Origin of the sequence: Paenibacillus sp. NPDC056722, from assembly GCF_042790635.1 — a bacterium.
GTDB classification, from domain to species: Bacteria; Bacillota; Bacilli; order Paenibacillales; family Paenibacillaceae; genus Paenibacillus_AQ; species Paenibacillus_AQ agri.
In genome coordinates this window covers 1-57,671 of record NZ_JBHTYV010000016.1, presented here as the reverse complement: position 1 = coordinate 57,671, position 57,671 = coordinate 1, and the positions used below count along the sequence as shown (strand labels likewise).

General features: G+C 46.7%; 52 protein-coding genes (1 of these 52 running past the window's edge). 42 read left to right on the top strand and 10 right to left on the bottom strand.

Annotation, left to right across the window (positions count from 1 at the left end):
- The 3 genes from ACFRAM_RS25745 to ACFRAM_RS25735 all read left to right on the top strand — a co-directional run.
- Positions 1-1,204 carry the 3' portion of an ABC transporter ATP-binding protein gene (locus ACFRAM_RS25745; protein ID WP_379469485.1) on the top strand. Its footprint begins 548 nt before the window's first position, so the window shows 1,204 of its 1,752 coding nt (coding positions 549-1,752); its start codon lies beyond the left edge, outside the window; the stop codon is at positions 1,202-1,204.
- Positions 1,201-2,238, top strand: coding sequence for an MBL fold metallo-hydrolase (locus ACFRAM_RS25740; RefSeq protein WP_379469483.1), 1,038 nt, complete (start codon positions 1,201-1,203; stop codon positions 2,236-2,238). The genes ACFRAM_RS25745 and ACFRAM_RS25740 overlap by 4 nt, the downstream gene beginning before the upstream one ends.
- Positions 2,239-2,714: 476 nt before the next feature.
- Entirely contained in the window at positions 2,715-3,422 is a 708-nt protein-coding gene (locus ACFRAM_RS25735; protein ID WP_379469662.1) for an HD domain-containing protein, read from the top strand.
- Positions 3,423-3,581: 159 nt separating this feature from the next.
- Here the strand turns inward: ACFRAM_RS25735 and ACFRAM_RS25730 are convergent, their stop codons facing one another.
- Complete coding sequence (locus ACFRAM_RS25730) at positions 3,582-4,787, bottom strand: DNA glycosylase AlkZ-like family protein (protein ID WP_379469481.1); 1,206 nt, start codon at positions 4,785-4,787, stop codon at positions 3,582-3,584.
- A 135-nt stretch (positions 4,788-4,922) separates the two neighbouring features.
- Between ACFRAM_RS25730 and ACFRAM_RS25725 the strand changes: the two genes are divergently transcribed.
- The 3 genes from ACFRAM_RS25725 (at position 4,923) to ACFRAM_RS25715 (ending at position 8,048) form a co-directional block, all read left to right on the top strand.
- The gene (locus ACFRAM_RS25725) at positions 4,923-5,783 is read left to right on the top strand and encodes an AraC family transcriptional regulator (RefSeq protein WP_379469660.1); all 861 of its coding nucleotides are present in this window, start codon (positions 4,923-4,925) and stop codon (positions 5,781-5,783) included.
- On the top strand, positions 5,783-6,715 hold the full coding sequence (locus ACFRAM_RS25720; protein WP_379469658.1) for a DMT family transporter: 933 nt from the start codon (positions 5,783-5,785) through the stop codon (positions 6,713-6,715). Before ACFRAM_RS25725 ends, ACFRAM_RS25720 begins: the two co-directional genes overlap by 1 nt.
- A gap of 181 nt (positions 6,716-6,896) precedes the next feature.
- Positions 6,897-8,048: a stalk domain-containing protein gene (locus ACFRAM_RS25715; protein WP_379469479.1), complete on the top strand. Its 1,152-nt coding sequence runs from the start codon at positions 6,897-6,899 to the stop codon at positions 8,046-8,048.
- 102 nt (positions 8,049-8,150) lie between these two features.
- Here the strand turns inward: ACFRAM_RS25715 and ACFRAM_RS25710 are convergent, their stop codons facing one another.
- Positions 8,151-8,906 carry a Nif3-like dinuclear metal center hexameric protein gene (locus ACFRAM_RS25710; protein WP_379469477.1) on the bottom strand — a complete coding sequence of 252 codons (756 nt, stop codon included), beginning with the start codon at positions 8,904-8,906 and terminating at the stop codon, positions 8,151-8,153.
- A 193-nt stretch (positions 8,907-9,099) separates the two neighbouring features.
- Here ACFRAM_RS25710 and ACFRAM_RS25705 point away from each other — a divergent pair, with 193 nt between their 5' ends.
- Entirely contained in the window at positions 9,100-9,462 is a 363-nt protein-coding gene (locus ACFRAM_RS25705) for a VOC family protein (RefSeq protein WP_379469475.1), read from the top strand.
- Between the two features lie 63 nt (positions 9,463-9,525).
- On the opposite strand, the gene ACFRAM_RS25700 is transcribed toward ACFRAM_RS25705, so the two are convergent.
- Both ACFRAM_RS25700 and ACFRAM_RS25695 read right to left on the bottom strand, forming a co-directional pair.
- Positions 9,526-9,957, bottom strand: coding sequence for an Rrf2 family transcriptional regulator (locus ACFRAM_RS25700; RefSeq protein ID WP_066364652.1), 432 nt, complete (start codon positions 9,955-9,957; stop codon positions 9,526-9,528).
- Positions 9,958-10,051: 94 nt separating this feature from the next.
- Complete coding sequence (locus tag ACFRAM_RS25695; RefSeq protein ID WP_379469473.1) at positions 10,052-10,411, bottom strand: MerR family transcriptional regulator; 360 nt, start codon at positions 10,409-10,411, stop codon at positions 10,052-10,054.
- Between the two features lie 179 nt (positions 10,412-10,590).
- Between ACFRAM_RS25695 and ACFRAM_RS25690 the strand changes: the two genes are divergently transcribed.
- From ACFRAM_RS25690 to ACFRAM_RS25665, 6 genes are all read left to right on the top strand, one after another.
- Positions 10,591-12,171: a helix-turn-helix domain-containing protein gene (locus tag ACFRAM_RS25690; RefSeq protein ID WP_379469471.1), complete on the top strand. Its 1,581-nt coding sequence runs from the start codon at positions 10,591-10,593 to the stop codon at positions 12,169-12,171.
- Between the two features lie 170 nt (positions 12,172-12,341).
- Positions 12,342-13,553, top strand: coding sequence for an alpha/beta hydrolase family protein (locus tag ACFRAM_RS25685; protein WP_379469469.1), 1,212 nt, complete (start codon positions 12,342-12,344; stop codon positions 13,551-13,553).
- Positions 13,554-13,588: 35 nt separating this feature from the next.
- Positions 13,589-14,557 (top strand): ABC transporter substrate-binding protein, encoded by a 969-nt coding sequence (locus ACFRAM_RS25680; RefSeq protein ID WP_379469467.1) that lies wholly within the window; start codon positions 13,589-13,591, stop codon positions 14,555-14,557.
- Between the two features lie 110 nt (positions 14,558-14,667).
- The gene (locus ACFRAM_RS25675) at positions 14,668-15,354 is read left to right on the top strand and encodes a hypothetical protein (RefSeq protein WP_379469465.1); all 687 of its coding nucleotides are present in this window, start codon (positions 14,668-14,670) and stop codon (positions 15,352-15,354) included.
- An 806-nt stretch (positions 15,355-16,160) separates the two neighbouring features.
- Positions 16,161-16,445 (top strand): CD3324 family protein, encoded by a 285-nt coding sequence (locus ACFRAM_RS25670; protein WP_379469463.1) that lies wholly within the window; start codon positions 16,161-16,163, stop codon positions 16,443-16,445.
- A 139-nt stretch (positions 16,446-16,584) separates the two neighbouring features.
- The gene (locus tag ACFRAM_RS25665; RefSeq protein WP_379469461.1) at positions 16,585-17,556 is read left to right on the top strand and encodes an alpha/beta hydrolase; all 972 of its coding nucleotides are present in this window, start codon (positions 16,585-16,587) and stop codon (positions 17,554-17,556) included.
- A gap of 165 nt (positions 17,557-17,721) precedes the next feature.
- Here ACFRAM_RS25665 and ACFRAM_RS25660 read toward each other — a convergent pair whose 3' ends face one another.
- Complete coding sequence (locus ACFRAM_RS25660) at positions 17,722-18,126, bottom strand: hypothetical protein (protein ID WP_379469459.1); 405 nt, start codon at positions 18,124-18,126, stop codon at positions 17,722-17,724.
- 161 nt (positions 18,127-18,287) lie between these two features.
- On the opposite strand from ACFRAM_RS25660, the gene ACFRAM_RS25655 reads away from it, so the two are divergent.
- From ACFRAM_RS25655 to ACFRAM_RS25635, 5 genes are all read left to right on the top strand, one after another.
- The gene (locus ACFRAM_RS25655; RefSeq protein WP_379469656.1) at positions 18,288-19,115 is read left to right on the top strand and encodes an IclR family transcriptional regulator; all 828 of its coding nucleotides are present in this window, start codon (positions 18,288-18,290) and stop codon (positions 19,113-19,115) included.
- Positions 19,116-19,182: 67 nt separating this feature from the next.
- A complete protein-coding gene (locus ACFRAM_RS25650; protein WP_175372292.1) occupies positions 19,183-20,007 on the top strand; it encodes an aldo/keto reductase in 825 nt (274 codons plus the stop codon).
- Between the two features lie 188 nt (positions 20,008-20,195).
- On the top strand, positions 20,196-21,215 hold the full coding sequence (locus ACFRAM_RS25645) for an ABC transporter substrate-binding protein (protein WP_379469456.1): 1,020 nt from the start codon (positions 20,196-20,198) through the stop codon (positions 21,213-21,215).
- Positions 21,216-21,223: 8 nt separating this feature from the next.
- Entirely contained in the window at positions 21,224-23,281 is a 2,058-nt protein-coding gene (locus tag ACFRAM_RS25640; RefSeq protein WP_379469454.1) for an iron ABC transporter permease, read from the top strand.
- A gap of 329 nt (positions 23,282-23,610) precedes the next feature.
- On the top strand, positions 23,611-24,969 hold the full coding sequence (locus tag ACFRAM_RS25635; protein WP_379469451.1) for an Nramp family divalent metal transporter: 1,359 nt from the start codon (positions 23,611-23,613) through the stop codon (positions 24,967-24,969).
- 51 nt (positions 24,970-25,020) lie between these two features.
- Here ACFRAM_RS25635 and ACFRAM_RS25630 read toward each other — a convergent pair whose 3' ends face one another.
- A complete protein-coding gene (locus tag ACFRAM_RS25630; RefSeq protein WP_379469449.1) occupies positions 25,021-26,172 on the bottom strand; it encodes an MFS transporter in 1,152 nt (383 codons plus the stop codon).
- A gap of 41 nt (positions 26,173-26,213) precedes the next feature.
- Positions 26,214-27,224 carry an alpha/beta fold hydrolase gene (locus ACFRAM_RS25625; RefSeq protein ID WP_379469447.1) on the bottom strand — a complete coding sequence of 337 codons (1,011 nt, stop codon included), beginning with the start codon at positions 27,222-27,224 and terminating at the stop codon, positions 26,214-26,216.
- A 136-nt stretch (positions 27,225-27,360) separates the two neighbouring features.
- On the opposite strand from ACFRAM_RS25625, the gene ACFRAM_RS25620 reads away from it, so the two are divergent.
- The 13 genes from ACFRAM_RS25620 (at position 27,361) to ACFRAM_RS25560 (ending at position 41,846) form a co-directional block, all read left to right on the top strand.
- Positions 27,361-28,260 carry a LysR family transcriptional regulator gene (locus tag ACFRAM_RS25620; RefSeq protein ID WP_379469445.1) on the top strand — a complete coding sequence of 300 codons (900 nt, stop codon included), beginning with the start codon at positions 27,361-27,363 and terminating at the stop codon, positions 28,258-28,260.
- Between the two features lie 767 nt (positions 28,261-29,027).
- Positions 29,028-30,053 carry a LacI family DNA-binding transcriptional regulator gene (locus ACFRAM_RS25615; protein ID WP_379469443.1) on the top strand — a complete coding sequence of 342 codons (1,026 nt, stop codon included), beginning with the start codon at positions 29,028-29,030 and terminating at the stop codon, positions 30,051-30,053.
- 16 nt (positions 30,054-30,069) lie between these two features.
- On the top strand, positions 30,070-30,990 hold the full coding sequence (locus ACFRAM_RS25610) for a ribokinase (RefSeq protein ID WP_379469441.1): 921 nt from the start codon (positions 30,070-30,072) through the stop codon (positions 30,988-30,990).
- A 202-nt stretch (positions 30,991-31,192) separates the two neighbouring features.
- Positions 31,193-32,707 carry a sugar ABC transporter ATP-binding protein gene (locus ACFRAM_RS25605; RefSeq protein WP_379469439.1) on the top strand — a complete coding sequence of 505 codons (1,515 nt, stop codon included), beginning with the start codon at positions 31,193-31,195 and terminating at the stop codon, positions 32,705-32,707.
- Positions 32,704-33,666, top strand: coding sequence for an ABC transporter permease (locus tag ACFRAM_RS25600; protein WP_066364607.1), 963 nt, complete (start codon positions 32,704-32,706; stop codon positions 33,664-33,666). Before ACFRAM_RS25605 ends, ACFRAM_RS25600 begins: the two co-directional genes overlap by 4 nt.
- Entirely contained in the window at positions 33,663-34,598 is a 936-nt protein-coding gene (locus ACFRAM_RS25595) for an ABC transporter permease (RefSeq protein ID WP_379469436.1), read from the top strand. Before ACFRAM_RS25600 ends, ACFRAM_RS25595 begins: the two co-directional genes overlap by 4 nt.
- 21 nt (positions 34,599-34,619) lie before the next feature.
- The gene (locus tag ACFRAM_RS25590) at positions 34,620-35,663 is read left to right on the top strand and encodes an autoinducer 2 ABC transporter substrate-binding protein (protein WP_379469434.1); all 1,044 of its coding nucleotides are present in this window, start codon (positions 34,620-34,622) and stop codon (positions 35,661-35,663) included.
- A 24-nt stretch (positions 35,664-35,687) separates the two neighbouring features.
- Positions 35,688-36,239 carry an ureidoglycolate lyase gene (locus tag ACFRAM_RS25585; RefSeq protein ID WP_379469432.1) on the top strand — a complete coding sequence of 184 codons (552 nt, stop codon included), beginning with the start codon at positions 35,688-35,690 and terminating at the stop codon, positions 36,237-36,239.
- A 16-nt stretch (positions 36,240-36,255) separates the two neighbouring features.
- Positions 36,256-37,578 carry an ArgE/DapE family deacylase gene (locus tag ACFRAM_RS25580; RefSeq protein ID WP_379469430.1) on the top strand — a complete coding sequence of 441 codons (1,323 nt, stop codon included), beginning with the start codon at positions 36,256-36,258 and terminating at the stop codon, positions 37,576-37,578.
- Positions 37,578-38,309, top strand: coding sequence for a glutamine amidotransferase (locus ACFRAM_RS25575; protein ID WP_175372409.1), 732 nt, complete (start codon positions 37,578-37,580; stop codon positions 38,307-38,309). The genes ACFRAM_RS25580 and ACFRAM_RS25575 overlap by 1 nt, the downstream gene beginning before the upstream one ends.
- Before the next feature lie 288 nt (positions 38,310-38,597).
- Positions 38,598-40,001, top strand: a complete 1,404-nt coding sequence (locus ACFRAM_RS25570; RefSeq protein ID WP_379469428.1) for an ABC transporter substrate-binding protein — start codon at positions 38,598-38,600, stop codon at positions 39,999-40,001.
- 105 nt (positions 40,002-40,106) lie between these two features.
- Positions 40,107-40,997, top strand: a complete 891-nt coding sequence (locus tag ACFRAM_RS25565; protein ID WP_175372278.1) for a carbohydrate ABC transporter permease — start codon at positions 40,107-40,109, stop codon at positions 40,995-40,997.
- A gap of 15 nt (positions 40,998-41,012) precedes the next feature.
- On the top strand, positions 41,013-41,846 hold the full coding sequence (locus tag ACFRAM_RS25560; protein WP_379469425.1) for a carbohydrate ABC transporter permease: 834 nt from the start codon (positions 41,013-41,015) through the stop codon (positions 41,844-41,846).
- An 86-nt stretch (positions 41,847-41,932) separates the two neighbouring features.
- Here ACFRAM_RS25560 and ACFRAM_RS25555 read toward each other — a convergent pair whose 3' ends face one another.
- Positions 41,933-42,607 (bottom strand): Crp/Fnr family transcriptional regulator, encoded by a 675-nt coding sequence (locus ACFRAM_RS25555; protein WP_379469423.1) that lies wholly within the window; start codon positions 42,605-42,607, stop codon positions 41,933-41,935.
- A 129-nt stretch (positions 42,608-42,736) separates the two neighbouring features.
- On the opposite strand from ACFRAM_RS25555, the gene ACFRAM_RS25550 reads away from it, so the two are divergent.
- Positions 42,737-43,915, top strand: a complete 1,179-nt coding sequence (locus ACFRAM_RS25550) for an adenosylhomocysteinase (protein ID WP_379469421.1) — start codon at positions 42,737-42,739, stop codon at positions 43,913-43,915.
- A 146-nt stretch (positions 43,916-44,061) separates the two neighbouring features.
- On the opposite strand, the gene ACFRAM_RS25545 is transcribed toward ACFRAM_RS25550, so the two are convergent.
- The gene (locus ACFRAM_RS25545; protein WP_379469419.1) at positions 44,062-45,660 is read right to left on the bottom strand and encodes an amidase family protein; all 1,599 of its coding nucleotides are present in this window, start codon (positions 45,658-45,660) and stop codon (positions 44,062-44,064) included.
- 133 nt (positions 45,661-45,793) lie between these two features.
- Between ACFRAM_RS25545 and ACFRAM_RS25540 the strand changes: the two genes are divergently transcribed.
- The 10 genes from ACFRAM_RS25540 to ACFRAM_RS25495 all read left to right on the top strand — a co-directional run bounded on the left by ACFRAM_RS25540 (position 45,794) and on the right by ACFRAM_RS25495 (position 57,373).
- On the top strand, positions 45,794-45,994 hold the full coding sequence (locus tag ACFRAM_RS25540; RefSeq protein WP_379469418.1) for a hypothetical protein: 201 nt from the start codon (positions 45,794-45,796) through the stop codon (positions 45,992-45,994).
- A 325-nt stretch (positions 45,995-46,319) separates the two neighbouring features.
- Entirely contained in the window at positions 46,320-46,859 is a 540-nt protein-coding gene (locus ACFRAM_RS25535) for a group II intron maturase-specific domain-containing protein (protein ID WP_379469653.1), read from the top strand.
- Between the two features lie 395 nt (positions 46,860-47,254).
- Positions 47,255-48,061, top strand: coding sequence for a tyrosine-protein phosphatase (locus tag ACFRAM_RS25530; RefSeq protein ID WP_379469416.1), 807 nt, complete (start codon positions 47,255-47,257; stop codon positions 48,059-48,061).
- Between the two features lie 20 nt (positions 48,062-48,081).
- Entirely contained in the window at positions 48,082-49,779 is a 1,698-nt protein-coding gene (locus tag ACFRAM_RS25525) for a glycoside hydrolase family 3 protein (protein WP_379469414.1), read from the top strand.
- A gap of 66 nt (positions 49,780-49,845) precedes the next feature.
- Positions 49,846-50,487 carry a TetR/AcrR family transcriptional regulator gene (locus ACFRAM_RS25520; RefSeq protein WP_379469412.1) on the top strand — a complete coding sequence of 214 codons (642 nt, stop codon included), beginning with the start codon at positions 49,846-49,848 and terminating at the stop codon, positions 50,485-50,487.
- Positions 50,488-50,769: 282 nt separating this feature from the next.
- Positions 50,770-51,702, top strand: a complete 933-nt coding sequence (locus ACFRAM_RS25515; RefSeq protein WP_066364578.1) for an ABC transporter permease — start codon at positions 50,770-50,772, stop codon at positions 51,700-51,702.
- A gap of 13 nt (positions 51,703-51,715) precedes the next feature.
- The gene (locus tag ACFRAM_RS25510; protein ID WP_246316904.1) at positions 51,716-52,603 is read left to right on the top strand and encodes a carbohydrate ABC transporter permease; all 888 of its coding nucleotides are present in this window, start codon (positions 51,716-51,718) and stop codon (positions 52,601-52,603) included.
- Between the two features lie 61 nt (positions 52,604-52,664).
- Complete coding sequence (locus ACFRAM_RS25505) at positions 52,665-54,176, top strand: ABC transporter substrate-binding protein (RefSeq protein WP_379469409.1); 1,512 nt, start codon at positions 52,665-52,667, stop codon at positions 54,174-54,176.
- A gap of 30 nt (positions 54,177-54,206) precedes the next feature.
- The gene (locus ACFRAM_RS25500) at positions 54,207-56,690 is read left to right on the top strand and encodes a glycoside hydrolase family 2 TIM barrel-domain containing protein (RefSeq protein ID WP_379469407.1); all 2,484 of its coding nucleotides are present in this window, start codon (positions 54,207-54,209) and stop codon (positions 56,688-56,690) included.
- Between the two features lie 146 nt (positions 56,691-56,836).
- Entirely contained in the window at positions 56,837-57,373 is a 537-nt protein-coding gene (locus ACFRAM_RS25495; protein WP_379469405.1) for a hypothetical protein, read from the top strand.
- Positions 57,374-57,420: 47 nt separating this feature from the next.
- Here ACFRAM_RS25495 and ACFRAM_RS25490 read toward each other — a convergent pair.
- Positions 57,421-57,671 (bottom strand): hypothetical protein (locus ACFRAM_RS25490; RefSeq protein ID WP_379469403.1); only part of this gene is annotated, 251 nt, incomplete at its 5' end.

The following is a 57,671-nucleotide window of genomic DNA, read 5'->3' as shown; positions in this document are numbered from 1 at the left end:
AATTCGCCAGCTGCACCAGGAATGGGGGTATACAATCGTCTTTGTTGATCATAATCTCGATGTTTCTATGCCCTATGTCGACCGGGTAATCGTGGTAGCAAAAGGGGAAATCGTAGCGGATGCTCCGCCAAACCGTCTATACGATGAACCGCTTGTCCGGGAATGGCTGCCGATGCCGCAAGTGATTGAACTGGCACGTAAGCTGGGTGTGAAAATAGAAGACGAGCAGCACAGGGACTGTGATCCGTTGTCAGTGAAAGAACTGAGGAAGGCTTTGCACAACAGAGGTATTGTTCGCCCTGAACCTCCCAGGCAGGAGAGTGATCGAATGCCTGAAGGCGGGGTAGCACCTGCTGGTGAAACGCTGCTGGAGTTGAAGAATATCACGTTCCGCTACCGCAAGCAGGAAGATGAGATGACCATCAAGCCGCTGAATCTCAAGATCGGCAGGGGCGAATTCACAGCAGTCATTGGCCGTAACGGTGCGGGCAAATCTACTTTGTGCAAGCTGATTACGGGCCTCTTGAAGCCGCATGGTGGAGAGCTGCTGATTCACGGCAAGCCCTCCAGAGAATACCGGGCTGACCAGCGGGCGCGTCATATCGGCTTTGTTTTTCAAAATCCGGATTATCAGTTTGTTCGGCGTACCGTATATGACGAAGTTGCTTATGGCTTAAGTGTGCAGAAGCTGCCGGCTTCTGAGATTGAGGAACGCGTCATGAAAGTAACAAAACTGCTGCAAATCGATAAGTATTTGGAGGAGCATCCCCATTTCTTAAGCCGGGGAGAGCGGCGCAGAGTAGCGATTGCCTCCATACTGGTGATGCAGCCGGAAGTGATTATTCTGGACGAACCGACGACTGGACTTGATTCCGTACGCTGCCGGGAAATGATGGATTATATTGCCGAGCTCTGGCGCCAAGGCCATACCATTATTATGCTTACGCATGATATGCGGGTTGTAGCAGACTATATTCCGCGTACAATTGTACTGTCACAGGGACAGATTGTGTGGGATGCGCCTACTCGTGAGGTGTTTTCAAAGGGAAAAGAGCTGGAGCGTTATCATATTACGCTTCCGCCAGTGGTTGAGCTGTCGCATATTTGGGGTTGGACACCGACTGCGCTGACCTCTGATGAGCTGGTGGAGACTTTATCCGCCGCGGTTCTGCCAGAGCTGGCTCTTGGCGGAGGTGTAGAATGAACCGGGAATTTCACATCATGATGCTCGGTGTCGGCAACGGATTTGTGAAGTCCACTTATCATAACAATGCATTGCTGGAAGTGGAAGGCCGCCGATTCCTGATTGATTGCGGAGCACTGGCTTGGCACAGCTTGTATGAACTTGGACTCGGCTTTGAGGATATCGATGGCATCTTTATTACACATTTGCATTACGATCATTGCGGAGGGCTGGATGAAGCCGCATTGTACGGAGCCTATGCAGCCGGACGCAAGATGAAGCTCTGGCTACCGGCTCCGCTGCAACACATGTTATGGGAACAGCATTTACGCGGAACTTTGGAGAATACGGCAGAAGGAAAAACGTCCTTAGCAGATTACTTTGATATACAGACCGTCGAAGAAGAGGAGCTTTTTTGGTTAACGGCTAGTAGTGGTGCGGGCGTTGCTGGCGTTGTTGGTGAAGTGAGTGATGGTAGTAGTGCTAGTAGTGCTGGTGATGCTGATGCTGGTGCTGATGCTGGTGCTGATGGTACTGGTGGTGCTAGTGCTACTAATGCTACTAATGGTGCAGGTGCTACTAGTGCTACTAGTGCTACTAGTGCTACTAATGCTACTAATGGTGCAGGTGTTGTTAATAGGGCTGGTAATGCTGATGGCAGCTTTGGTGCTGCAGCAGACCACCCGCTACTGTCTATGTACTGGATTCAAACACATCACGTGCCCTCCAAGTTCAGCTGTTCGCTCGTGATCAATAATCGCTTCTTTTATAGCGCAGATATGGTGGCGGACGCAGACCTGGTGTCCAGACTCCACGAAGAAGGAATTACGGATTTTTACCATGATTGCAGCTTTGATTCCAGTCCCGTCCATGCCAGCTTTCAAGACTTATGCCAATACCCTGAAGCCATTCGCCAACATACCTATTTGATGCATTATGGCGAAGCACCGGGAGTTCTTGGAGAAGAAGCACTGTGCGGAATGAGGCTGCTTAAGCAGCATGAATGGCACTTATGGCGTAGGGGAAGCAAGTTAGAAGAGACGACAAGAGAATGAAACAAGAGAAACAAGAGAAACAAGAGAAACAAGAGAAACAAGAGAAACAAGAGAAACGAGAGATTGAAACAAAAGTCGAGAAGACATGTAGTGGAAGGGGCTCAAGGCTCCCCATGGTGTAAATAAGTGCATTTTTGTATGTTAAATTTTCCAAATATCCCTCTTTAGGGCACTTTTCCAAAAATTAAGCTACAATAATGCTCTTATTTCCTTAAACAACCTAAAAACAAGAAAAATAAGGTACGAAAATGCTCTTATATAGGAATGAAGTGAGTTACGCCAGTTTGAAATGAAGTGAGTTACGCCAAATTCGGAAATGCAGGAGCCACGACAATTTAGGTATGAAGTGAGCTACACCAATTTAGGCATGCAGAGATGATGAGATGAGGGAGGCAGATAGTAAAGGCTCTATTTCCCTGACTAGCAACCATTTTCCTGAAATTATATAGATAACATTAGGAGGAATAGGTGTGAGGATGTTGAATTTTCCGTATATTACAATGCCTTTGCCGGAATGGATTGGACCTGTCGTAGCTAAGGTATTTGCCAAGATGTGTGATGACACGACAGGCCATGATTTTTTGCATGCAGTGCGGGTCATGGAGCTCTCGGCAAGCATCGCGGAAGAACTTCATGCCGATGTAGATATCGCCGCCGCAGCCGGACTGATGCATGATTACTATCGCAAAGAAGAGAAGCTAACCGGGCAGCTGCATTTCGGTCTTGAGGCGATAGCAGAGCTGCGCCGGGAGTTTGGCTCGTTGATTATTCCAGAGATCGGGGAGAAGGCATTCGATAATATTCTGGATGTCATAGCGCTGCATGAGAGCTATAACACTAACGCCGTTCTTTCGCTGGATGCGCAAATCTTGCAGGATGCGGATCGGCTGGAAGCCATAGGGGCAGTCGGGATTGCCCGTACTTTTATGTTCGGAGGTGCACATGGCCTGCCGATGATTGAGGAGGAGCAGAAATCAACCGTGTCTGCATTTGACCCTAACGTTCCTCCCAATGGCTCGGTTCACATTCATTTCTATGAAAAGCTCTTGAAGCTTGCAGATGGTATGCATACGGCGCCCGGAAAAAGGATGGCTGAGCAGCGGCATCAGGTGATGACCGCATTCTTAAAGCAATTCGAGAGCGAACTGGGACTTAGCTCCCCTGTAGTAACTGCCTTGAAGTAAAGCCACATGATTCTAAAAACACAAAAACCCGCGACAGCCCTGATCTTCCAGAGCGCTTCGCGGGTTTTGCGGATACGGGCGGCTGGGATTCTGCCTGACGCAAGCCCTATGTAATGGCTCCGCCTGCTTGTTTAACCTCTCGGCAATCGGGAGTAAATGTTATTTAAGAAACAGTACGTCCGGTCTAATTTCAATGACATCACAGAGGTTGTATTGTTTAAAGCGTTCCAGGCCAGATAGCAACTGCTCCCGATAGTCCAGGATATTCGTCTCAGGCTGTGGCCAAAAGTGCTTCACTATCAAAGTCTTGCTGCTTTTATCCGTTTCCAGTTCGATTCGGCCAATCAGTTGCTGATCGCACAGCACAGGGAGTATATAATAACCGTATTTGCGCTTAGCGGCAGGAACGTAGACCTCCCATGTATATTCGAAGCCGAACAATTCCTGGATCAACTTCCGATCCCACATTAGATTATCCAGCGGAGCGAGAATTCTGGCCGTATTGCCACTAAGCTCATGCTCTGTTGCGGATTCCAATAACTCTATGTTAGTAGCCGAAAGATACAGAGGATGTTTTATGTCTTCGACGGTGATTTCAATAATGCGCCCCTCATGGAGCAATGCTTCGAATGCCCTGTTCCGATCCTGACTTTTAAGTCCGTTAATCCCCAGCCAAGCATCGCTTTGTCTATTCCACAAGATTCCGATGCTATTGATTCTCCGCAAGACAAACCATTTATAGAATTCTTCCTCTGTCGTATAAGGGGTGGGAGCATTGAAATAGGGCTCGGGTATAAATTGATCGGCCAAGCCATAATATCTCCGAGTCCCTTTTTTATGATGAACAACGGCAAGTCCTGCATAGCACATCGCTTCTAGTGCGGCCTTGGCCAGCCTCTGCGGTCCGTAATGCCAATCTACCCTCTCTTCCAGTACAAAATCAGAGGAGCATGCCGTCTCATGTTCCCTTAGATAATCGGTAATGGCGTCAATCGTCTCTTGGTGTTCATGGCACCAGTGCAAATACCTTTCCCTGAATCGTTTAAAAGAAGGCCAATCGCTGACCTCACATATAGACATGTTTTTATCCCATACATCAAACAAAACCCGCTCGGTATACAGATACTGGTCTATATCTCCTTTACGGTATGCAGCGCAGCGGGACTGTAGCGTCAGATCGGGATTGCGGCCTACGACATCAAGCGGATCATATTGAATACAGCCAACTTTACGGATATACTCAGCAACTTGATCTATGCTCTGAAGCGCTGAATCGTCACTTAAATGATGATAGGTAATTAAGTATTTTCTGATATCTGCTTTTGAAAAGGATGACAGTGTAATAATAATCCCTGCTTTCTTCATGAGGAATGATTACAACTCCACTATACCAAACGTCAGTTCTTGTTTACAGTGTGAACTAGAGCAATATCATGCAATCTTTTTGTCATCGCAGTTGATATAGTTATGAAGAATGTTAAAGGAGGAGTTGTAATGCCAGTGCCAGGTGAATTAAGAACAGCATGTTATGACACAGAACTGCAAGTGGAAGCATACCGGTTTCAAGGCGTGATGCACAGCTTCCCCAATCATTTTCATGACCATTATGTATTCGGATATATAGAGAACAGTCCGCGCCGTATGCTGTGCAACAATATAGAGTATAGCATTCAGCCTGGTGATCTCCTGATCTTTAATCCTGGTGATGTTCATTCCTGTGAGGAAGTGGATGGTAAGCCGTTAGATTACCGCAGCATCAATATCAAGCCGGATCGTATGATGAGCATTATGAACGATATTGCGGGCCGTGCGTTTTTACCTTCATTCACACAGAATGTACTTTCCGGCAGCGAGTTAGCGCCAGCTTTGCGAGAATTGCATGAAATGATCCTTAAGGGCGAGCCTGATTTTATAAAAGAGGAATGGTTCTTCTTTTTTATTGTCCAATTGCTGCAAGATTATTCGAATTCGCCGGAGGAGCATGAACAGACTGGAAAGAAGGGGCCTTCTGAATTTGAGGTCGTGTGTGATTATATGGAAGCCAACTATGCGTCTAAAATTACATTGTCGCAATTGAGCGATTTGGCCGGACTCAGCAAGTATCATTTTCTGCGTTCATTTACCCGGCATAAAGGGCTTTCTCCTTACAACTATTTGGAGACGATCCGAATTGGCAATGCCAAGAAGTTATTGGAGCTGGGAGTGGCTCCTGTTGATGCAGCACACCTGACTGGCTTTAGCGATCAAAGTCATCTCACCCATTTTTTCAAACGGATGATAGGATTGACACCCCGGCAGTACATGCGCATCTATCAGCAGGAAACGGTAACAGAAACCCCGGTTTCGGGTGAGCGCCAATGATGAATTCTCGTCACCGGACGGCTGCACATATCGCAACACTGGTCACCATATTGTTTTGGGGAACTACCTTCATTTCGTCCAAGGTACTTTTGAGCGATTTTAGTCCCATGGAGATCTTGTTTACCCGGTTTCTGATTGGTTATGTTGCATTGTGGATCGTTCATCCAAGACTGATTCCGTTTCAGAAGAGAGCGGAGGAACTATTGTTTGCAGCAGCCGGGCTATGCGGTGTGACCTTATACTTCCTCTTGGAAAATATTGCTCTAACCTATACGTATGCCTCCAATGTAGGCGTCATCGTCACCGTAGCTCCTTTTTTTACAGCGGTGGCTGCGCACTTTATCCTGAAGGATGAGAAGTTACATTTCCGTTTTTTTGTAGGGTTCCTGATTGCGATGATTGGGATTGCGCTTATTTCCTGGAGTGGCAGCTCGAAGCTTCAATTAAATCCGCTAGGGGATTTGCTTGCTGTTCTTGCATGCATTAGCTGGGCTTTGTATTCCATTCTTCTGCGCAAGATCAATCAGTTTCAATACCCTTCAATTGGCATGACCCGGAGAGTCTTCTTCTACGGTCTGATTTTTATGCTGCCTGTAACCTTGATTAGCGATTTTCGACTGGATCTGGCTCGGTTTGGGACAGGGTCTCACTTGTGGAATTTTCTGTTCCTTGGTTTGGGTGCTTCAGCCTTGTGTTATGTTAGCTGGAACTGGAGTGTTGGCATTCTGGGAGCGATCAAGACCAGCGTATACTTTTATTTGACCCCTGTAGTTACTGTAATAGCAGCTTATTTGTTGTTGCATGAAAGGATTACAGGTGTTGGTATCGTGGGTATTGCGCTAACCTTGGTAGGTTTAATCGTGTCTGAACAAAGATTCCTTCGTAAGCGCAGGCATGTAACGGATTCTGTCACAGAGCAAGGGAAATTATAGAAAAATGGACACAGCGCTGTATACCAACAGTCAGGCTATTTAAGTGTTCGCTAATACGCATCCTTTCGCGTAGGTGGTCAAAATCTGGTGACACGGAATAACGATACTGGTGAACCCCACTGCAACCTTTTTCTTGCACCCTGCGTCTACCTGCTATACCCGCAAAGAAAGGTGCAGACCTATGAACAAGAAGAAGATTCTCTTATCCGGCATTATTTTGGCAACAGCCTTATCCTTAAACAACAACTCACAATTGCATGCGGAAGCGGCCTCACCAGTGAAGAGCGCAGTGACAACGACAATGACTTCCGAGACTGTGATATTCAAGCAGAATAATCCCGTCTATGTTAACGGCCAAGGGAAGCATCGTCTGAACGCTGCCCCGTTCGTGGTAAAAGGCACATCGATGATCCCGCTTCGGGCCGCAGCCGAATCATTGGGATGCACGGTGAACTGGAATCCGAAGAAGGGAACACTCGAATTATCGGGGCCTAGCCTGGGCACCGTTCAATTTACAAGGTTCTCGGATTATGCAATCAATACCAAGGGAGAACGTGTGAAGCTGCCTGAACAGATCCGTCAGGTAAAAGGGGTATGGTTTGTCCCTGCCAGGTCGTTGTCCACTCTCTTGAATGCTAACTTGACCTGGGATGCCGGGACGCATACCTTGACGATCGCGCGCAAGGAAGCGGTTCAGGAGCCCAAACAATTTAGCTTTTTATTCAATAAAGATACCGAGGGATGGAAAGGCGGGTTCGCGGATCTACCGGTTAATTATGATAAAACCATCTATGAATTGAAATATAACCGTGAGCTTCTACCACTACAAAACAACAAGACAAACTATGGCCTCCAGCTTTCCGGGCATAACCGCAGCGACGATTTGTTTATGTTCCTCTCTCGGGGGATCGGAGGATTTAAGCCGAATACCACTTATGATGTAAAACTTAACTTTGCTATGTATACGGATGCGGCTGGAGGATCAATTGGCATTGGCGGTTCGCCAGCGGAATCGCTCTTCATCAAAGCCGGCATTCTTACGAATGAACCGTTATCAGTCCCAACAGAATCTGCCGGAGGGAAGTATTATCGAATGAATGTAGATACCGGTAGCCAAGGGACGGGCGGCAAGGAGATCAAGGTGATCGGCAATGCCGCGAAGCCGGAATCGGACAAGCCAGGCTATCAGCGAGTCAATTTTTTTTACAACGCCAAGGTGAAGACAAATGCCGAGGGAGTGATGTATGTTCTAATCGGCGCAGACTCTGGTTTTGAAGGCTTAACCACACTGTACTTTGATGATATTCAGGTCAATGCTACATCCCAAAAATAAGCTTAATTAGAGACTTATAAAAAAGGTACCCATAGGCTCAACACATTTCTCTAAAGATTTGTCTGGTCTATGGGCTTTTTTAATAAGACTCATATCTTGGATTTACTCCATATGTTCCTCTTCAAGATAGATGGTCTCAATCTCGTTAAAAGCTGCTTTCAGCCTCTTCACAAGAGAGTTAACACCAAAGATCTCTGTGAATGTGTGACTTCCAACGATGAGATTAATGCCAGCGAATTTCGCGTATTGAACAGAGTACAATGATTTCTCACCCGTGATATACACATCGCATTCCGCTTCTTTGGCTTGCCTGATTAGATCTGTGGAATTTCCAGCGCCAGTGACCACTCCGACTTTCTTTATCGTTGTATTGGAGTTTTTCCATGCCTTCACATCTTCACCTAATGCGGTTGAAATTCTATCCACTAGTTCCTCAAAAGCTATAGGCTCGTTATACTCACCAATACCAATGATTTCGTGGTTGTCCTCATAGTGTGTCTGCTGAGTTATTTTTGATATCCCGATTTCTTGCAAAAGCGAGTTGCAGGTACCAAATTCTGCACAATCCAATGGGAGATGGATATAAAAATGTGAAATCTCATTTTCGATAAGCTCTTTCACACATTGCTCTTTGACTTCGTATAGAAAATCCCAGGCGTCATGGTGTGTAATAATGAACTGAACCTTGTGATCGACTGCTTTGAGAATCACGTCTGGAGTTAAATTCGTTGTAAACCCAACCACAATAATGTCCTGTGATCGTGGATTATTATAGCCATACTCATCATTTTCTTTGAATTGTTCAAGCAAGTTGCCAAAGGTGCTTTTAATGAAATCATTGAAATCAGTTAGATTCATCTTAATTCCCCCCTTGAAGTTGCCTCCGATTCTTATTCGATGGCATGTTTGCATAACCCTTTTATGTAAGTTATTGTTTTTAATTTCTTGTTTTTATCTAGAAAGACGTTTGACAAGATTAACAATTTATAATATAACCATATTAGTTATAACTGTTATGGTTATAGGTGATATTAATATTTAGGAGGCTATTATGAAAATTACAGATCATTTCATACCCGTGTTTACGGATCAACTGGATACAACCGTCGCTTATTATGAATCTCTTGCTAACCAGTCTATGGATCGGAGGTGGGATATTCCTGAGGCAGGCTTATCTCTAGCCACTGTATATCCTTACGTTATCGTATCCGGAAGTCCAGAGGCTTTGGAGCCTGCCAGATCCCTGCGTGCTGTAGTGTACGTGGATTCCATGGACGAATTGAAGAATGAATTAAAGCAGCAAAATACCCTCATCATAAGAGATCAGCACGGTCCTATTGGTCCAAGCATTTTTGTACAGCATCCCGATGGCAGTTTTATTGAATATGTAGAGCCAGCAGCGGTTACTGTTTAACTGACACAAATTTAAATTTAAAAGATAAAAAAAGCTGCTCCATGGATATAGGGAGCAGCTTTATTATGCATTTGCTTTGGTACGTAATTGTTCAACAATCTGAGCTAGGGTAACGGAAGCTAGTTCATGCTCCATTGCCGTCTGCGCATGGGAGAGCTGCGGTACAAGTACCGACTCAATGTTCATTCCTACAGAGCAATTGGGGTCAGGGTCCTTATGAAAATTGAACAGCTGATTTCCTTCCAAGGATTCAACCGCCCGGAAGATATCTAAAAGGGTTAGACTTTCGGGAGTGACCTGAAGGGAGGCTCCTGCAACTCCAGGTTTTGTTTCAATATACCCTGCTTTTTTGAGCTGGGCCATGATCCGTCTAATGACTACGGGATTACTATTAATGCTTCGTGCTATTCGATCACCCGTACTATATAGTGGATCTAACGCAATCATCGAGAGAATATGGACTGCCATCGAAAATCGACTGCTAATTTGTTTCATCTGCTCACCTTCTTTGCTACACAGTATAGTTCCAATCAATGAACTGGTCAATTCAAACGTCAACTTCGATCTTGTATTACAGCAGCTTCTTTCACTATTTGCCTAAAAAAGCATCGTAGTAGTTCAGTTTCTGAGATAATAGGTCGAGATATTTCTGATATTCTGCGATGTGCTGTTGAACGGTCTCTTTTTGCCGAGAAATGATTTCACGTCTTTCCGGAAGAGTGTCGTCCCCAAGAAGGATCAGTTCATTGTAGTGCTTGATCGCTTCAATGGACAAGCCGGAGTCCCGCATGCAGCACAGCATTTGAATCCGCTGTATATCCGTCTCGCTGTAGACGCGTCTGCCATTGTCCATACGGTGAACAGGCGGCAACAGGCCTTCTTTTTCATAATATCGCAGCGTGTGGGAAGCCAAATTGAATTTTTCTGAGACTTCTTTGATGGTATACATGGTTCTCATCCTTCGCACATGAATTACGGCTATTATAACTCTTAAAGTGAACTTCAATACAACTGATAATTTTAGCAAAGTCGCTAATTCCAATTTCCCCCCTTTTCCATTCATGTAGAGAACGGGTATAGTCAAATAAAATAAACCGGGAGCTAAGACGTTGAGTAGGGGGAATTTCAATGAATAGACTTGAGGACGTCTTTACAGATATATTGACCTTTAATGGGATACAAGCGATTGAGATTGTGATGAATGGTGAGGGTTTCTACGCCAGCATGGATTCACATACAATGCTGATTTGCTTGAACGGCCGAGCAGCGGTGGAGTGGGGGAGTGAAGCTTGTTCACTAGCCCCTGGAGAAATCTGCATACTACCCCCAGGGCAAGAGTCAAAGATTATAGCAGATGAACAAGAGCCCTTTAAAGGCTGGCGAATTCAATTTGATACTTATGTGCTGCAGGAACAGAATCTTTTAGCAAAACATAATCTTGTTCGGTATGAGTGGCTGCGCTGTGAGAATCCTCAAATGCTGGCAGGCCTTTGTGACAGATTACACCAGGTACAGCTAGCTGAGCGGCCAAGCCGGTACAGGGGACAGGCTGATTTTTATCAGCTGATGGCTTTGCTACAATCCTCAACAGCCAGGCCTTCTACTGAGGAAACGTTGGCTGAGGCGATTGCACGTGTATCTAACTATATCAGGGAGCATATTGATCAGGAGTTGAATCGAACCGAGCTTGCGCAGTTAGCCGGCCTTAGCCCGGGCTATTTCTCACGAGCCTTTCAGCAGCTAATGGGGCAATCACCGTCAGCATTTGTTATGGATTTGCGCATGGCCAAGGCTAAGGGACTGTTGCTATCGGGGAGCGGGGTTAGGGATACAGCCTCCCGAGTGGGATTTGACGATGAATTTTATTTTAGCCGGCGCTTCAAGCAGCAGACCGGAATGTCTCCCTTGACCTATGTAAATAGCCGGAGGAGAAACATTGCCAGTGTATCCGAACCGATCTTTGGAAGTCTGCTTGCCTTGCAGTTACTGCCTAGAGCTGCTGCATTCTATCCGAATCACAAGCCGGATGCCAGGATGCTTCGCTTGCATTCGGATGAACAGGGTATAGGACAGATGTGGGGAGAAAATGTAGCCATGCTGCAAGATGCGAACCCGGAGCTTATTTTCTGTACCGATTTTTTGGATGCTCAGGCCCATCATGAATTGGCGCAAATCGCCCCGACCGTCACTGTTCCTTGGCTTACTGCGAATTGGCGTGAACAATTGACGCTCATCGCTGAAGCTGCCGACCTAGGACGAGAAGGACAGCAATGGCTGTCAGAGTATGATCGCAAAGCAGAAATTGTCCGGCGCAAGGTACGCGGGAGTCTGGGCAGCGCAACGCTTAATATTTGGCGGATCATGGATAATGAATACCGGGTCTATGGGGGTCGGAATGCAGGTTCGGTGCTCTATGGCGATTTTCAGCTTACGGCTACGCATTCATTAGAGGAAGTTGATGTGTATGAAATTGTGACTCGAAAAGATCTTCCGGCCTATGACGCCGATGCCCTTGTTATTATGGTTGATCCATCCCCCAAGGCAGCACTAGAGTGGCGGACATTGCAGAGAAGCAAGCTGTTGCAAAATCTGACGGCAGCGAAAAATAACAGAATCTTTGATATTGGCACAGAGAAACTTCTGGAGTATTCTGCTTGGTCTCATGACCGGGCTTTATCTTATTTTGCTGAGCTGTTGAGCAGACGCTAATTTCACTTCCAAAGGTAACAAAAATCCAAATTGCATCTCCCCATAATCCATGTTAATGAGAAGGGTTCAGTGTTATTGTTTGTTGAGAAAGAAAATCATTCTCATGATTATGGAGGGGGAGGTTTTTTATTTTTACTCACATCCCCTGGGATCTGGAGTCATTATTCCAATTGCCTGCCCTATATCCGGTTTTTGAAGATGAGGAGACCGGAATTCATGCCGTATTTTATCAAGGGGTTCCATATAAGGGAAAGGAAACACGAGTATTTGCCTACTATGGAATGCCTAAGATCGAAGAACATAAGCAAGATGAGATCTCTAAGCAGGTCCCTGGGATCATTTTGGTTCATGGCGGTGCAGGGAGCGCATTTTCCCATTGGGTGAAGCAATGGAATGACCGGGGTTACGCCGCAATTGCGATGGATCTTGAGGGACAGCTCCCTTTTGAAAGCTATAACAACATCAGCAGTAGAAGCCATGATCATCTTAGTATGGACCCATCCCAGTCACACTTCTCCGCACATCCTTGGAGCGGCCCCATCAAGCAGGGAGTGTTCGCAGATTATGGTGAAGAATTGCAGGATCAATGGATGTATCACGCTGTAGCCGCTGTGTTATCAGCACACACTATCCTTCGCGCGCTACCTGGTGTGGATGTAGACCGAATTGGGATTACAGGAATCTCATGGGGAGGCATTATTACAAGTCTGGTGTCTGGTTTGGATCGCAGGCTTTCTTTTGCCATGCCTGTATATGGATGTGGCTATCTTTATGAGCCAGGTACTCTCTACGGTCTTGGATTTGCTAAGATGCCGCCTGCTACAGCAGAGCACCTTCTGAGTCTGTGGGACCCGTCTTCTTATCTGCACCAAAGCAAGATACCTATGCTGTGGCTCAACGGCAGCCAGGATTCGCATTTTCCGTTGTCGATCTTTGTGAAGTCCTACGAACAGCATGAACATCACTATGAGGATGCGCGGCTGCATAGCCGATTAAGTATTCAGCATGGACTGCCTCATACCTATCCGGCAGCATGGTCCTGTGAAGAGAGCTATGCTTTTGCAGACAGTATTACAAGAGACAGTCCTGCCTTAATCCGCATTCTTCGCGCAGAGCAGCATGGGGAGCAGGTACAGGTGCTTTTTCAATCGCCGCTTGAGGTGACTAAAGCCGTGCTGTACTGGTGTGAAGATGACTCGGACTGGGGGAACGCCAGTTGGTGTTCGGAGGCGGCTTTTCTGCACAAGGTCGAGAATAGTAATGATCACGGAGAAGCGCATGTCTCTTTGCCTATTGTAGGCGGAGTATTTTATATGCAATTGACCAATGCCAGAGGCTGGATCACCAGTTCCCGTGTCATGAGAGACCATCGAGCTGTATAAGACTCATCAAGTAGAATGAAAAAGGGGAAAGAAACATGAGAAACCATTATACAAAGCTGCGCCCATTGAGCGTAGTAATTCTGATTATGATGCTGCTAGCGATTGCTACAGCTTGCAGCAAGGAGTCTTCTGAACCTGCTGCAGAACAGACTGCCAGTCCGGACACAGCCCAAGAGACATCTTTTACCTACAAGGATATCAATGGGGAACATAAACTTGATCATCAGCCTGCTCATATTGCCACAACGGTAACTTATTTAACGGATCATATGATCGCACTGGGTTTAACGCCGACGGCTTCAGTTAAGTCTCAAAATGAAGATTTTCCGCTGTACCTGAAGCCTTTTCTGAATAACGTTGAGATTATTGGCGATCAAGGAAAGGTTAATCTGGAAAAGCTGTTATCCATAACTCCCGATCTGATTATTACAGACACCAACAGCGAAAAAATCTATGACGAGTACGCGAAAATAGCGCCTACGGCCATGCTAGAAAATGGCTATGTAGCCCCTGATTGGCAGACAGCGTTCCGCGCAACGGCTACAGCTTTTGGCCTTCAAGACAAGGCTGAGCAAGTCATCACCGACTATGATAAGCACAAGCAGGAGGCAGTGAACCAGATTCACGATAAAGTAGCTGGAAAAACCTTGATGGTACTGCGTATTCGTAACGATATTCGTTATTACGGGGATACGGATTACAAATGGTTGTATGATGATTTCGGCTTCACCCGGCCTGCTGTCTATCCGGTAACTGGACCGGAGAATCGTTTTGAGTCGTTATCCAATGAGAAGCTTCCACAAATCAACCCGGACTACATTTTGCTCATTAACGACAATGAAAGTATCTATAACGAGCTGCAAGATCTAAGCATCTGGAAAAATCTAAAAGCCGTTAAGAACAATCAGGTGTACACCCTGTCTTCGGATTCATGGTTCGGTGGATATGGACCTAACGCTGCTAACTCCATGCTGGATGATCTGACTAGAATCTTCGTTAAATAATGGACACGAATATTTGGGGTCAACTGAGCTCCTATTTTAACCTTCATATTCAACAGCAGGGGAAGGCTGTATGTACTATTGGAGGTGAAGCTTTAACCGAGAAGGCAGTCATGCAGCACTTTCTCACCGCTTACGGCGAGTTCATTGAGGCAGAAGAGCTTCCAGTTGCTGCAGCTTATTTTGTAAGCTGGTTTGGGGATGTGGCTGCTGCGCTGTTGTATAGCGTTTCGGTGCACAATACCGTTCCAAACCTCACACTTACAAACTTGCAGGTACATCTCATACCTGAGCAGGGCTTCACCCGAATTGCCTTTCAACTGTTGGAGGATCAATTAGATCATGCGCTAGAAGAAAGACACACGGTAGATTGGGCTGTATGGCGGGAGCAAGTGTTCAGCCGTTTTTATAAGGATACTGTCAGCCCACTGCTCCTTTGTTTATCAGAGGCAAGCGGACTTCAGTTAGGAATTTTATGGGGACAGTTGCCAACATCTCTACAGAACTACAGGGAAAAGCTGCAAGCATTGTTGTCTACACAGGATAATGCTTCGCTGCTGTCCTATCTGGCTGAAGACGATGCTTTCATGTGTAATGAACTTGACCCTGAGGTCTTCGGACGATCGAAAAACCCGCTCCAAGCTAAAGTCCGGTTCATCGACCATCCGCTCGAAGTAGGGAAGACGCTTGCTATCAAAAATACCTGCTGCCTACAATATAAGCGTACTAATCGTTCGTACTGCTATACTTGTCCACGCCTGTCCAAGCAAGATCGTATGAATTGGCTTCAGCAGGGTTAAACAAAACGTAAAGGCAATCCTTATTAAAAGGGTTGCCTTTTTTCTTTTCAAGATTATACAGAAAGAAGCGATTATATATGCCGAACAAAAGAGATTAATAAAAAGCGAATATGAGCGAATGGGGAAGTTTGGAACTGACTGTAGGCGCAAAACGCTCGCCTGGAAGCTTTCCATAGGAAAGCTAGCACCGGAATAGACAGTCGACAGCAACATCTATAATCCATGGTTGTTCAAATTAAGCGATGTCACTAGAAGCAATACATTCCCCTTCACCAGTCGTTTTAACAGTGAAAAAGAGGGGACCCCTCCTAACTAACGGCATATTTGTACCTTATTTTTCTTCAATATAGGCGAATAAGGTAAATAAGGGCATTATTGTGTCTTAATTTTCGAAAAAGCACGCTGGACGAGGTATTCTGGAAGAATTAAGGTACAATAATGCACCTAATCGCCACTAACCCGTAACTGCAGGGGATTTAAGGTACAAAAATGCCGTTAATTACACATTGATACTTTTTTAAGCCAACGTTGATGAAGATATACGTGATAAAGACAATTGTCCTCGCAGTGCTGTTCGTGACAGCCATACTTGAAACTATGATATAATGATTAGCGACAAGGGGGTGCTTAATAGATGGAGAATCTTGTAAGATTGTCTGGTACTTCTCCCACTCATGCAAAGCCTGTATTAGAAAAGCGTTACTTTGCATGGGGCAAAACCTTTTTTAACGCTAACGCTAAATAAGCTCTTCTAATATGTTGGCTTTGCACCTTATTTGGAAATTTTAAAATAAGGAGCGGGCACAATGAAATATATTAATGCAGCAAAAGTGTTACCCGAAAAGCTAATTATGGAAATTCAAAAATATGTTCAGGGAGAAACGCTCTACATTCCTAAGCCGGAAACGGAGTATAAGCATTGGGGAAGTAAGAGCGGCGGGAGACGGTTACTTGATGAGCGTAATGTCGCGATCCGAGCTGCTTTTAAAAATGGCAGCAGTATCGAGCAACTCGCCGAGGAACATTTTCTCTCGATCGAAACGATTAAGAAAATTGTCTATTCACATAAAAGTAAGAAACAGCACTGGTGAACATCCTTCATCAGTGTCTTTTTTTATGCCGAAAATGATTCTAAGTCATTGTTTTCATTTCAAGACCGGAGGGCACACTGTAGACTAACGATAGAGACAGCAGGTCTGAATAATGACACATAGAGAGGATATATTGACAATGAGTGAAGAGCAGAGCAGAAGCAGACATCTGGTGGACCCAGAAGTGGTTAGCGCCCTTGATATGTTCCCGACAACGGATCTTACTCCGTCTGTGCTGATAGAATCACGCATGAAGCAAGCACAAATGATGCCGCAAATCGATGTTACGGAAAAGTTCCCGGTTACCTTTGAAGAAAGAACGGTACCCAGTTATTTTGGCGGGCCGGAAGTACGTATAGAGATTATTAAGCCTACGCAGCCAAAGTATGAAAAGATGCCTTTATATTATTCTCTTCACGGCGGCGGGATGGTTATGGGAAGTCCGGTCGGTGACCGCATGGGGAATGCCGCCCTTGCTGTGCAGCATGGTTTTTGCTGTGTGTCTGTGTATTACCGCCTGGGACCTGAGCATGTTCAGCCAAGCCAGCTAGAGGATATCTATTCGGGCCTAAAATGGTGTGTTGAACACGCGGAAGAACTGGGAATCGACGCTAAGAAAGTTGCCGTTGCAGGCTCAAGTGCTGGCGCAGGTTTGGCGGCTGGTGTGGCTTTATACATTCGGGATCAGAAGGAATTTGAGATTCATCATTTGAGATTGCGTAATCCGATGTTGGATGACCGTACGAGTGTTGCACCAGATCATCCTTATGCCGGAGAATTTGTTTGGAATAAAGCAAGTAATTATTTTGGCTGGAAATCTGTATTAGGCCATGAACCAGGTCAGGAAGGCGTAAGTGAATATTACGTGCCTGCACGTGCAAAATCACTTGCTGGGTTGCCATCTACTTTTATTACAATCGGCAGCATTGATTTATTCGTTGACGAGGCTTTGCTATTCGCGAAACAACTGATTCATGATGGTGTTGTGGTGGAACTGCATGTCTATCCGGGCTACCACCATCTGTCGCCAATGTTTCCGAATGCTCACTATTCTCAGGAAGGTGCGAAATCGAGTGAGCATGCTTTGCTGAAGGCTCTGGATTTGCTTTAATCCGGAAGAATAATAACAGTAAGAACTCATAACAAAAGCAGCGACAGCTTATGGATTTGATAATTCAATTCCTAGGTTGCCGCTGTTTTTTTGTTTCAAACAGGTACGTCCTTATGTTTCATGGGTTACGTATCTACTGTTTATTTAGGAAGACAGATCAAAAAACTATTGGAGTTCCTCAAATTGTTCCAAGTTAAATTCTTGTCCATTTATTTCGATTTGTTTTATTCCCTTATTTGTAATTACAAATATTTTTTCAAACGAATGATCTGAAGCTACGGTTACTGTTTCTACGATAAGCTTTCCGTCCTGGTTCTGAATATTTACTGAGGGTACTGTGAATTTCTGATTATGCTCTTCGTTTTTATAATTTACATACAGGTATACACGGTGTTCAGCGGATACTCTGCCCAAATAGATTCCATTTCTTGCATGATTAGATTCTATCCATTTACGTATTGGTCCGTTAGCTTCACTTGGGTCTAGATAGCTAATATTTAATGTGTTATGGCTTGAACATCCAACAATGATTATCAGCATGGAAGTTATTAATAATATTAGCTTTTTCATAGTCACCTCTACTAAATTGATATGATTACTAAATTTACCATGTGAGTGTTGCATAGTAAATGTATATAACAACGTCCTGCTTGCAGGAATATTGGATTAGCGAAACACATTATCCATTATGGATAATATTAATTATTTAATTATCTATATTTGAATAATGAATTTTCCTTTGCTATAATCTCAATTGTAAGTGGGATACTATTGCAGTAGGGGGTGGGGACATAAACCGCAATGAGGTCGGTACGCTCAAGAAGGGTTTGGATATTTTTAACCTTGTACTCCATAATCCCAACATCACTACCCAAGAGATCATGGAAGAGTTACAGCTCAACCAAAGCACGGCTTATCGCTTGGTTAGCACATTGGAGCAGAATGATTTCATCATGAGAAGCCCCAAAAATGGGTTTGTGATTTCGGATGTGTTTGTATCCAAATTACAAAGTGAGAATCTCCTCAAGCAGGACGTTGATCTCTTGCAATCCGTGCCTTCTATGGACAAGCTAAGCAAGACGACAGGGGAGACCTCCTACATCGGAATGCTTCATGGCACAGAGGTAGTGATCACGCATGCAATTTCAGGGATGTATGCCACTCGAACTCATCATGTGATCGGTGATCGTAAGCCTATTTGTGGAGACGCCATTGGAAAATGTTTGCTTGCTTATCAGAGTGAAGAGCTGCAGTCTTGGATCTTGGAGAATATGTCTTTGGAGAAGCAGACTGAGCATACGATTACTTCCCAGGAGAAATTCCGTGAGGAACTGCGTAATATTAAGGTCAAAGGTTATGCTTTGGATGATGAAGAAGGGGAATGCGGGGCCAGGTGCATCGGCGCACCGATCTGGAAGGATGGCAAGGTCATTGCAGCCATTGCGATCAGCGGTCCTACAACCCGAGTGTCCAAAGAGAAGGATGACTATCATATTGAGCAGGTAACGTCATGTGCACAAGAGATTTCAAATCTGTTGAGCCATGAATCAATTTCATAAATTGATAAGTGAGCGTTTATGAAATTGATTTCAATAAATAAAAAAATTATTCGGAGGAGAATAGACTATGAATTTTGTAACATTGAACAACGGTGTAAAAATGCCTCAGCTTGGATTCGGCGTATGGCAGGTTAGCGATGACCAAGCGACTGCTGCTGTAACAAAAGCCTTTGAAGTGGGCTATACCTCGATTGATACAGCCATGATTTATCAGAACGAGCTGGGTGTGGGACAAGCCATCAAGGAATCCGCAATTCCTCGGGAGAAGCTGTTCATCACCACTAAAGTGTGGAACGCAGATCAAGGATATGAGAACACCTTGCGCGCTTTTGATGAAAGCTTGAAGAAGCTGGAACTCGATTATATTGATTTGTATTTGATCCACTGGCCAACGCCGAATTTCGATCAGTACATTGATACTTACAAGGCGCTGGAGAAACTGTACCATGATGGTAAAGTGAAGGCGATCGGTGTATGTAACTTTGAAATCGAGCATTTGGAGCGTCTTCTGAAGGAATGTGAAGTGAAGCCGGTCCTCAATCAGATCGAATGCCATCCATACCTGGCGCAAAATGAATTAAAGGCGTTCTGTGATTCGCACGATATTTTTGTTGAAGCCTGGAGCCCACTGGATCAAGGCGGCGATGTTTTGAAGGACGAAGCCATCGTCAAGCTGGCCGAAGCTCATGGCAAATCTCCAGCGCAAGTCGTACTTCGCTGGCACTTGCAGCGTAACGCGATTGTGATTCCGAAATCCGTTACTCCTTCCAGAATTGAAGAAAACTTCAATGTGTTTGACTTTGAACTGTCCGCTGACGAGATGGAGTCCATCAATCAACTGGACAGTAACCGCCGCAAAGGCCCGCATCCAAATGAATTTCATATGAGATAATTGATTGATTCAAAGCCCGTAAATCCGCTTGTTATAAGCGATTTGCGGGCTTTTTGCATCCAAAGATAGAGTAGTAAAAATATCATATTCCCTTGACTTTCCATGTAATCGTAGATAACATAGTTCATGTCATTAAAAATGATAATCATTATCATATACAATTTATAGAAATTAGGGGGATATACAAAATGCACAAAAGGTTTTTGAGTGTAGTTATGCTTATTGTTGTGATACTGGTTGCAGCGGGTTGTGGGTCTAACAATACTACGAATCCGGCAACAAACAGCGAGCCGAAGAGCAATGCGGCGGCTGAAAATACTGGCAGTGACACCGCAAGTGGCCCTATTGTATTAAAGGACTCTAAAGGCGAGGTTAAGTTGGATAAGCCTGCACAAAAGGTTGTTGTACTGGAGTGGACATTTACAGAAGATGTAATTGCGCTCGGAGTACAGCCGGTGGGGAACGCCGATAACGAAAACTATAAGCTGTATGTGACATCTGAAGCACCATTGGATGCAAGCGTGACGGATGTTGGTACGCGCGACGAGCCGAATCTGGAGACAATTGCGGCGTTGAAGCCGGATTTGATTATTGCGAATGCTAGCAATGAAGCCATTTATGATCAGCTGAAAAGTATTGCTCCAACATTGATTTTCAATCTGTATCCACCTGAAGGGCAAGGTGACCAATACACACTGATGGAAGACACCTTCAAAACGATAGCAACGGCTCTTGGTAAAACTGCGGAAGGTGACAAAGTCCTTGCAGACTTGGATGCGCATTATGCGGATGCAAAGACGAAGCTGGCTGCAGCAGGCAAGGAAGGTCTGAATTACGTACTGACACAAGCATATAGCTATCAAAATGCAGCAACAATGCGTCTGTTCACAGACAATTCACTAGCAGTACAAACATTGGACCGGATTGGTCTGAAGAACGACTGGAAACCTGATAATTTCGAGAGCTATGGATTCAGCACATCGACCGTTGAAGCCTTGCCTGCGGTTCAGGATACTAATCTGCTCTATATTGTCCAAAAGGATGATGATATTTTCACAAAGACACTGAAGGATAATTCCGTTTGGAACGGACTTACCTTCGTTAAGGAGAAACGTACTTACGCATTAGACAGCGCGACCTGGGTATTTGGCGGTCCAATCTCCTCTAAGGTCATTGTGGATGAAGTAGTAAAAACCTTAACGAAATGAGTGCTACTATGAACGGGCATAGCAGTGAAAAAACTTCAATTAATATGACCTGGCGGATTATTGGAATATTTGGGGGCGGCCTTGCCGTCCTCTTCGTTCTGTTTATTCTAAGTCTAGGCTTTGGGGAGGCTAAAATCCCGGCGAGTACTGTAATGAAGGGATTGCTGAACCGTCAGGATGTCATGGAACATAATCTGCTCTGGGATATCCGCATGCCGCGTACAGTTATCGGTATTCTGGCCGGGGCTGCCCTGGCTGCGGCTGGTGCGTTACTACAAACGATAACGAAGAATCCGCTTGCTTCCTCAGATACACTGGGGATTAATGCGGGAGCTTATTTTATGGTTGTTCTTGGCATGGTTGTTTTCCCGGCTTTGCAGCATCAGTTCCCATTTGTGCTGGCAGCTGCTGGTGGCCTGCTGGCAGCGCTTGTTGCCTATCTACTTAGCGGCGGCAAGACGGCTACGCCTGTCCGGCTGGCTCTATCGGGAATGATCGTGTCCATGGTGCTTGGAGCGTTCACCTCGGCACTATTTATTTTCAATAAGACGGAAACGCAAAATTTATTCTTATGGGGTTCGGGTTCTCTGATTCAGCTGAACTGGGACGGCGTCCAGTATGCTTGGCCCTTTGTCCTTGTGCTCCTTGGAGTATCCGTGTTCGCAGGCAGGCAATTCGATGCGCTTGAACTTGATGAGTCTACTGCCCGTTCGCTAGGACAAAGAGTAGGGTTAACCCGGGCTGTAGGCCTCGGCATATCGGTATTGATGGCTGCGATCGTGGTCAGCGTGGTCGGCCCCATCGGCTTCGTTGGCTTAGTCGCTCCCCACCTTGTCCGGCTTGGCGGTATACATAAGCATCGTTTGCTCATCCCTGCGAGTGCCTTGTGGGGAGCGTTGCTCATTACGGCAGCGGATACACTTGCGCGTGCGGTGCGGAGTAGTGTAGGGGAGATGCCGGTCGGTGCGGTTATGGCGATTATCGGAGCCCCTTGGCTTATTTGGCTGGTGCTGACCAGAATGAAAAATATATCGGGTTCAGGTCCAGGGCAATCCTCCATGAGTATAGGCGGAGTAGCGCTACGTATGCGTTTTATTCCGACAGCGATATTTATGAGTGTACTGTTAATCGTTATTATTCTTGTCAGTTTGTCGCTTGGCGGGACGAGGATACCTATTGGGGATCTACTGAGCAGTCTTGTACAGAGGGGCGATGATTCGTATTCTGTTCTGCTGAATTTAAGGCTTCCGCGTACACTGGTTGCAGCTGCAGGCGGTATCGCACTTGCCATTAGCGGTGTACTGATTCAGAGTGCTGTCCGCAATCCACTTGCTGACGCTTCTATAATCGGTGTGACCTCAGGAGCTGGCTTTGGTGCGCTGATCGTGTTGTTCGCATGGCCGGCAATGACGGTCATTGCTTTACCTATTGCCGCAATGGCTGGCGGGGCTTTGGCAGCATCCATTGTATTCTTCCTGGCATGGCGCAGAGGTCTGAATCCATCGGTTCTCATCCTGCTTGGAATCGCGATATCTGCGATCGCCTCGGCGGGCATACAGGTGATGATCGTCAAGGCAAGTATCTGGAGCGGCAACTCCTTAATTTGGATCACTGGCTCGACCTATGGACGGGGCTGGAATCAATTTTATAGCCTTCTAATCTTCCTCATTATCCTGTTACCCGTTGCTTACTATTTGGGACGGAAAATCGATTTGCTGGCTTTTGGTGATGAGAGTTCAGTCGGCCTAGGTTTGCCCGTTCGCGGGACGCGGCTTTGGGCGATGATTATCGGAGTGTTGCTGGCAGCGGGAGCTGTTTCCAGTGTAGGGACGATTGGTTTTCTCGGGCTCATCGCACCGCATGCAGTGCGGATGATGATCGGCCACCATACGAGACGCTCCATTATTTTGTCGGGTCTGCTTGGCGGCTTGTTGCTGGTGATCGCCGATACGGTCGGAAGAACGATTATGGCACCGAAAGAAATCCCGTCAGGTTTGATCATTATGCTGATCGGTGCACCTTATTTCCTCTTCTTAATGTACCGTTCGCTTGTTAAAAAAGGGTAGAATGTAGTTTGAGACACTTATTCAAGGCCGTCCCGTCATGGGGCGGCTTATTTTGTGTACGTTAATGCTGGGCATACAATAATAAATGGACATCTAATATCGACACCCGTGATTGAGATGGCGTGAGAACCATCTTCATTTTAATAAGGGGCGTCCCAATTATCCGTTTTATGGATTTTGGGGCGTCCCTCTTTTTTTAGTCTTATGCATAAAATTTAGCTATTGACAAAAATGTTTCCCGAGAGCAAAATAAGATTCGTCAGTATATGTTCGTTAGGTTTAGGGGCTCGGAACAACCCCACGATTAATGTGTGAAAAGAGGAGAGACTATGGATGCAGGAATTCAGCAAGTAAAAGAAAATCATGGATGGTTACGGAGCAGTTCTAGTATTAGTTTGGAGGAGGTAAACAATTCCGTTAAAATTCCTCTAAAGTCAGGATTCTGGAGAAAGCTCCTGGCATTTGCGGGACCGGGGTCACTGGTAGCCGTCGGCTACATCGATCCGGGTAACTGGGCAACCTCAATTGCGGGCGGCGCACGCTTTGGCTATACTCTTTTATCTGTTATTTTAATTTCAAATTTGATAGCCATGCTGCTTCAAGTCTTGTCAGCCAAGCTCGGGATTGTCACCGGAAGAGATTTGGCACAGGCAACAAGGGATGCTGTCGGTCCCAAAATGGCTGTTTTTTTATGGATTCTAACGGAGCTTGCTATAGTGGCAACAGATCTGGCAGAAGTGATCGGCTCGGCAATTGCCCTAAATTTATTGTTCGGGATCCCGTTGTTATGGGGCATTGCTATTACTACACTTGATGTGCTGCTATTGTTATTTTTACAGAAAAAAGGTTTTCGGATTATTGAATCGATTATTATCGTCTTAATGTTCACCATATTCGCAGTATTTGTCTTTGAAGTGATCATATCGAAGCCGGAAGTATCGGCTTTATTGGGCGGATATGTTCCTACATTTGAGATCATTACGAATCCTGAGATGCTCTTCATCTCATTAGGGATTTTGGGAGCAACAGTGATGCCACACAATCTGTACTTGCATTCATCGATTGTACAGACCCGGCAATATGAGAGAACTGTCAAAGGACGGAAAGAAGCACTTAAGTTCTCCGTTCTCGATTCTAATATGTCACTGTTCTTTGCTTTCTTGATTAACTCTGCTATTTTGATCCTTGGTGCGGCCGCTTTTCATGGTACGGGACTAAATGTATCGGAAATAGAAGGCGCGTATGAGCTTTTAAGTCCTACCCTTGGCGTTAGTATTGCCGGCACGTTATTCGCAGTCGCATTGCTTGCTTCTGGTCAGAACTCGACCATTACGGGAACGTTAGCAGGGCAGATTGTGATGGAAGGCTTTGTGCGCTTGAGAGTGTCGCCGTGGCTCCGCAGATTGATTACCCGCTTGCTGGCTGTAGTGCCCGCATTTATCGTTACGTGGATAGCCGGCTCCAGGGGGACAGGCGACATGTTGTTATGGAGTCAGGTAGTGCTTAGTTTGCAGTTACCTTTTGCCGTTATTCCACTTGTACTGTTCACCAACGATAAGCGGAAAATGGGCGAATTCGCCAATCGGCCGTGGATTAAAATTCTGGCTTGGTTATCTACCGGCGTTATCGTTGCCCTCAATGTGTTCTTGGTGTGCTATATTATCTTGACTGGTCATGATTTAGGATGACTAAGCGAGAACCCCTTGGGCATCCAAGGGGTTTTTACATTGAAGGAGTAATCATTCGTGGTCAAAAGTTCTGAAAAGCCAGATCGCAAGGAGTAGAGCCATGCTTACAGCAGCAAGCCCGAGCCAATTCAAGTACAGAACAGAGGTATTACTGATGACAAGTCCGCCCAATCCAGATCCTAAAGCAAAACCTAACTGGATGAAGGAAGTATTCACACTTAGCGCCATATCAGGATTTCTGGGTACCAGCGTAACCAGTAATAGCTGTTGGGCAGGAGAAATGCTCCAGGTAGCTAACATAAAGATCATTAATACCAAGATTAATAGAAATAGATTCATGCCAGCCAGAGCAAAGGCAAGGATCGTCGCTCCTTGTAACAGGAGTCCTAGACAAATGGTGAATTTCGCTCCTTTTGCATCGGCCAATTGCCCGCCCATTCTTGATCCCACGAAGCTGCAAACCCCGGCCAGGAATAGAACAGCGCTAATCTCGGTTATGGACAGTGAGGAGGTGGCCTGCAGGAATGGAGTAATATAAGTGAACAGGGTAGAATATCCGCCGATATACAATAAAGTAATACCTAAGGCAGTCAGAATTTTTGGATCTTTTAGAATAGAGAGCTGCATGCGGAGGGTAACCCTGTCCACTTCTTTGATTGCCGGAACTTTTCTATAGATGACTAGCAATGGAAGAATGCTTAATAAACCGATCGCAATAAATAGAACTCTCCATCCAAGTCTCTCGCTAAAAAATGTACCCATTGGAACACCCAGCACGAGCGAACTGCTGAGACCCATCAAGATAATACCGATGGCCCATCCCCGCCGTTCTTTTTCAACCAGTCGTGTTGCTACTGCCATAGCCACCACGGTAGCCATTCCTCCACTAGCCCCTTGAATCATTCGCACCCATAGTACGATTTCATAAGAAAGATCGGCAAACATAAGCCCGTTAGTGGCAATGAATACACCAAGGGAAGCCACGAGCAGCTTCTTGCGATCCACATTTATAGTCAGTGCGATTAGAATCGGAGTGATAATGGCTCCTGCGAGCGCAAATACAGTCACTAATAGCCCAACCTTGGAGGTAGAAATGCCCAAGTCCACGGCAATCATATCAATGACTCCTGTAATAATGTATTCAATGGTTCCAATCAGAAAAACTGCAAGTGCCAGGATATAGATGATCGTATTATTTTTCAATGGGATTCGCTCCACTTTCAATTATTCACTGTGCGCTAAAATCATTCACCTAAGAAAATCTTCAGCTGTTGATCTATAAATTCGGAATCGGGCCCATGCTGTCCAATGCCTGCGCAATGTCCCCATTTCGAGTCAATCGGGAGGAAGCGAGCATTCGGCATACATTGTACTTCATAGTTGTTATCCTGGGGAGGAAAGAACAAGTCTGTACTTCCCGGCATGACTAGCGCACAGGCTGTAATGCTTCGTAATGCAAGTTCGAAATCGCCGTTATACGCCTGGTTTGCGCTGATATCGCCGCTGCTTCCGGTGCGTAACATGGTAATCAGGTCATTAGCGTCGAAAGTCAGAAACACTTGATCCCAGTAGTTCACAAGATAATCCTCGAGAGTGTGGTAACCGTCTTGCTGATAGAGCTGCTCCAGATAGTAAGCCTGGGAAAAGCCCCAAGGGGCATAGACCCGACCCATTGCGGCTAATCCCGCCGTAGGCTGCTGCTGATAAAACCCATTCTCCCAGGCAGAATCCGCTTGAAGTGCAGCGATCATGCTTGCAAAAACAATTTGTGCATGTGGCCTTGTCTGAGCCGTACCACCGAATGGGGCAATGCGTTTCACCATATCGGGATAGCTGGCGCCCCACTGGAAGGTTTGAACAGCTCCGAGTGACCAGCCGACGACGAGGGCGATTTTGCTAATCCCAAACTTCTTGGTCACCAGTTGATGCTGCAGACGCACGTTATCATAAATCGTCACCACCGGGAAGTTCCCGTGATCATAGGGCGGGGCCGTATTGCTTGGCGAGGAGGATAATCCATTACCCAGCATGTTCGGTATGATGATAAAATACTTTTCCGGGTCCAGCGCCTTGCCAGGTCCAATTAACCATTCATTATCGGTATGCAGACCTGCAAACCAGGTGGGATAGACAATAACATTATCTTTTGCCGCATTCAGTGTTCCGTAAGTTTTATAGGCAAGAATGGCATTCGGCAGGATGACACCGGATTGCAGCAGAACATCCCCCAGTTCATAGATTTCGTAATCTCTCATCGTAACAATCTCCTTTTTCGTAAATGCAAGATGGACTGTCTTACTTGTCACCACTCTACGACGATGCTATTGTTTGTTCAAGGAAACGTTTATGAATGATACATTCAATTAATTTGAATTAAGGATGGGATGTACTGTGGAATTGCGCCAACTCAAGACCTTTCATACCCTTGCTTCTACACTAAACTTTAGCCGCGCTGCAGAAGTTCAAAACTACGTTCCGTCAACGGTTACGATGCAGATGAAGGCTCTGGAGGAGGAACTGGGGGTCAAGCTGGTGGACAGGCTGGGGAAGAAAGTAATATTAACCGATGCGGGGAGACGCTTCCTCGGATACGTTGTCAACATATTGAGGGAGCTTGAAGAAGCAGAACAAGTGGTTAGACAATCTGGCGAGATGACAGGGACGCTCGTTATAGGTGCAGATGAAACGTTGTGTACGTACCGCTTGCCGGATGTATTGCGGCGCTTTCGCTTGCGCTATCCTGGGGTTCGCCTAATGTTCCGCGCACTTTCCGATGATAATCTCAAACAGAGTCTACGGGAAGGGGACGCGGATATTATTTTCATGCTGGATGAAGACAAGGGTGAGACCGGATTTTGTGGAGAAAAATTGCTGGATGAATCCTTCTATGTCCTGGCCGCGCCCGATCATCCCTTGGCAGCACGTACGACATTGACTGTTGAAGATTTTAAGGGTGAGACCTTTTTGCAGACAGAGAAGGGCTGTTCCTATCGCACATTTTTTGAGCGAAGTCTGTCGCAGAAGGGCATGAGAGGAGTTACGGAATTAGAGTTTAACAGCGCAGAAGCGATCAAGCAGTGTGCGAAAATAGGAATGGGCATCGCTATATTGCCTGAAATGGCCGTGGTCGAAGAAATGAACCGGGGAGAGCTGGTTCCGTTGGCTTGGGATTTGACCGCCGTGTCCTTCGCAACCCGAATGTTCTGGCATGAAGAGAAGTGGATCTCACCTGCGATCGAAGCCTTTATTAACTTAAGCCGGGATACGTTTCTGGGGAATAATAACTTGTAGAAAGCAACGATAGAACCAACGATAGAATCAAAGATAGAACCAAAGATAGAACCAAAGACAACACCTTGAAAAACTGTTTCCATGTCGTAAGATGTGAAGTTCAGTTTTTTTAGGTTTTTTTGCGTTGGTTAGATCGTTTTATGAATCTTCAGTGGGCCTGCCTCAAAATCAGCGTTGGCCTCGGCAGGTAACGGACTCCAGAGACCTTATCGCCTATAAATTCAGTCATTTAGGAAAATAGCGGACTCTAGAGACCTTATGGGCAGAAATCTTCTGCAAATTCAGCTGTTTGATAGCAAATAACGTCATCTGAGTCCGCATCATCATTCAGAGCAACTTAGAGTGGGGAATAACGGCTATACGGTCCGTTAGCTCTTATAGATGAGCTTTAAGCCTTGAAAAAGATGGCATTCATGAATTGGTGTTCATGAATTGGTGTTCATGAATTAAGTGCGACCATGTTCTTTTGTCCAGAATAGAGCTATCTTAATGTCATTTAAATGTTATATTTTATAACCTAATTAAACGATTACTTTTGTTGTGGAATGAATACAATCATAAATGTCAGTTATATGTTATGTATATGATGCATTTATCTTTATTTTTTAAAATTTTAAAAATATATTGATAACTTATCTAACATGTACTAGAATGGGATTAGAAATTGCGTAAACGTTTTTGCAAAATAACAGATTATTGTTAAATAGTCTCACATTATAAAAGGTATAAAGGTTGTAAAAACGTTATGACAAAAACAGAGGTAAAGAATGGAAGTGGTTGTCACGAAAAGAGACATAACGATTAAAGATGTGGCAAAAACAGCCAATGTATCTGTTGCTACTGTATCTCGGGTAATCAATGGACTGGACCGGGTAAGTGAGGCTACACGAAAAAAAGTATTGAAAGTAATCGATGAATTAAACTTCGTGCCGAACACGATAGCGGCATCTATGGTTAATAAAAAAACGAACATGCTGGCGGTAGTGGTGCCGGAGATTCAAAATCCCTTCTACACGGCAGTGATAGGCGGAACGGTGGAAGTGGCGAAGAAGGCAGGCTTTGTCACCCTTGTTGTATCCACAAATGGCGATGAAGCGGAAGAGTCCACCTATTTCGAGAGTTTTCTTGGTAAAAACGCCGACGGCTTTATCTTAATTGGCACTCATAAGACAGCAGATTTCTACCAGACCATTCGCAAGCCGACGATTCTGGTGGATCGGTACATCGATAATAGCGGTCATGATGGTGTGATGATTGATAACTATCGCGGCGCTTATGAAGCTACCAAGCATTTTCTAGAGTATGGTCACACACGCATTGCCATTATAGACGGGAAGCATGACTTTAATGATGGTAAGGATCGTTATTGGGGATATCAGCGGGCTATGGTTGAAGGTGGGGTTAGTCCTGATCCTAAGTATCATAAGCAAGGGAGCTGGCTCGAGGATAGCGGATATCAATCTACCCTTGAATTAATGCAAGCCGAGGTCCCGCCGACAGCGATTTTTGCAGCCAACAACTTGATCTGCCAGGGAGCCATCAAGGCGATTCGGGATTTGAATCTGGAGATCGGGGAAGACATTTCATTAATTGGTTTTGACGAGAATGAACTGGCTGAATTTGTGAAACCGAAGGTAACGGTTGTTCGCAGACCTACACGTGAAATGGGGACGCAAGCTGCGGAGATGCTGATTAAGAGAATTAAAGATAAAAATTCGGATGAGACGAACCCCAAGAAAGTCATACTGGATGTCGAACTAATGAAATACGGCTCCGTCAAAAAAATGAATTAGTCGAAGGAGAAGGGACATGGCAAAGGTCTTGGTAGTTGGCAGCATGAATATGGACATTGTGACCCAAGTACAGCGTCATCCGATTCCTGGTGAGACGATTCAAGGACAAGAGACTCAGTTTTTTGTAGGTGGTAAAGGAGCGAATCAAGCCGTTGCAGCGTCTCGCTCTGGAACCACAGTGACCATGGCAGGCGGGCTGGGCGATGATTTTTTTGGACAGGATATTCGCCGTAAATTATCCGCAGATAATATCGATATGGAAGGGGTATTGCGTAAGCCTTTGACGACAGGGATGGCCATCATTACGGTGGATCATCTGGGAGAGAACAGTATTATTCTGTCAGCCGGCGCGAATGCCGCATACAGTGAGCAGGATGTGCAAGGCCTTGAGCTTTCAGACTATGATGCTATATTGCTACAGAATGAGATCCCGAGAGAGACCAACCGGGCTGTGCTGAAACTGGCAAAGGTAGCCGGAACAACGGTGTTCGCTAACCCGGCACCTGTGCTAGGTTTTGAATTAGCTGATTTGAAGTTCATCGATTTCTTGATCTTGAATGAGATTGAGGCGGAAGCCCTAAGCGGGGTGAAGCTGGACGATGTCGTCAAAGTAGATGAAGCGGGTAAACGAATCCTGGAGCAAGGGGTTCAGGGTGTCATTATCACGCTTGGCAGCAAAGGATCATTCTATATCGATACCAGCGGCTTAATGATCTCTACGCCTGCATATAAGGTAGACGTTGTGGATACCACGGCGGCCGGGGACACTTTTATAGGAGCCTTCGTATCCAAATATTTAACGGGTGAAGGGGTGGAGTACAGCTTGAATTATGCCACCGCTGCCTCGGCGTTGACGGTATCGGCTCCTGGTGCTCTAAGTTCTATCCCTGAAGAAGCGCGGGTTCTTGAATTTATGGGAAAAGAAAGAGCGGGTTAGGACGAGTGAGATTCAGATGATCTACTGTGTGAAAAGGAATTCGTAAGGACATCATTGGAGTAGATTCCGAAGTGCTTTTTTGAAGGGGATTGTTGTATCACTTGACTTTGTTGATTTAAAGCTGAGCCTTGTTAAAGTGTGCCTAAATTGCGCATTTGTCACTAGTCAACCAGTCGAGACTGTTTGAAAGGGAGGGTTAACGATGGAACGTCCGATCTTATCGATGGAGGGGATCAGCAAGGAGTTTCCGGGTGTAAAAGCTTTGGAAGACGTCGATTTCGAGCTTTATCCTGGAGAGATTCATGCTTTGATGGGAGAGAATGGGGCCGGTAAATCCACTTTAATGAAAATATTATCCGGTGTGTATGCACCTACCAAGGGGATTATCCGGCTGAAAGGACAAGAGGTCGTCTTTCGTAATCCTCTCGATGCGCAGCATCAAGGTGTATCTATCATTCATCAGGAATTCAATCTGTTTCCCAATTTGTCTGCGGCAGAGAACATTTATATTGACCGTCCGGAAGTGGTGGGGCGATTCGGAAGAATTCAGTGGTCAAGATTATATAGTGAAGCCCAGAAACTGGTCGATTCTATTGGTGGTAGAGGGATTGATGTTCGTAAGGAAGTGCGGCATCTGGGTGTTCACAGTCAGCAAGTGATCGAGATTGCCAAGGCATTATCGTTCCAGGCTGATGTACTGATCATGGACGAGCCATCCGCCGCGCTGCCGGAGAATGAAGTGCAAAGGATGTTTGATGTAGTGAAGCGGCTTAAAGAACAGGGTGTGGCTATCGTCTATGTCTCGCACCGAATGAAGGAAATATTCGAAATCGCAGATAAAGTGACGGTATTAAGAGACGGGAAGAAAATCGCTACACACAAGATTGAAGATGTGACTGAGCAAAGCCTGATTCAGATGATGGTCGGCAAAGAGGTCGCTCAATTATATCCTGTGCGAACCGTAGAGCCACGTGAAGAGATTGTGCTTCAGGTGAAGCAGCTGTCTCTCGACTCTGCGCATGCTATTTCTTTCAACTTGAAAAAAGGTGAGATCCTCGGCCTTTTTGGGATACCGGGTTCCGGCTCTCACACTGTAGCAGAGCGACTCTTCGGATTAGTGAAGGGAACAGGGGCAATCGAGATCAATGGTGTTCAAGTACAAATTAATACTCCTAATGAAGCGAAAGCTAAGAAGATTGCTTATGTTCCGCCAGATCGCCACCGCCAAGGGATTATTAAACCGATGTCGATCCGGCAAAATTTAGCGATGCCCATCCTGCCCGAGCTCTCCACGGGCTTGATTCTGGATCAGGAACGAATCAAGAAGATGAGCAGCTCCTATATGGAGCAACTGCATATCAAGGCACCGAATGATCTGCAAAGTGTCGATTTTCTGAGCGGTGGCAATCAGCAGAAGGTAGTTATCGGCAAATGGTTGGCGGCAGAGCCGGAAATTCTCATTCTCGAAGAACCTACACGTGGTGTAGATGTGGGGGCCAAGGCTGAAATCTATAACATTATTCATCAGTTGGCCTTAAAGGGCTTAAGCATATTGCTTATTTCATCAGAGATGCCGGAGGTCATCGGCCTCAGTGATCGAATCCTGGTGCTGCATAAGGGAGAGATTGTCCATGAATTCGGACGAGGGGAGGCGGATCAGGAGCAATTGCTGAAGCGAGCCTCCAATCCGCGGACTACGGGAGGAGATGTCATATGAAGCGTCTATTGAACGTCCACGAAGCACCGATCATCTTGTTCACACTGTTGATAGGCATCCTGTTTACGATTATCTCCCCGGAATTTCTTCAACTGGATAATGCGAAGCTGATCTTGGATCAGAATACTTCAAGCGCAATTGTTGCCATTGGAATGACTATGGTGATTCTGCTGGGCGGCATCGACTTGTCGGTAGGCTCGGTGCTGGCACTGACCGCCACTTCTGTGGGGCTGTTCCTCAGTCATGGGATGTCACCTTGGCTGGCTTCCTTGCTCGGCATTGGAATAGGGATTCTGTGCGGTATGTTTAACGGCTATTTCATTGCTGTGCTGAACATCCCGGACATTATTGTTACGTTGGCTTCGATGTATATCTTTCGGGGGCTGGCCGTTGGCATCAGCGGCGGAACATGGATGACTAATTTTCCGCCAGGATTCCAGTTCTTCGGACAAGGTCAGGTTCTGGGCATATCCTTTCCGTTAATCGTTACTGTAATCCTGATCATCGGTTTTATCTTTCTTCTAAAATTTACCCGCTTTGGCCGCAGGATCTATGCGATTGGCGGTAATAAAGCCGCGGCTAAGCTGGCCGGAGTAAGTATACCGAGAACCAAATTTATGGTCTACGTATTCAGCGGAATGCTTGTGGGTATCGCAGCGGTGATTTTTGCCTCCAAGGTGGGCAGTGTTCAGGCCTCAACGGCAGGCAGCAATCTATCCTTTGAAGTGATGGCAGCGGTCTTGATCGGCGGGGGAAGCATCTTCGGCGGTACCGGCACGATTGCTGGAACTGCGGTCGGTATACTCCTAATGGGGATTATCAAGAACGGTCTGGTCATTGCTAAAGTTTCTCCATTTTGGGTAGATGCGACGACGGGGTTTCTGATTATCTTAGCGATTGCCATCAATACGCTGCAATACGTCAGACAAAATAAACGCAAAGGCGGCGAGCTGATATGAGTGCACTGACCCAATTTTTTAACTTCAAATCTAATAAAATGCTGGTTCAGATGCTCTTGTTTATCTTCATCCTCGTCTTTTTCAGCATTCAATCCCCGTACTTCCTGTCATTCAACAATTTCATGAATGTGCTGAATCAGATGGTCGAGGTCGGTCTGATCGCAATCCCGATGACTATGATTATTATCTCCGGCGCAATGGATCTCTCCGTCGGCTCGATTCTTGCCTTCTCGGCTGTTTGTATGGGACTTGCGTTTCAAGGCGGCCTCAACATTTGGCTTAGCGTGATCATTGGGTTGTTAGCTGGATTAGCATGCGGAGCTGTTAACGGATACCTGATTGCCAGGCATCGCATGCAGGCTATCGTAGTGACCATCGGAATGCTGGTAATGCTTCGCGGTCTTGTCTATGTACTGAACGAAGGAAGGCCGATCAGCGGTTACCCGGATGCCTTCTACTTTCTGGGACAGCAATACTTCTGGGGAATTCCCTTCAATGCGATTTTCCTGGCTGTTATGTTCCTGATTGCGAATTTTGTAATGAAGAAGACGCGGTTCAGCATCTATGTGTACGGCATAGGCAACAATGAGGAAACCGTCCATTATTCAGGAATTTCTGTTGTTCGCACCCGGTTCATTTTGTTCATGATCAGTGGGTTATTCTCCGCTTTGGCTGGTGTTTTCCTAGTGTCCCGTCTGGCAAGTGCAGAAGCGACATCAGGTACAAATATAGAGCTTGATGTAATAACGGCTACCCTGATAGGAGGCACACATATTTTTGGCGGAAGGGGGAGTCTTGCGGGTACGTTTCTCGGCTTGCTAATTATCGTGTTTTTACGCAATGGCCTGAATTTGTTGGGTGTATCTGTATTGTATCAATCCGTAATTCTCGGCATTCTGTTGTTGATCGCTGTTGGTAAACAAAAAGCATAACTTACTTGGAGGTCGAAGCACATGAGAAAAATAGCTACTACGTTAATTACTGGATTATTGACCCTTACTTTGGCTGCTTGCGGAAATACGGGTAACTCCAAACCACAGGAAAGTGCGGGAAGCAATAGCAATCAAGGCTCATCGTCCACTGCCACAAGAACCTATTTCATCAATCCGAAGTCCATTGGTCCCGCTTATTGGGCAGCCGCTGAAAAAGGAGCCAAGCAAGCAGAGACGGATCTGAAGGTGAAAGTTCTCTTCAATGCTCCGACTGAGGCAGATTCCTCTAAGCAAATTAATATGATTCAGGATATGTTGACTCGTCAAGTGAACGGGATTGGTGTCTCGCCAAATGATGCCAAAGCCGTTGGACCTGTATTCAAGAAAGCAGCCGGTCAGGACGTCAAAATTGTCACCTGGGACAGCGATGCACCAGATACGGACCGTCAATATTATATAGCGCCAGCTACAGATGAAGAGGTTGGAGACAAGCTGGCTAAAACGATCGGCGACGAAATTGGAGGCAAGGGCCAGGTAGCATTCATGGTAGCAGGTCTTGGTTCTCAGAACCAAATTGCCAAATCGGAAGCGGCAAAAGCTTACCTGAAGGCTAACTATCCAGGCGTTGAAGTGGTCACAACGGTGTCCAGTGATGATGATCAACAGAAGGCATATGCCAATGCGCAAAACCTTATCAAAACGTATCCCGATTTGAAGGGTATCATTGGGTTCGCAGGCGGTGAGCCGCCGGCAGCAGCTGAAGTGGTCGAGCAGGCGGTAAAGGCTGGCACTTTGAAAGCAGGACAAATTGCGATTACCGGCATTGCCGTTCCTAGTGTGGTTAAAAACTACATCAAGAATGGCACGATTAAAACAGATATTATCTGGGATCCGGGCAAGCTCGCTTATACGACTGTATATGTCCTCGATCAACTGGCTCAAGGGAAAAAAATCACTGATGGCATGGATGTACCTACGGTCGGCAAGGTGAAAGTGGATGGGCAAAGCGTCTTTATCGGTATGCTGGAAGTCAAGAGTGACAATGTAGACAGCTTTGGATTCTAATCCTAAAGGATAGGAGGCGTAAAAATGCAGCATAGCATCAATGTAGAACCATTAACGAAAGAGGCGTTTGAACCTTTCGGGAAAGTAATCGATCTTCCTTCTTACGCTCCTCCCAAAACGGGAGATGGATGGGACTGCTGGAATTACATCGACATGCTGGATGTACACGAGCCTATTGGCTTTGGACTTGTGATTACGAAAAAGAGGGAGTTCTTGGTGGATGCCATGGAGCGTCACGTAAGCCGGGAGGAACTGCTGCTTACGTTCGATCAAGAGATCATTCAGCCGGTGGCGTTATGTGCCGATATTGATGATCCGGATGAACATCCCGATGCAAGCACAGTGAGATGCTTCCGGATCAAACCGGGGCAAGCCATCATTATTGGCCGGGGTGTCTGGCACAGTCCTGCTTATCCTGCCCATGATGATGCGCGCTACATGTTCGCCATTGAGAAGAAGAAGGACAAATTCGGTGATGAAATGATCAATCCTTGGGTGGATTTCGGAAATGGGGATACGGTAAGTTTCGGAGATGGCTTGTCCATCTCTGAGGCTGACCCGAGCTTGATCAACTAGAGGAGGACTGGCAGCTATGAATCAAGAACAGCAAATTATGCAGTGGATTGATGATCATAACGATGAAATTATAAGCTTCTTACAACAATTGATACAGATTCCGAGTGTGAACCCCTGGTTTTTCGATGAGCCAGGGCCATCCAAAGAAAAAGACGTTCAGGAATTTATTGCCGATAAGCTGACTAAATTAGGCGCCGATATCGAATTATGGGAGCCTGTCGCCGATGATTTAAAGCAATATGAAGGTATGGCTGGTTATTATCCGGGAAGAGACTTTCAAGGAAGACCCAATCTGGCAGCTACTTTTGGAGCAGGAGAAGAAGGGAAGTCCCTGCTACTCTTTGGACATATTGACGTAGTAAAAGCCGGTTCGAAATGGACCGTTGATCCCTTTGGGGCTGAGATCATTGACGGCAAGCTGTATGGCCGGGGTACGGTTGATATGAAAGGCGGGGTCGCGGCCATGATTATGGCGGTTGCGGCGATTCTCCGCAGCGGGGCTAAGCTTAAGGGGCCTGTTATTGTGGGTACAGTTGTGGATGAGGAGACGGGTGGCATGGGTGCACTTGATTTCATTCACCATGGCTATCGTGCAGATGGGTGTATATTGACGGAGCCTACTTCACTTACAATCGCTCCATTATGCAGAGGCATTTTGTGGGGCAAAATTAAGGTGCAAGGCCGCAGTGGTCATATCGAGATGCCACAGGCGGACTGGCAGGATGGCGGTGCGGTGGATGCCATTAAGAAAGCCAGATTAATTCTGGAGCAGTTCGATCATCTGAATGCAGACTGGGCTGTACGCAAAACGCATCCGTATCTTTCGATTCCATGCCAAGTCCATGTAGCGCAGTTTAATGCGGGTGAGTACCCAACTTCATTTGCCAATGAGGCTGAAATCGTGTTTAATGCGCAGTATTTGCCGTCGGAACGGGACGATAAATTAATGGGCGGACATGTGAAGAAAGAACTGGAAGACTTCATTTATAATATAGCGAAATCGGACCCTTGGCTAAGTCAGAATCTGCCGGAAATTGAATGGTTGGTGGATGCCGATTGTGCGGAAACCGATGTTGAGCATCACTTTGTTCAGACTTGTGTTCAATCTCTGCACTCTATTGGTCTGGAAGGCAAGATCGAAGGACTGGGCTTCCATACGGATATGGGCTGGCCAGTTAATGTTGGGATTCCTACAGTGAATTTTGGCCCGGGAGATCCTAGTCTGGCTCACCACAGCGATGAGTTCACACCCGTAAACGAAGTGATAGATGCCGTTAAAATGATCGCCAAGACAATTATAGACTGGTGTGGAACTGAAGCAGTGGAGGTGCAGAATTGATGAAGGTATTATTCATAGGTGAATCCTGGATTGTTCATATGATCCATACGAAAGGTTATGACAGCTTTACATCGACTAAATATGAAGAGGGAGCTACGTATCTGTTATCCTGCTTGCGTGAAGAGGGTGTAGATGTGACTTATATGCCTTCGCATGAAGTGCAGGTACGCTTCCCGAAAAGCCTGGAAGAGCTGCAAGCCTTTGATGCCATTGTGATCAGTGATGTGGGTGCTAACACTTTTCTGTTGCAGAACCCAACATTCTATCAAATGCAGATTATTCCCAATGCGCTCGACTCCATTAGACAGTTTGTTGCTGCAGGCGGCGGATTGTTGATGATTGGTGGATACCTGACGTTTATGGGGATCGAAGGTAAAGCGAATTACAAAAACACCATTCTCGCCGAGGTGCTGCCGGTTGAAATGATGAATGGCGAGGATCGTGTAGAGATGCCCGAAGGCTTCTCTCCGAAGGCTTCCAAGTCTCATCCGCTAGTCGATTCATTCGGTGAATGGCCTAGGCTACTAGGATACAATAAATTGGTGACCAAGCCGGATGCGGAAGAAATTCTGAATTATAACGGCGACCCAATGCTTGTAGTAGGCACCTATGGATCAGGCAAAACCGCAGCCTTCGCAAGCGACTGTGCACCACACTGGGGCTCGCTGGAATTTATGAACTGGGAGCATTACTCGGCGTTCTGGGGGAATCTGCTCAAGACACTGCAATAGACCGATCCTCCACAAAGTGAAAAGCAACGCTTGAGGATATGCGGCTTAAGTGTTAAATAAAATCTGCTATGTTTCTTACGAGCCTTGCACACCAAGAAGGTGTGCACGGCTATTTGCCGATTCTTAAGTTATGCCTGAGGGCAAGTCCAACGGGCTCTTTTTGTCACGAAAAAAAAGTTCAGAATATCTTAACAATCTCGGAAATAGAGATGAACATACGCATTTGTAAGCGTGTTCATCCTAATGGGGTGATACTTCTAGTTTGCGCAGCCAAAAGGAGGGCGAAAGATGAAGTCAGGCAAAAGGGGATTATCGCTTGTACTGATGTCGGTTTTAAGTGTGTCTTTATTGTTTGGTTGTTCGGGCGGTAAGAATAGCCCGGCAGAGACGGGCAGTCCGGGGAAGAAGGCTGAAGGGGGACAAACAGCCAAGAAGACGGTTAACGTCACGTTCAGGGATGACGGTGTTGGTGAGAATGGGGCGTTCTATAAGTGGCTGAAGGAAGTCGCGGCAAGTTATCCGGATAAAAATGTGGAGATCAAGCCGGCGCCGATTCAAGCGTCGGAAGGTGATTATTTTGCGAAGATCGCTCTGGCTTTGAAGTCCAAGGATACCGCACCGGATATTGTGACGGAAGATACGTTTATTCTGAATTCGGATGCCAGTGCAGGATTCCTGGAGCCGCTTGATGATAGATTGGCGAAGTGGGAGGACTGGACCAACGGCTCCTTCATCGAAGCGATGAAGAAGGGCGTTACGGCTAGTGACGGCAAAGTGTACGGGGTTCCTTACAACACGGATTCCCGCGGGTTATGGTACAACAAACAGATATTCAAACAGGCTGGTCTTCCAGAAGACTGGCAGCCTAAGACATGGGAAGATGTCTTGAATGCAGCCAGAACGATCAAGGAAAAAGCGCCGGATGTCGTACCGATCTGGATGAACATGGGTAAGGCGACAGGCGAGGCGACCTCGATGCAGACGTATGAAATGCTGCTGTATGGTACTGGGGAGAGGCTGTACGATGATGCCACCGGGAAATGGACGGTCAAAAGCCAGGGCATTCTCGATGCGCTTGGCTTCGTAGAGACGGTTAATAAGGAAAAGCTGGGGCCTCCGCTGTCCAAGGTGCTCAACGGTCAGGCTGGCAACACCGCATCCCGTGAATACTTGCCAAAAGGCAAGCTGGCGATTTCACTGGACGGATCATGGATTTCAGGGAATTATCTCGATACCGGGGCTGCGCCATGGCCGGAATACAAGGATGTGCTGGGTTTTGCACCGATGCCTACCAGTAAGGGACAGGAGCCAGGCTCCATAACGCTGGCTGGTGGATGGGCGCTGTCGATTCCAAGCAACTCCAAGAATAAGGATGAAGCGTGGGCGTTTATTCAATACGCCTTAGGCAAGGAAAATACTCAGAAGCTGGTCATTGCTTCCGGAAATATCACCGTTCGTGCCGATGTTGCCAAGGACCCGGGATATACCGAAATGCCGTTTAACGAGATTGCGACAGAATACCTGAAGAACGCGGAGTTCAGACCGGCTCAGGATAAATATCCGGAAGTGTCCACACAAATTCAAACGATGGTGGAATCTGTGGCTACGGGAACTGCACCTGCTGATGCGATGAACAAATACGCGCAGGATGTTACCCGCATCGTCGGCGCGGAACATGCAGTGGAGAAATAAAAAAGTATAACCGGGGGCCGGCTTGCTCAAGCATTCTTCAGGCTATTCATGGATGTTTGGGCAAGCGGCTTTGTTAAGAACTACAGCATGGAAGGAGAACGACGCATGAGCAGTTTGTCGGTGGACATGTACGGTAAGTCCAGAAAATCGTATACGTGGCTCTTTTTTTTACTACCATCGATCGCGATTATGCTACTATTTTTTATTTATCCGATATTGTTGACGTTCTTCTATTCCTTTACGAACCTGGCGTTGACCGGTGAGGCCGCGAAGGAATTAAAATTTATCGGATTTGATAACTATACGCGAATGTTCCAGGACCCTACGGTAAGAATCAGCATCTGGAATACGTTGATCTTCCTGATCGGCTCGGCGGTTATCGGCCAACAGGTGCTCGGATTTCTTATTGCATTGCTGATGAAGCAGCGGAACAAAACCTTTCGGCGCGTCATTGGGACCATCGTGCTTGCGGGCTGGGTCACACCAGAAATCGTATGCGCCTTGTGTCTGTACAGCTTCTTTGGGGATGATGGTACGCTGAATGCGATCATTGGGTTTTTCGGATTTTCGGAAGTGACTTGGCTGTTCACGGTGCCGATGCTCACCATTATCCTGGCGAATATTTGGCATGGTACCGCATTCTCGATGCTGGTATTCCAGGCGGCGCTGGACGATGTGCCAACTGAAATCGAGGAGGCTGCGGTGGTGGACGGGGCATCCAAGTGGAAAATATTCACCCGTATCATTCTGCCTTATATTAAAGGGACCATCACAACTAACATGATGCTGGTCACATTGCAGACGCTCGGGGTATTTGGCTTGATTTATGCGATGACCGGGGGTGGTCCTGGTAACTCCACGACTACGCTGCCCATCTTCATGTACAATCAGGCTTTCGTGAACTATCAGCTCGGTTACGGGACGGCCATATCGTTACTACTGCTGCTAATCGGTATCGTACTAAGTCTGTTATATATCCGCTCGATGAAAGAGTAACCGAGGTGAATCCATATGAATACCAAACAACGCAAACTGATCTTTCGCATCTTGCCGTATGCTATCCTTGCAGGGATTGGAATATGTTTCGTGCTACCGCTGCTTTGGATTCTGGTGGCTTCTGTAGATCCCAATGCGATGCAATCTCTAAAGGCTCCAAGTCGGCTCACCGGGGCTAATTATATCGAAGTCATCACAAGCAGAGACAATCAAAGAGCCTTCCTGATCGGCCTTGTAATGTCGCTTAGCCAAGCTGTGTTGGTTGTAATTCTAGCTTTGCTGGCAGCTTATCCATTATCACGTTATCAACTGAAGTATAAGAAGCCGTTCATGCTTACGATTTTGTTCATGACTTCCCTGCCGATTACGGCGGTCATGGTGCCTGTGTATCAGTTGTTTCTGGGGCTGAAGCTGTACGACAATATTCTTGGTGTCATTCTGTTCTATGTAGCGTCTTCGATGCCTTATGGCATCTGGATGATGAAAAACTTTATGGATTCCGTACCGGGCGACTTGGAAGAAGCTGCTTGGGTGGATGGCGCTTCGGTGTTTACGGGGATCCGCAAGGTTGTAGCTCCGCTCATGGTTCCCGGTATATGTACGGTAGCGATTTTCACCTTCTCTGGCAGTTGGGGTAACTTCTTCGTGCCGTATATCCTGCTCCAATCTCCTGAGAAATTCCCGGCTTCCGTGAAGCTATATCAGTTCTTCGGGCAATACGGCATGGTTGATTATGGCAGCCTGGCTGCGTTCTCGGTCCTGTATGCAATCCCGGCGATCATTATGTATATCCTCTCACAGCAGTACATGTCCAAGGGTTTTGGGTTACAGGGAGGTACTAAGGGGTAGAGCCTTTCACGAGATATCTTTTGATAAACAAACCATTTTTGAAAATATTAACGGCAGAAATGCCGTTTTTTGTTTGGAGACATTTTTTAAAAATAAGACGAGTACTGTCTCAGTTTATTTATATCTACGATAGTTACGGTTTTATTTTCCTTAATAATAATGCCGTCATCTATCAGTTCATTGAGCAGCCGCCGGAGATGGCGGTCCGAAATCCCCAGCATGCTGGCAACTTCCTTGCTAACAAAAAAGATTACCGGTGTCTCGAACAGCTCCGAAGTCTGTAGCAGGTATTTGCATAATTTGTTACGGGCAGGGTACAGCAGGGACCTGGCATTCTGAATGGAGGACCGCATCAGCTTCTCTGTTATGCTGGAGCACATGAACATTAGGAAGGGGACGGATCGGGTCAGCGTGCTATTCATGATCTCCAAGGGAATTCGCAAAATTTCAGTCGGCACAGCGGCAATTACAGTATGAAGGTATTGGCATTTATGAAAATATTCTATGTCCCCCAGCAGTCCTCCGCGCTCCAAATAATCCACTACCGCAATGTTTCCCTTCTCAGATGAATTATGAATGGCTACCTTGCCCTCGATGATGATAAAGAACTCCGTCAATTCATTGCCGGTAGAAATGACCGTTTCGTTCTTCTTGTAACGCTTGATTTCAAGAGCAGGCAGGATCTCACCCGGAATAAGGTCCTGCAGACCGGCCTTTACGATGGCTGCTCTAAGGTCTGGTCGAGGCTTGTTGACCGTCATGCAGGCAGACTCCTCACGTCTTTATTTGTCGTTCTAAAAAGCGGACATATGTCCTCCTGTTTATGATTTTCAAATCATTATACTAGAGCCAGAAAGACAAGACAAATGCATAAAGATAGAGGTGACGGTATGAATTCTATAATTGATGACCATAGTTTGGCGAGCGCGGGAGCTGTAAGAATGCATTGGTTCCGGGAGCGGATGCCCGTTGTTGCTGGGGTAAACCAAACATTTAAGGAACAGCAAATCTTTAAAGGTATGACGATTGCGGTGTGTATGCATATTGAACCGAAAACCGGATTTTGGATTGAGGGGCTGCTGGGCGGTGGTGCGGATCATGTCTATCTGTTAGGCTGTCTGGGGACAACCAAGAAGGATACTGCGGCATACTTGGCCTCCCTTGAGCATATCACCGTGCTGGGGAAGGAAGGGGACACTTACGAAGACCACAAGGAATATCTAAAGCTGGTGATGGAGCATAAAATAGACCTTTTCCTGGACAATGGCGCAAGCCTGATTCTGGCGCACCATGAGCTTAATCCGGGCTGGAGCCCTATGGGCGCCAATGAAGAGACGCGTTCCGGGAAGCTGCTTATCGAGAAAGGTCAGGTAGAAACGGCCTATCCCATTGTGGTGATTGACGATTCGCCCCTGAAGCAAATTCTGGAGAATGCCGTAGGTGTCGGTCAGTCGGTTGTTGACGGATTTATGCGAACCACCAGCCTGCTGGTCGGCGGGAAAAAGGTACTTGTAGTGGGCTACGGATACTGTGGGAGCGGTGTAGCGAAGAAGTTCCGTGGCTTAGGCGCCACGACCCTGGTGTATGATCTCAATCCTGTCTATCAATTGAAGGCGAAGTCGGATGGTCATATTGTAGGTGAATTGCAGGAGTTAATTCCTCAGGCAGATGTCATTATTACTGTGACCGGCGCCTTTGATGTGATTACCGAAAGGCATATTCCTTTATTCAAGGATAAGGTGATCCTTGGCAATTCCGGTCATTACAGCTTCGAGATCAATGTCAAGGCGATCAAGCAGGCCTCCATTTCAATAGATCAGGTCAAGGAAGGGGTTGAACGAATCAGCTTCAGGGAGAAAAGTCTCTATTTGCTTCACCAAGCCAATCCGCTGAACCTTGCCGGTGCTGACGGTAATCCGATTGAAATCATGGATCTCGGGCTAGGATTACAATCCTATTCCGCCTATCGTATTGTTACAGGAGTAGAGACGCTGCAACCCGGAATGCAGCCGGTACCGGATGATATTAATGAAAGCATCAGTCAGCTATTTATTGAATCCTTGAAATGATCCATTCCCTTTCAAGGAACAAGAAAACGAACAGTTGATTTCACGAAGCGTAGCTTGTGGAGTTATACAAAGAGGCTGTCCCAAACACAAACTTTGGAACAGCCTCTTGTACTTACTCGGGGTATGAAGTTGTCTACTCTACGTGTTTATTTAAGGGGCGGAGTGCTGAGTGGAGCTTTGCGCACCTTCGCTGCTTGCTCATAAGAATATGCAAGCGAGAGGAGCAGCGGTTCGCTGTAATCGCGGCCGAGCAGTTCGGCTCCGATTGGAACGCCAAGCGGCGCCGTTGCGGTTGGCGTAGAGAAGCCGCCTGGGAACGTGACGGCCGGGAAGCCTGTGCCGTTAGATAGCGTACCGTTGCGCTCCATCTGATCCGCTGCGCTGATCGGGGCGACGAGTACCTTCTGCAGCGGGTACAGGATGGCGTCAAGCCCCAAGTCAGCCATCTTCGAAGATACTGCCAGACGCAGTTTGTCACGGTTCAGGGTGCGGTCTTTATACTCCTGGTTGTTCAGGCCGTCTTCCACGGCAATTTCGGTTTCAAGTGTTTTTTGGACTGTCGGTGATGCGGTTTTGGAATCCACCAGCTGACGGAAGGTTTTCACGGGAGCGTTGGGTCCAAGTTCGGCGAAGTATTTATCCATCGCAGATCTAGCTTCCCAGCTAGCCGTCCCTACCTTCGGTGACAATGTATCGTATTCCGGAAGCGAGAAACGGATGATCGTCGCGCCTTTGGCTTCCATCGTTTTGATCACTTGCTCCATGACCTTATTTACTTCTGCATGGCGTTCTTCCGTACCGTACAGATTGGTCATGACGCCGATTCGCGCGCCTTTCAGCGAATTCGCATTCAATCCGGCCGCATAGCTTTTCGGGGTCTTGCCGACGCCGAATGCGGTGATAGGATCTTTCGGGTCATAACCGACCATGACGTCGAGCAGTCTGGCCGCGTCTTTCACTGTGCGAGTGATCGGACCTATTTCATCTTGCGTAAAGCTGTTAGGCATGACGCCGGCACGGCTGATCAAACCCCTGGTGGGACGCACGCCAACCAGGCTGTTGGCGGAAGCGGGAGAGCGGATCGATTGACCGGTGTCGCTGCCCGCTCCCAGCACGGCGAGATTGCTGGCAATAGCCGCGCCGGTACCTCCGCTTGAGCCGCCTGGGGTCAGGGTTAAGTCGTACGGGTTCAACACTTGGCCGCCGAGGCTGCTGATGGACATGCCTCCGCGCGCGAATTCCTGCAGATTGGCTTTTGCGAGGATGATAGCCCCGGCTTTGCGCATCTTATCTACTGTGAAGGCGTCGGATGGTGGTACCGAGTCTTTCATGGCCACGTTGCCTCCAGTCGTAGGCATATCCTTAGTATTGTAGTTGTCCTTCAAAATGATCGGGATGCAAAACAAGGGACTAACCTTGCCTTTGCTGTCTTTGTACTGCTTATCCATCTTCGCTGCAAGGTTCAATGCGTCATTGTTGACGTTAATAATGGAGTTGATGGCTGGGCCTTTCTTGTCATAAGCATTGATACGGGCGAGGTAACTTTTGACCAGTGCGGTACAAGTGAGTGTTCCGTTCGCGAATGCGGCGTGAATGCTGTCTACAGTTGCTTCCTCAAGGACGAAGGGCTTGGCTTTTTTGTCTTTATCTTTCGCGTCCTTGCCGTAGGCGGGAAACTGTAAAACTCCGAAGATTAAAACCAAGGCGATGACAAGTGATGTTAGATTTCTGGGTGTAAATTTCATTAAATGCCCTCCTATTATTTTATGCGTCAGATTATATAACTTAAAATTTAAAATAGCAATAGATTTCGTCTATTGTGTTAATTTATATAACATTAAAATTTGAAGCAGACCTCGGGGCTGCGTGGAAGCCGTCGTGAAGCAGTTAGAGTCCCGGATACAGGAAACGCCAAAGGATAAGCCGCTAAAAAAAGCAGTACGCGCGTTCCGCAAAGACCTGCTCCCTCGTCTGCAAAAATACGAAGTTCAGCAAAGCAAAAAAAATGGCGATGCAAGGATAGCCCTTGTACCGCCATTTTTTCATGTGCGCCCGGCATGGGCGATAACTTGGCGGTGAAAGTCCGCTACAGGCTTGGCAGTAGGAACTGTTAGCCAAGGGCAAGGGTGTCTGCCGCGAGGCAGAATCTGAAGGAAGCCGGAGGCAAACCCTCGGTCTGACGAACAGAAATCACATACAAGGCAGGGTGGGACGGACGAGCTCGCATGACAAAGCAAAGTCCAATACTGCCCGAATCCCATCCTGTAAATGTGGCGGATAGATGAGGGGAAGGTTATCGCTCTTACCCGGGGAGATCCCACAGACGCGAAGTGGGAAAAAATCCGAAATAGCGGAGTGAAGCTCGCTGTGAGAGGTCAGCAGAGGCCATAGTACGGAAAGTTTCATCTACCTGAACGAATTTGACCAGGAAATGAAGAGTCGGGAAGTGAACGTCATCCGGTATGCAGATAACATCGTGGTACTAGCCAGAAGCAAACGGGCAGCAACACGGCTTTTGGAATCCTGCGGGAGGTATTTGGAGAACAAGCTAAGACTCCAGATGAATGCGCAGAAAAGCAAGGTCGTCAGCGTAGTGGCCCGGAAGCATTTCAAATTCCTTGGTTTTGCACTAGGAAAGAACAGAAATAGCGTGGATATTCGCGCGCATGGTCAGTCCCTCGCAAAAGCAAAGAAGAAGCTGAAAGAACTGACGAGCCGCAGTCAAGGAAGGAATATCCGTCAAGTCATGGAGAAGGTGAAAGTCTACATTTGGGGCTGGATTGGCTACTACTATGTGGCCGACATGAAACGAATCTTGCAAAACTGGAGCGAATGGCTGCGGAGGCGACTTCGAATGTACATCTGGAAAGGATGGAAGAAGCCGAGAAGTAAGGTACAAAACCTGCGCAAGCTAGGAATACCGGAAGGGCAGGCATACCAGTGAGGAAACTCGCGCCTTGGGTATTGGAGAATCGCCGGAAGCCCGGTGTTGTCTCGTTCCATAACAAATGAAAAGCTCGCGCTGGCCGGATATTATGACTTTCCGGCACAGTACGAGCATCTACGAAAATAGCACTTATGCGGTTGAATCGCCGTATACCGAACGGTACGTACGGTGGTGTGAGAGGTCGGCTACTCAACGATGGGTAGTCTCCTACTCGATTACGTTGATAATTTCTTTACTTGGATTTAATCATTACATAATAAATCGTACTTATACTCAAAGGTGTTTACTAATAGTAAATATATACTTACTATGGGTGAATTCGTGGTGATAAACCGCTCGCAGGGCATTGCAAATGCCGAATTTCGGGCCAAATATTAGGGTGGGGTGAACATATGAACCGGTTAATTCCTTTCCAGGGAACACATAATTTCCGTGATATGGGCGGTTATCGTACTGCCGATGGCCGTAAAGTCAAACATGGTCTTTTCTTTCGTTCAGACGAATTATTTGCGTTATCAGAGCAGGATATCAGGGATTTTCAAGGCCTGAATATCCGAACGATAGTTGATTACCGCAGTGAATATGAGGTACAGAAGAAGCCTGACCCGATCTTCCCGCAGGTGAACCATCTGCACATACAAGCCATTACGTCCGGTTCGCTATCTATGATGAATATGCCGGATCAAACGGAGAATGCGGATCAGCAGGAGCATTTTATAATAGGTTTGTTAAAAAGCGGGTTCTTCAAGCAGTATCGTTCAGATACGATGATGTTGGATCTATACAGGAACTTGGTGTTTAACAACCCGGCATATCAACGGTTAATGGAGATGATTCAGCTTGAAAACAATCTGGGACTGCTGCAGCATTGTACGGCTGGCAAAGATCGGACTGGCGTGGGAGCAGCTCTGATTCTAATGGCGCTTGGCGTTTCGGAGGCTGATATTATGGAGGATTATCTGCTCACCAATGAGACGATGAGGGAGATCAATGGCCAAATTCTGCATCAGCTTGCCGGGCATGTGGATGAGGATGACCTGAAGAATATTGAGCATATGCTCGGCATTAAAGAGGAGTATATGGAGGCTGTTTTTAAATCTATTAAGGACAAATATGGAGATTACGATTCGTATTTAGCCGCCGAGTTCGACCTAACGCTTTCCAAACGGGAAGCTTTACAAATGCTGTGTTTGGAATGAGTGTCAGGAGGATCAATAACGTGGTAAACTTGGAAGCAAAACCGTTTAATTTAAAGCCTGCGGACATACAGTGGGTTCATGAAACACTGGCGGCGATGGACGTTAAGGAGAAAATCGGACAATTATTCTGTCTGATCGGTTGGACAGATGACCCCCAGCAGTTAAAGGTGCTGCTTGAAGCAGTCAAGCCGGGCGGAATGCTATTTCGCCCTGGAGCAGGGGCGTCTGTGCAGGAGACGCATCGCTTCATTCAACAGCTGTCTGACATCCCGTTGCTTCTTGCTGCTAATTTGGAAGCCGGGGGGAACGGGACGGCTGTCGACGGTACTTATTTCGGCAATCCGCTACAGGTTGCCGCCACGGATGACGAAAACGTGGCCTATAAGCTCGGTCTTGTGGCCGGCAAGGAAGGATGGGCCGTTGGCTGCAACTGGGCCTTTGCGCCAGTGGTGGACATTGATCTTAACTTTCGTAATCCGATAACGAACGTTCGGACGTTCGGAGCCGATCCAGCACGTGTCGCAAGGATGGCGAAAGCGTTCACTGCAGGGATGCAGGAGAGTGGACTTGCAGTGTCGGTCAAGCATTTTCCAGGTGATGGTGTGGATGAGCGTGATCAGCATCTCTTGACCACGGTGAATTCGTTGTCCGTTGAGGCGTGGGAAGCGACTTATGGGAAGGTCTTTCGGGAAGTCATCGAGGCGGGGGCCAACACCGTAATGGCCGGCCATATTATGCTTCCGGCATACTCGCGAATGCTTGCTCCCGGCCTAAGTGATGAAGAAATCATGCCCGCGACCTTGGCCCCCGAGCTGTTACAGGGGCTGCTTCGGGACCGTCTAGGTTTTAATGGTCTTATTGTTACGGATGCGACACTGATGGCTGGTTTTATGATGGCAGAGAGGCGTGAGATTGCCGTCCCGAAGGCTATTGCTTCTGGCTGTGATATGTTCTTGTTCAACAAGAATATAGAAGAAGATTTCAGCTTCATGGAGAAAGGGCTGGAAAGCGGAATTCTCACCGTGCAAAGGTTAGATGAAGCCGTCACCCGCATTTTAGCCCTCAAAGCATCTTTAGGGCTCCATCAGCGGCAACGTTCCGGCACACTTGTACCGGAGCCGGAGGCGCTCTCGCTGCTGCAATGTGAGGAGCATCGGCTATGGTCGAAGGCCTCCGCAGACCAAGGTGTCACCCTTGTCAAAGATACGCAACAGTTACTGCCGATTTCCGCCGCTAAGCATAGACGTGTACTCTTATATAGTCTGACAAATGGTAAAGCGCCTGGGAAGGGTTCGGACGTAAGCCAACTGGCAGAGCGATTAGTGAAGGAAGGGTTTGAAATTACACGCTTTGACTCTGAACAACTTGGCTTTGCAGCCATATTCCAAGCCGTAGAGCAGCTGCGCGATCAGTACGACCTGATACTATACGCAGCAAATGTAGAGACAGCAAGTAATCAGACGACAGTACGCATACATTGGGAACCGTTTCTTGCTGCTAATGTGCCATGGTTTATCCGGGAAGTGCCTACGGTGTTTATTTCTTTTGCTAACCCCTATCATCTGTTGGATGTTCCCCGGATACCTACGTACATTAACGCCTATTCTTGCAATGAAGCAACAATAGAAGCCGTAGTTGACAAGCTGCTGGGTCACTCGCCCTTTGCGGGAACCGATCCGGTCGACTCTTTCTGCGGTTTGTGGGAAGCAAAGCTGTAGGCTGTAAAGGATATCCTTATTGGAAATGACAATTTCGGTAACTATAAATGAATAAGGGGGAGTTTAATGGAACCCAAATGGAAAGAACAGCTAGAGCTGCATAGAAATCAGCGGCGTGAAGATATTATCCAGCATGCAAAGCAGTTATTCTTGGAGAATGGTTTAACCACGGTTACACTTAAGGATATTGTTGAGGCTTGCGGGATTAGTAAAGTGACCTTATATAAGTATTTCCGCTCTCTGGATGAGATTATTTTCGAGGTGGAAATTGAGATTTTAAGCGCTTGGTTAGAAAAGGTCAATCAGGCGACTCACCAAGGCGATAGTGGCTATGAAAAGCTGCAATTCTTGCTGGAGGAGCAGATCCTGGACTCAAAGGGAAATAAGGATGCGATTCGATTCATTGCGATGTTCGATACGCTCTATCAGGAAGAATATCCGACTCCGGAACTTGAAAATCGATACCGATCATTTCTACGTGGTGTGCCGCATCCCTTCTTATCCTCACTCCAAGAAGGGGTGAATGATGGCTCTATCCGCCAGGATATAGATGTCAAAGCGATGGGTTACACCATAAGTAATGTCGTGAATGCGACCAAACAGCGGATGATGCTACGCGGAAAACTACTTCACCAGGACCAGGATACAGATCCTGCTATTGTGATGAGACATATGGTGGATATGATCTTGGCTTATGTAAAAGCTTAAGCTAGTACGCGTACGCATTTAAATCATCGTTTGTGTAAATATAAAGGTGCTATTCCTTTGGGAATAGCGCCTTTTTTTTGTCTCGGCAGGCTTGGGATCGCACATTGGAGCGGATGTCATCCGTCCCCGGAATTTTAACAATAGATTTACTTCATGTTGATGATACTGTGACAATTTGATTCTATACTAAGGGTGTTTACTGATGGTAAACACTTATGTACTACCAGTAAATGGAGGATGGGCGCAATGACAACAATTTGACTTTTAGAAAGGGTAGGCCACATGACAAAATCAACTGCAGACAAAAGGAAAAGCAAAGTCAGGAAATCCGGCGTGCTGCTTCTAATGATGCTGCCGGGAATCTTTTACCTTGTAATCAACAATTACTTACCCATGTTTGGAGTGGTCATTGCATTCAAGGACTTCAATTATACCAAGGGCATTTTCGGCAGTGATTGGGTTGGATTCAAGAACTTTGAATATCTCTTCAAGACATCGGATGCCTTCGTCATTACAAGAAACACGATTCTGTATAACGGCGTCTTTATTATTCTTAATCTATTTATTGCGGTCGGCTTAGCCGTCTTGCTGAACGAGGTGAAGCAGCGCTTCTTATCCCGTTTTTACCAAAGTGTCATTCTGCTCCCATATCTGATCTCTATGGTGATCATTGGGTACCTGACCTTTGCAGTGTTCAGTATGGACAGCGGGCTCTTGAACAAGAGTATTCTGCCGATGTTCGGAATATCCGAAATTTCCTGGTACAGCGAGGCGAAATATTGGCCCTACATCTTGACCTTTGTACACAGCTGGAAGAGCGCCGGTTATCTGTGCGTGATCTATCTGGCAGCAATCATCGGGATCGATCAGGAATATTACGAGGCTGCAACCATAGATGGGGCGGGAAAATGGAGACAGATCAAAAGCATTACCTTCCCGCTAATAATGCCGGTGGTTACGGTGATGACGCTCCTGCAGATCGGGCGTATCTTCTATTCCGACTTCGGCCTGTTCTATCAAGTCCCGCTCAATACAGGAGCACTGCAATCAACCACGAACGTTATCGACACCTATGTCTATCGCGCATTGATGACGCTTGGGGATATCGGAATGTCTTCAGCAGCAGGGTTGTATCAGTCCTTAGTTGGTTTTGTGCTCGTCTTCATCTCCAATTATGTGGTGAAAAAATTCAACAGCGATAACGCCTTGTTCTAAAGGAGGGAATGTATTGAAAACAAGAAATTTGATGTGGCAATGGGGAATCAATATCATTCTGATGCTGGTTGCCTGTGTATGTATCCTTCCTTTTGTTCTGCTACTGACGTCTTCTATAACGGATGAGCAGGCTATTTATCAGCATGGTTATTCCTTCTTTCCGGAGAAGATCAGCTTTGCTGCTTACGAATATTTGCTAAATGATGCCTCGGGCATCCTGCATGCCTACGGGATCACGATCTTCATTACGGTAGTGGGAACGGCTTGCGGCCTGATCCTGACGGCTCTGTTGGCCTATCCTTTATCACGGCCCAATTTACCGTTTCGTAATCTCTGGTCATTCTTCGTATTCTTCACGATGTTGTTCAATGGCGGTCTGGTGCCGACCTATCTGGTCTATACACAACTACTCGATATGAAAAATACGATCTGGGCACTTATCGTGCCAGGGCTGCTGATGAATGCCTTCTATGTCATGCTGATGCGTACCTTCTTCGTAACATCGATTCCTGAACCTGTTATTGAATCGGCCAAAATAGACGGTGCAGGTGAACTTGGTACTTTTATCCGGATTGTGCTGCCGCTTTCCCTGCCGATTCTGGCGACCGTTGGATTATTTCAATCGATTAACTACTGGAATGACTGGTTTAACGGGATGATCTACGTTACGGATAGCAGCCTGTTCAGTCTACAGAACCTGCTAAACCGGATATTGCTGGATATTCAATTTTTGGCGAGTAGCAATTTTGGTAGTAGTCAAGCTGACGTGTCTTCCAATGCGCCAATGGAAACCGTACGGATGGCAATGGCGGTGATCGGTGTAATTCCGATTGTGGTAGCTTATCCATTCTTTCAAAGGTTCTTTGTTAAAGGACTTACAGTAGGTGCAGTGAAAGGCTAAGGCTATGTCCAGTATGACACTGGTTAGCATAAATAAGGAACTCACTAGGGAGGCTTCAGGGATGAACAGAAGAGGAAAAAAAGCAGTGTACAGTATTTTGACGTTGGCGATTACGGCAACAATGGTGCTGTCAGGCTGCAGCACAAAGAAAGCCGGCGGGGAAAGTGCATCAACAGACGGGAAGAATGAGGCTCCTTACGAAGTGACCATGGCTTTCTACGGCAATGAGCAGAAGGATATGCAGGAAGTGCAGAATGAAATGAACAAGCTCATCCAGTCCAAAATCAATGCCACCGTCAAATTGCTGCCCATCGCAGTGAGTAACTGGGCTCAGCAAACGAACCTGATGCTTGCCAGCAATGAAAAGATAGATCTGATGTTCACGTCTTCCTTATTCAATTACAGTACGCAAGTGGCTAAAGGGCAATTGACACCACTCGATGACCTGCTAGACAAAGACGGAGAAGGGATAAAAAAAGCGTTGGATCCTTCCCAGCTCTCGGCTTCCAAAGTTGACGGCAAGATCTACGGCGTTACGCCAGTAAGAGATCTTGCTTCTGACTACGGTATCTTGATGCGTAAGGATCTTCTGGACAAATATCATATCGACGCAGCCAATATTAAAAACATTAATGATCTGGACGCGGTCTTTCAGGTGATTAAAGATAAAGAACCGGCGATAGTACCACTGGTAGCCAAGAATCCTGGAACGGCTCCGTTCGACGCGGGATATATTACGTACGACCCTCTCGGAGGAGGGGTAGGGGTTCTGCCCGACTATGATAACAATATGAAGGTCGTTGACTTCTATGAAACACCGAAATACGCAGAACAACTGAGCACGTTGCGCAGATGGTACCAGCAAGGATTTATGCTGAAAGACGCAGGGACAAGCAAGCAGGATGGTAGAGAAATGGTGAAGGCGGGCAAGGCCTTCGCTTACTTTTCCAACCTTAAGCCAGGATCTGAAATTGAAGCCTCCCGCAAGAGTGGTAAGGAAATGACGGTAGTACGCCTTACACCGGCTTATGCTACGACTGACTCCATCACAGGCATTATGTGGTCCATTCCGGTAAATTCGCAGAATCCCGAAAAAGCGATGAAGCTTCTGAACCTGCTGTACTCTGATAAAGAGTTGTACAATCTGTTCACTTGGGGTATTGAAGGCAAGCATTATGTGAAGAAGTCCGACAATGTGATTGATTATCCGCAAGGCGTAGATATTCAGAGCCTGGGCTATAACTTCGGTACGCCGTATCTGTTCGGTAACCAATTCTTGTCCTACACCTGGACAACAGAAGATCCGGATATCTGGAACAAGATGGACAAGTTCAATAGGGGTGCCAAGAAATCCAAGGCGCTGGGCTTCAGCTTCAATGTGGACAATGTAAAAACTGAAATGGCGGCAGTCAATAACGTACTCTCAGAGTTTAGAGTGGGACTGGAGACAGGTACGCTTGACCCGACAGAAAATTTGCCGAAGTTTATTGAAAAGCTAAAAGCAGCAGGCAGCGACAAGATTATCAGCGAGAAGCAAAAACAGCTTGATGAATGGGCGAAGACTCAGAAATAAAGGGTACAGTGCAGAAGGAGTCAAAAGCGTATGCGGACCAGGGAGGATTTTGATACAAACTGGATGTTTCATTTTGGTGAGGTAGGAAAGATCGTGAAGACGGTTAAGAAAGCAGGGATGATAGCTGGCTTGACCAATGCGCTTGAGGAAGAGCGGCATGAGCCTTTCGCTATGGGTGAAGCCGCACGTATCACCCAGGATGTTATTCGGAAATTAATGGGCGATCCTCATTTTGAAATTTCGCAAATTTACGGATCGGATACGCCAGATGACAAGCATACAGGCTGGGTTTGTGTAGATTTGCCGCATGATTGGAGATTGGAGCAACCCTATAGCCAGGAGGAACATGGAGCAGCGTTTCAGGGATATTTGCCGGGTGGTGTGGGCTATTACCGCAAAGTGTTCCAAATTCCGCAGGAAGACGAAGGTAAGAAAATCGTCATCGAGTTTGACGGTGTCATGCGGGCCAGCTCAGTTTGGGTAAATGGGTGCTTCGTTGGCGATCATCTTAGCGGGTATACCAGCTTCCATTATGACATTACTGATCTGCTGAAATACGGAGAAGCTGAGGGGGATAATGTCATCCTGGTTCGGACGGATACCACCGGCGGAGAGGAAGGCTGGTGGTACGAAGGCGGAGGTATCTATCGTCATGTGTGGTTAACCAAACATGATTATCTCCATGTCGACCGCTGGGGAACCTTTGTCAGAACCGACTGGGTAGAGAATGAGACGGCTGCGATTACAGTGGAAACGACGATAAGTAACGAGTATTCACGGACGATGGATTATCGCATTCGTACAAGTATTTTGGATAGGAACGGTAAGCTGTCCTCTACAATAGAGACGGATTGTACAACAGGTGGACTCGACAAATTAACAACGCTACAATCACTTCAAGTCCCGTATCCGCAGCTCTGGTCACTGAGCACACCACATTTATATGAGGTTGTAACCGAACTGCTACATGAGGGCTGTATCGTCGATACGTACCGGACGGTTACAGGCATACGCACGGTGGAATACCGTCAGGACGGGTTATATCTGAACGGCGAGTACGTGCTTCTAAAAGGCACTTGCAATCATCAGGATTTCGCGGGTGTAGGCATCGCACTGCCGGATCGTGTACATGAATACAAAATCAAACGGCTGCTGGAAATGGGCTGCAATGCTTATCGCTGTGCCCATCATCCCCCGGCGCCGGAACTGCTGGAGGCCTGTGACAGACTCGGAATGCTGGTTATGAACGAGAACCGTGTGATGGAAAGTACGGAGATCAAGCTTGAGGAATTGAAATCGATGTTGTACCGTGACCGCAATCATCCCAGTATTTTTATGTGGAGTCTCGGCAATGAGGAGAAGATCAGCGGGAGCTATCAAGCCAAGCGAATGCTCAAGCGCATACGGGAGCAGGCTACAAAAATTGATCCTACCCGTCCCCTTACGGTGGCCTGCTTAAGTCAGGATGGAATCGAGATTGATGTGAACGGCGTTAACTATGCTGAATCTATAAAAGGTAACCAATCGATCGGAGAGTGGTTCCATGACCATCCGCAGGCCAAGGTGCTGAATACGGAGAATGTCTCCTTCTTCTCTACGAGAGGGGTCTATGAGGATGATCCAGGGGGCGGGCGCTGCTCCAGCTACGGCTCTAAATATACGATGTCAGGCAAGGAGATGGATGTAGGCAACCTGGGCGGGGCAGGCGGAACGTCGACACCTGAGCAAAGCTGGCGCTACTATCTGGATAACCGTTTTACGGGAGGTTTGTTCGTGTGGACAGGCTTTGATTATCGCGGAGAGACGACACCATTCCAGTGGCCGTCTGTGACATCGCATTTCGGTATCCTCGATTACTGCGGTTTTGCTAAGGATTCTTATTATTTCTATCAATCGATCTGGAAGGATGAGCCCATAGTTCATCTAATGCCGCATTGGAATTGGTCTGAACGGGTGGGACAGCCGGTGGAGGTCCGCGTGTATACCAATTGCAGTGAGGTTGAACTGGTATTGAACGGACAAAGCGTAGGTATTAAGAACGCGGAAGTGGAAGCAGGAGAACATACATTATCATGGCAGGTCGTCTATGAACCGGGTGTGCTCGAAGCTGTTGCTTACCGGGACGGTATGGAAGTAGCGAGAGAGCGGAAAGAAACTACAACCGAAGCGTATGCTATTCATCTGGAGGCTGACGGGACAGAGCTGATGGCTGACGGTCAAGATGTATCCATAATTACCGTAACAGTAAGAGATACAGCGGGGAGAGTAGTGCCTGTTGCCAATAACCTGATTCAGTTTCAAATTTCAGGGGAGGGCAAGCTGCTGGGGCTGGGGAATGGTGACCCCGGGTGCCATGAATCGGATAAAGGGAATACCAGGAGCGTGTTCAACGGCTATGCTCTAGCCTTGGTACAGCCACTGGATCAGGCAGGAAATATCCAAATTAAAGCGTCGTCGGTAGGTTTAGTGTCGGACGTATTGACCTTAACCTCAATGAATTCATCTGCTATCTAATAGTAATTGAAGAGCACCCCTTAGAATAGACATTGGAATAAACCTTTGGTTTATCTGATAGAGTTCCAGGGGGTGTTTTTGCTTCGTTGATACTAATTGGTGAAATTTTGATGTTCATGAGAATATAAAGTAGGAAGGGGGAACTTATGAACAGATTCCTGAATGTACTTATGGTAATACTCATGCTGATGTTTATCTCTGCGTGTTCACAAGCAAATTCCAATTCTGTTGCAGAACCAGAAGAAATGTTGACACAGAAAGATTTTATCACCAATAAAGTGGAATTCTACACCCAAGATCACTTTAGGTTTGTGGAGAAATTCACAATTGAAGGCTCAAAAGCCCCGTACACGCTCCATTTTACGTTTGTGCCGGAAGTGGGTTCTGCACCTATCAAAGAGGATATTTATCGTTCAATGGTGGACTATGCCTGGAATGTGAACAACTTCTTCCCGGAAATTAAACGTTATGAATTCCAAGTCTTATGGGATGAGAATGTCAAGAAAGAGGCCGTAGAGGCCATTATGGACGAAGAGGCTGTAAGGAGCCTGAACATTCGCTACCTGGATTTGAAGAATGCTCAATTAGGTGGCAGCGGCGACGTCTCGTATCGGTCGTTCTTCTCTAACCTCACTGAATCGGATGAAGCAAAGCGTTGGGCGGAGAAAGAGACTGGAGTTTAAAATGCACCAATTGGCTGGAAGTTCATAGTGAAGGGGCTGTCCCAAAACTAGGTATATTTCTTGATAAGAAGCCTATCTGCTAAAAAATAAAGCGCAAATAGAACATGGCGGTGCTCAGAAAGAGTCCTGATCCCGCCATGTTCTATTTGTGGTCGACGATCACGGGATGGGTAAGCGAAAGCCAGAGCCAGAGTGAAACGCTGACCCAAACCCAAACCCAAACCCAAACCCAAACCCAAACCCAAACCCAAACCCAAACCCAAACCCAAACCCAAACCCAAACCCAAACCCAAACCCA

Coding starts and splice junctions, on each gene's coding strand:
- ACFRAM_RS25700 (WP_066364652.1), bottom strand. CDS start 9,957: ATGAAACAAATTAGCAGTCGATTTTCGATGGCAGTCCATATTCTCTCG.
- ACFRAM_RS25705 (WP_379469475.1), top strand. CDS start 9,100: ATGAAAATTACAGATCATTTCATACCCGTGTTTACGGATCAACTGGAT.
- ACFRAM_RS25565 (WP_175372278.1), top strand. CDS start 40,107: ATGAGCAGTTTGTCGGTGGACATGTACGGTAAGTCCAGAAAATCGTAT.
- ACFRAM_RS25560 (WP_379469425.1), top strand. CDS start 41,013: ATGAATACCAAACAACGCAAACTGATCTTTCGCATCTTGCCGTATGCT.
- ACFRAM_RS25660 (WP_379469459.1), bottom strand. CDS start 18,126: ATGAAAAAGCTAATATTATTAATAACTTCCATGCTGATAATCATTGTT.
- ACFRAM_RS25595 (WP_379469436.1), top strand. CDS start 33,663: ATGAGTGCACTGACCCAATTTTTTAACTTCAAATCTAATAAAATGCTG.
- ACFRAM_RS25605 (WP_379469439.1), top strand. CDS start 31,193: ATGGAACGTCCGATCTTATCGATGGAGGGGATCAGCAAGGAGTTTCCG.
- ACFRAM_RS25690 (WP_379469471.1), top strand. CDS start 10,591: ATGAATAGACTTGAGGACGTCTTTACAGATATATTGACCTTTAATGGG.
- ACFRAM_RS25585 (WP_379469432.1), top strand. CDS start 35,688: ATGCAGCATAGCATCAATGTAGAACCATTAACGAAAGAGGCGTTTGAA.
- ACFRAM_RS25555 (WP_379469423.1), bottom strand. CDS start 42,607: ATGACGGTCAACAAGCCTCGACCAGACCTTAGAGCAGCCATCGTAAAG.
- ACFRAM_RS25715 (WP_379469479.1), top strand. CDS start 6,897: ATGAACAAGAAGAAGATTCTCTTATCCGGCATTATTTTGGCAACAGCC.
- ACFRAM_RS25640 (WP_379469454.1), top strand. CDS start 21,224: ATGAACGGGCATAGCAGTGAAAAAACTTCAATTAATATGACCTGGCGG.
- ACFRAM_RS25680 (WP_379469467.1), top strand. CDS start 13,589: ATGAGAAACCATTATACAAAGCTGCGCCCATTGAGCGTAGTAATTCTG.
- ACFRAM_RS25730 (WP_379469481.1), bottom strand. CDS start 4,787: ATGAAGAAAGCAGGGATTATTATTACACTGTCATCCTTTTCAAAAGCA.
- ACFRAM_RS25515 (WP_066364578.1), top strand. CDS start 50,770: ATGACAAAATCAACTGCAGACAAAAGGAAAAGCAAAGTCAGGAAATCC.
- ACFRAM_RS25600 (WP_066364607.1), top strand. CDS start 32,704: ATGAAGCGTCTATTGAACGTCCACGAAGCACCGATCATCTTGTTCACA.
- ACFRAM_RS25505 (WP_379469409.1), top strand. CDS start 52,665: ATGAACAGAAGAGGAAAAAAAGCAGTGTACAGTATTTTGACGTTGGCG.
- ACFRAM_RS25670 (WP_379469463.1), top strand. CDS start 16,161: ATGAAATATATTAATGCAGCAAAAGTGTTACCCGAAAAGCTAATTATG.
- ACFRAM_RS25580 (WP_379469430.1), top strand. CDS start 36,256: ATGAATCAAGAACAGCAAATTATGCAGTGGATTGATGATCATAACGAT.
- ACFRAM_RS25645 (WP_379469456.1), top strand. CDS start 20,196: ATGCACAAAAGGTTTTTGAGTGTAGTTATGCTTATTGTTGTGATACTG.
- ACFRAM_RS25610 (WP_379469441.1), top strand. CDS start 30,070: ATGGCAAAGGTCTTGGTAGTTGGCAGCATGAATATGGACATTGTGACC.
- ACFRAM_RS25740 (WP_379469483.1), top strand. CDS start 1,201: ATGAACCGGGAATTTCACATCATGATGCTCGGTGTCGGCAACGGATTT.
- ACFRAM_RS25590 (WP_379469434.1), top strand. CDS start 34,620: ATGAGAAAAATAGCTACTACGTTAATTACTGGATTATTGACCCTTACT.
- ACFRAM_RS25550 (WP_379469421.1), top strand. CDS start 42,737: ATGAATTCTATAATTGATGACCATAGTTTGGCGAGCGCGGGAGCTGTA.
- ACFRAM_RS25530 (WP_379469416.1), top strand. CDS start 47,255: ATGAACCGGTTAATTCCTTTCCAGGGAACACATAATTTCCGTGATATG.
- ACFRAM_RS25495 (WP_379469405.1), top strand. CDS start 56,837: ATGAACAGATTCCTGAATGTACTTATGGTAATACTCATGCTGATGTTT.
- ACFRAM_RS25710 (WP_379469477.1), bottom strand. CDS start 8,906: ATGAATCTAACTGATTTCAATGATTTCATTAAAAGCACCTTTGGCAAC.
- ACFRAM_RS25575 (WP_175372409.1), top strand. CDS start 37,578: ATGAAGGTATTATTCATAGGTGAATCCTGGATTGTTCATATGATCCAT.
- ACFRAM_RS25675 (WP_379469465.1), top strand. CDS start 14,668: ATGCAGCACTTTCTCACCGCTTACGGCGAGTTCATTGAGGCAGAAGAG.
- ACFRAM_RS25625 (WP_379469447.1), bottom strand. CDS start 27,224: ATGAGAGATTACGAAATCTATGAACTGGGGGATGTTCTGCTGCAATCC.
- ACFRAM_RS25735 (WP_379469662.1), top strand. CDS start 2,715: ATGTTGAATTTTCCGTATATTACAATGCCTTTGCCGGAATGGATTGGA.
- ACFRAM_RS25570 (WP_379469428.1), top strand. CDS start 38,598: ATGAAGTCAGGCAAAAGGGGATTATCGCTTGTACTGATGTCGGTTTTA.
- ACFRAM_RS25635 (WP_379469451.1), top strand. CDS start 23,611: ATGGATGCAGGAATTCAGCAAGTAAAAGAAAATCATGGATGGTTACGG.
- ACFRAM_RS25545 (WP_379469419.1), bottom strand. CDS start 45,660: ATGAAATTTACACCCAGAAATCTAACATCACTTGTCATCGCCTTGGTT.
- ACFRAM_RS25500 (WP_379469407.1), top strand. CDS start 54,207: ATGCGGACCAGGGAGGATTTTGATACAAACTGGATGTTTCATTTTGGT.
- ACFRAM_RS25720 (WP_379469658.1), top strand. CDS start 5,783: ATGAATTCTCGTCACCGGACGGCTGCACATATCGCAACACTGGTCACC.
- ACFRAM_RS25650 (WP_175372292.1), top strand. CDS start 19,183: ATGAATTTTGTAACATTGAACAACGGTGTAAAAATGCCTCAGCTTGGA.
- ACFRAM_RS25665 (WP_379469461.1), top strand. CDS start 16,585: ATGAGTGAAGAGCAGAGCAGAAGCAGACATCTGGTGGACCCAGAAGTG.
- ACFRAM_RS25615 (WP_379469443.1), top strand. CDS start 29,028: ATGGAAGTGGTTGTCACGAAAAGAGACATAACGATTAAAGATGTGGCA.
- ACFRAM_RS25695 (WP_379469473.1), bottom strand. CDS start 10,411: ATGTATACCATCAAAGAAGTCTCAGAAAAATTCAATTTGGCTTCCCAC.
- ACFRAM_RS25520 (WP_379469412.1), top strand. CDS start 49,846: ATGGAACCCAAATGGAAAGAACAGCTAGAGCTGCATAGAAATCAGCGG.